We start from the raw sequence: 57,671 nt of genomic DNA on the forward strand, positions 1-57,671 counted from the left end.
CGAATACAGGCGATGCCGGACCAACAGGAACTGGAATCATCGATCCATATACGGCGGGTAGCGATATCCCAGGAGTGGATGCGCGAGTTAACCGTTACGTTGGTATCTATGAAGTAGACAGCGAAGGCAAAGTCGTGAAGTTTAGCCTGATCGTGTTGGAGTCCAAAGATATTAATAATGGAGCAACTGTGCCAGAATTAGATCCCAAGCCAGCGCCACGTCCTGGTACTGAAACAGGGACCACGGGCATTCCGAATGTAACGCCAGGAACCGGGAATCATCTAGTGGTAAAAGTGTCCTCGACTATGATTGAAACGCCGAATACAGGCGATGCCGGACCAACAGGAACTGGAATCATCGATCCATATACGGCGGGTAGCGATATCCCAGGAGTGGATGCGCGAGTTAACCGTTATGTTGGTATCTATGAAGTAGACGAAGCGGGCAAAGTGGTGAAGTTCAGCCTAGTTGTGATTACAGACAAAGATGTGAAGTCAGGGTCGGGAGATCTGAACAACGATAAGGATCACTTGAGCATCGTGTATCAAGATGGCGATCATGCAGAGCATGTGACCAAAACGCTGTACCTGCCTGCCAAAGGCGAGTCCGGTCATACAACGGTTACATGGACATCCAGTCATCCGGATTTGATCAGCCCGAACGGACGTGTTAACCGCTCTGGAGCTTACGATTCGGACGTATACGTTACCCTGACGGCAACGATTACGGATGACCTCACTGGAGCGCAAACCACGAAGACCTTTGTCGTTAAAGTCATTCAGATGTCGGATGAAGATGCAGTTCGTGCGGCAGCCAAAGATTTGAGTGCAGAGAAAGCATTTGCGTTCACAGAAGGAGATACATGGGAATCCGTTACCAGTCAGTTTACCCTGCTGGGCCAAGGACTTTACGGCACCAATATTACCTGGGCATCGTTAGACTCTGGTACGATCGACATCTCTCTTCAGAACGGTAAAGCTTATGGGGCGGTCAATCGTCCGCAGAGCAGCGATAAGAATGTGCTTTTAACGGCCGTAATTAGAAAAGGGAATGCTTCCATTACTAAGACGTTCCTTATGGTTGTGAAAAATAAAACGGTCGGTAAAGAAGCGGATCAGACGAGACAGCCGACTGGAAGACAGGCCGAAGCGAGCGTCAACCCAAGCGATACTTCCAGCCGTGACGAATTCATGATTCTAAGGACTACCCTGAATAATGGCTCCAAAATCGACACGGTTATTATCGACCCGTCGAAAGTAGAGACCCTAGCGGATGCTATCAATCCAAATGAAAAAGACGAGAGCAAACGTACAGTTGCTGTGCAATTGAAGCATGCTCCGGTAGATAAGGCCGATGAATTCGCCATCGAAATCCCTTCAGGCGCTGTAGCTGCTATGGCAGACAGAAATGCATTGCTGGAGATTAAGACGGATGAAGGCAGTATCAAGTTGAGCGCTGCGGCATTGAAGGATTCGGCAGATAAAGGAACAGACTTATACTTCAGACTCGTTCCGGTTAAAGATGCCCAGGAACAAAATGAAGCCAAGAATGTGGCAGCAAGCAACATTTTGGTGAAACAAAGCGCCGAAGGAAAGACGATTCAAGTTCTGAGTATTCCACGGAAGATCGAAACGAATTTCTCAGGCTTTGCCACCAAGGTTGTCATTCCGTTTTATGGAATCACTATACCAGAGCAGAATAAACAGGCATTCCTAGATTCTTTGAGAGTATTTGTCGAGCATACGGATGGAACTACAGAGCTTCTATCAGGTGTGGTCCAGTATGAGAATAATCAACCGGTTGGGCTAGAAATTCAAATTAATCGATTCAGTCGTTTCCAGTTCGTCAATTTCACTTCAAATGAGCCTTCGAACAGCAGTCCGAATGGTGGCTCAGGTGGTGGCGATACTATAAAATCAACTGACTTTGTACCTTCTCCGTCCCTTAAACCGGGCAACACAACGGGTACTACTAGTGTAGTCGCTGATAATATTGGCAAAGGAAATCATTTGGTTGTTAAAGTGTCCTCCAGCACGATTTCTGCCCCTAGAATCGGAGATGCGGCTCCTACAGGAGCAGGCGTGCTAGACCCTTACGTTGCAGGAAGTGATATTAAGGGAGCTGACGCAGATGTAAATAAATACATCGGTGTTTATGAGGTGGACAGCAATAACAGAATCGTGAAATTCATGCTGTTGATTGTTAAGAAGGGTGATATTAAAGCTGTAAATGGCCTGATCGATCTGTACATCAATAATGTCATCCAAAAGGATACAGCCAAACTTGAGGTCCGCGGGGCTGCCAATAAGGATGCTATTACAATCGTTGTAGATAATGAGGCTATCATTCAAAAGCTTCAAACGGAGAAAACAGAGAGTATTTTGACTGTGCCTCCAGTTACTGCAGTAAATAACGTTGAAGTTGAGATCAATGGCCAACTTCTAAAATTGATGGCTGAGAAGTCTAACGTACTCCGTTTTGAAACGGAAAATGCAACGTATATTTTTCCAGTGACTGCAATCGATCTCAAGGGGCTGCTGGATTCACTCAGCAATCCGTCAGATCTGAACAATGTGAAGTTCAAAATTTCCATTTCTACTACAGAAGCTGCGACTGCTGCAAAAATTAAAGAACAAGTTAAGAACGGCCAAGCTGATATGCTCATAACTCCTGTGGATTTTGAAGTTACTGGAAGCTACAACGGAAAAGTAGTGAACGTTGACGGATTTAACCGTTATGTAGCAAGACTTATCAAGCTTTCCAGCAGTATCAATCCAGAGAACGTAACTACAGGTGTATATATTCGTAAAGACGGACAAATAGCGCATATCCCAACCATCGTCGAGACGATTAACGGGGTACCTTATGCCAAAGTCCAAAGCCTGTACAATGGTATCTTTACACTTGTGAACCACCCGCTGAAATTCAAGGATGTGGAGAGTCATTGGTCCAAAGCAGAGGTGAATGATCTGGCTTCGAGGCTTGTGGTATTTGGTACGGACAAAGAACATTTCACACCGACTAGAGACATCACTCGTGCAGAATTTGCAGCTATTGTAGTAAGGGCCTTAGGCTTGAAGCATGGGGATTCCAAAGGTAATCCGTTCAGCGATGTGAAAGATACGGCTTGGTATGCTGAGTCGATCCAGACTGCGCTTGAATTTGGCATTATTGATGGATACAATGGCGGTAAATTTGGGCCGATGGATCCAATCACTCGTGAACAGGCTATGACTATGATTGCTAGAGCTATGAAAATTACCGGCTTGAAAGTGGAATTTAAAGAAGGTGAAGCAGATACGCTGCTTGCCGCATTTAAAGATTCATCCCAATCCTCCGCATGGGCGAAGGAGAGTATCGCCGCTTGTGTGAAAGCAGGCATCGTTACAGGTAAGAGCGATACTACCATTGCACCGAAGGATGCAATTACAAGAGCGGAAGTTGCCAAGATTATAGCGAAGCTACTGCAAAAATCTAACTTAATCTAGCATCCGGCAAAAAAATGAAGCTGCCCCCAAGGTCTCGTAACTAGACGACCGAGGGGGCAGTTTTCATAAAATCAGGGCAGCCATGCTGCCCTGATTTTATGTTAGTGCTAAGAAGATGAGGTAGCACGTTGATTCAGGCTTTTTAGTGGTTAGTAGCAACGTGTAAGTTACTGCAGTTCTGGTGAATGAAGATTCGGAACCGTTGGTAAGTCCATCCCTTCAGTAAATACACAGTTATTTTGGGTGTGTATCGCTGCTGTTCCAGATTCAATCGCTGTTTGGTAAAACCAAATTTTAAAATCGATTTTCTCCAGATAATTTTGCATTTCAGCTATTTTCTCAATAACCACCTTTTTGTGGTTTTCGAATACTTCCAGCCGCTCATTTAAGGTAGCGTCTCCTTCCATGGACCATTCAATATACTGCCTGATCTTTTTCACGGGCATCCCGCTTTTTTTCAGGCAGGTGATGACTCCTAGCCATTCAAAATCACTATCTTTAAAATCTCGATTCCCTACCTTATTCCGATCTACAAAAGGCAATAATCCCTGCTTGTCATAATAGCGTAATGTATGTGCAGATATTCCGCTCATCTCGGCAACTTCACTAACTGTATATCCCAATGAATAAACCACCTTTTTAAAAACGTAGTAAATGATTATACGGCTTAGACTATACTCTAAGTCAAAAAGCTATGCATAGCTTGAGGTTGAGATGTAAGCACTCCTGATTTTTTATGATGCATGAAGCTTGACTTAGACTTTACTCTCAAGTTTACAGTTTGATTGTAATCAAATTTTAGACTTAAGGGGAGAATAAAATGAGTAAAAATAGCGTCTGGATCATCACTGGATGTTCCACTGGATTCGGCAGAGAACTTGCCAAAGCAACGATTGAGGCCGGTTATAAGGTTGTTGTTACTGCGAGAAATCTCCATTCCATTGCTGATCTTGTCAGCGGGAATACAGATAACATTCTGGCCGTAGAACTTGATGTTACTAAGCCTGAACAAGTTGAAAATGCTGTAAGAGCTACGATGGAGAAATTTGGCCGGATTGATGTGCTGGTCAATAATGCTGGCGTCGGTTATTTTAGCTCTATTGAGGAAGCTGTCCAAGAAGAGACCCGGAAGATGTTCGAAATCAATTTCTGGGGTCTCATGAACATGACAAGTGCTGTATTGCCTTATATGAGAGACCAGCGTTCCGGACATATTATCAATATATCGTCCATTGGAGGTCTAGTATCATACCCTGGTGTGGGATACTACAACGCTACGAAGTACGCTGTTGAAGGCATATCAGAGAGCCTGTCCAAAGAAGTTGCTCCATTTAATATTCATGTAACGCTGATCGAACCAAGCAATTTCCGCACGGATTGGTCCGGGCGTTCAGCCGCGAGAACAGAATCATCGATTAAGGAGTATGAGGAGCTCATCTCTCCATTTGTAAATGGAGAATCCCAAGGCAAAGAACCTGGAGATCCAAAGAAAGCTGCAGAAGCCATTATCAGCATTGCGGAGTCTCAAGAGCCACCGCTTCGGTTGCTGCTTGGAGCAGATGCTTACCATTTCGCGGTGAACAAATATACAGAGACACTAAAAAATTTCGAAAAACAAAAGGAAGTCGCCTTGAATGCTGATTTCCAAGACGGAATGTAACTAGATATCGAACACCTCCGCCACCGCGCTGAAAGCGGGTGGCGGAGGTGTTTTTTTGATAGATATCCATTTGACTTAGAATAATAGGAGACCAACGTGGCCTCCTATCATCAAGTTTTCTGTATATTTTCATTTTATCCAGAAGTCGTTTAGGCCCTAGAGAAACTTCGCTTGTGCGTGAACCGTCGTATGATTTCCGGCAGGGCGATAGATATTAGTACGATCAGAACACCTACCCAGCGCAGCGGGCTAATCGGCTCATGCAGGATGAAAAAAGATGAAAGCACAGCGACTGGAAGTTCGGTAGCGCCCAGTATACTGGCCATCCCTTCTCCTACGTGGGGAACACCATAAGCGAACAAAAGTGGCGGAATAAATGAACCCAAAAATCCTAGGGCGACCCCATAGATCAATAGCTCTCCGAAAATCTTCCCGTTGAACAAAAATGCAGGAGGGTACAAGATGAAGATTAGCATCATGCCTCCAGCCAGCATCCATACTGCTCGAGTTGCTGCGGGTGCCTTAGGTACGGCAGATCCGCTTAGCAGGATAAACAACGAATACAGCAATGCAGCACTAAGACCATACAGGATGCCAAGCGGGCTCCAGCTTCTAAATCCATCATCCAAAAGACCGGCGGCGAGCATAGTTCCTATCAGCAAAATTACGATGACGATAACGGTCATCCGGTCCGGAAGACGTCTGTCTTTAATGGACTGGATAAGGGCGCCAATCCAAATAAATTGAAATAATAAAATAATGGCAACAGAAGCAGGTACATAGGTTAGAGATTTAAAGTAAACCAATCCAGCTCCAGCGAGTGGAAGACCAGCGCTGACAAGCGTCAGCTTTTGCTTCCAGCTTAATTTCGAGACGTCCGTTTGGCTAAATGCTGCTTTCTGCTTGTGGCGGCTCGTTCTTAAATTTTTCACCAAGTAAAAGACAAGGGATAGGATAAATCCCCAAAAAAACTGTGAGCCCACGACTTCTCCAAGATGGAAGCCTCTGCCGTAAGCCAATACTGCGATTGTAGAAAGTAATCCAAAACATGCTGAGCCCGTCATTACGGCTGCCATGTATTTCATATCGTATTCACCTTTTCTAAAGTAGATTTGCAGCGGGTGCAAGAAGAACTTTAAGCTTGAGAGTATAGTCTAAGTCAAGCATTGTATATCAAGGTTTTTTCTTTTGCTAAAAAAGATGAGGATAAAAAACGGTTATATTGTTTGTTACCTTGGGAGGTGTTCATGTATCATGGTTAGCGGGCTGGAAATATTCGAAAAGATTCCAATACATAGGAGCTAATCATGGACCAAGAGACTGCTTATTCAACAAGAAGAACATTTGCAAGATTGCTAAGATTCTCAAAATCAGAAACGCTGCGATACATTCTATTATTTATCATTATTCTTTGCGGAACCTTAGTAAATCTGGGCTATCTGGAGGCGATACGAAATATTGTGGCGGGAGCGACGTCGAAATCTCTCCATCTTGTGTATTATGGAACTGCACTTGCTGGAATAACGATCATTCTGCAGACCGTCATCAATATCACGCAGACTCAAGTCACAGTGAAAATCAAAAACGCTTCAATAACTAATATGCAAAAACATGTACTGGGCCAACTTCATCGGAAAAAGGTAGAGGATGTAGAAAACTATCATAGCAGCGACATTGCGGGGCGGTTGTTGAACGGTGTAACGGATGCGCAAACTGGGGTCAATGACAAACTGTTGGCGTTTATCACAAACTTGCTGCAGATTATGATGGCCATGGCGTATTTTAGCTGGCTCAGCTTGCCTTTGACGCTCGGACTGGTTGGTTTTACACTGGCCTATCCCGCAATTACTTATCCGATCTCTCGAGTTCTACGTGTACAGTATGACAAGCGTGGGAAAGAGGTGGCGGATCGAGATTCGATCCTTCAAGAAGCGATTCAAGGCGCTGAAGAGGTACGAACCTATAAGCTGCAGCAACACTTTCAAGGTGTTTTAAAAGGAAGACTTCTTCAAGTGCTGGCAAGATCGCTACGCATTTCTATTCTGGAAAGAAGCTTTGACGCTTTGAATAGGATGGCCACGTTTGGCGGAATGATTTTTACACTTGGATTCGGGGGCTATCAGGTCTTAAAGGGCGAATTGATGGTTGGCGCACTGGCTACCTTTATTGTAACAAGCGGACAATTAACGAACCCGCTTCTATCGATATCAAGATTATGGACAGACATGATTCAAGCGATATCCCAGGCGCAGAGAGTATTCAGTCTGTTAGATTTGCGAAATGAAGAGGATGATCTAAATAAGAATTCGAATCTAGTATTCCATCCCGGCCGGCATGATATTACACTTAAACAAGTGAATTATGCGTATAACAACGGTAGAAAATCTATCTATGATATAAGTTTTTCGATAAAAAGCGGACAGATGGCAGCGATTGTAGGACCCAGCGGTTCGGGTAAATCTACGATCCTGAAATTATTGCTAAGACTCTATACTCCTGAAAAAGGAGAAATTCTGTACAACGATGTCTCTATACATGAGATCCCGCTGGCGGAGTGGAGATCCCGTATTGGATATGTTTCACAACAGGCCATTGTATTCTCTGGTTCTATTAAGGAGAATATTTGCTTCGGATTAGAAAATGTGCCTATGGACGAAGTAGTGAAGGCTGCCAAATTAGCGCATATCCATCATTATATCAGTGCGCTTCCGCAGGGGTATGACACGGCCATTGGGGAACGTGGTGTTCAGTTGTCAGGCGGGGAAGTACAGCGTCTTTCTCTAGCCAGAGTTTATTTACGCAATCCCCAGATTCTTTTGCTTGATGAGCCTACTTCAGCGTTGGATGTTGAAAATGAAAGAAAGTTTCGACAATCATTGCAAGCTCTTGCTAAAGATCGGACGACGATCGTTATTGCCCACAAGCTGGACACGATTCAGCATGCCGATACGATTATTGTTGTGGAGGGTGGAAGAGTGACAGAGGTAGGGACACACGCAGATTTAGTAAGGAAGCAAGGGGAGTATTTCAGTTTTCTGCAAGAAGAGAATATGAAGAGGGAGAGTAACATCAGTTGAAGATGCAGATCAATACCAGGGCGGTCTTGTCCCTTCTTTTTCACTATGTAAAGCGCTACTGGATAATTCTTATCTTCCTCCCATTGTTGATCGGGGTAGATATTGCCTTTGAATTAGGAGTAGCTAAAATCCAGGGTCTGTTCATTGATACCGCAGACCAGGGTACGATAGAGAGATTGTTCTATGTTATTAAACTTGTGATTTGTTTGCTGTTTGCAGGGATTATCTTATTAGCGCTCCATCGGCATTTCATCGTTAAGCTACTCGGTTATGTACATAGAGATATAACGCTTAGATTGTTTGAAGTTATAAACCATATGCCTTATCAGAAATTGAAAAAATATCATTCCGGAGATCTGGTCACCCGGGTGAAGGACGATGTGGAGCATAGTTCACAAATTATTGATGCCTTCATTGAATTTGTAACCGTACTTATTCTAATTATTTTATCGTTTGTTTACCTCATCCGAATTGATGTTGTATTAGCCTTGATTGGAGCAATAAGTGCACCTCTTTTGTTCTGGATCGGCCGCATGTTTGACAAGAGAATTCGTACCGAGGCAGGCGATGTGCAAGAGAAGGAACGGGCGCTCAGAGAGACAACACAAGAATATATCCAGGGATATACCGTTGCTAAAGTTTTTAATGCGAGCGGAGTATACCTTAATCCATTTATGCAGCGAAGGAAAGATCTCAACGAGGCACAAACCAAACTTGCAATGACGAACACGATGAGTAGTACCTTTACGGAGAGTGGATTCCAACTCATTTACATTGTGGCATTAGTGTTTATCGCGATTGCCTCTTCGAGAAATGCCCTAACTCCTGGGACGATTATTACGTTTAGTGTGCTATTTGAGCTTGTAGTCTGGCCGGTCATTGGTATGTCAGATCAGTATAGCCGCGTGCAAGAGGGGATCGGAGCGTTTCAGCGAATATATGAATTTGTAGGAAAGACTAATAATACAGCAGCAATAAGACCTAAACGCAATGAGAAGAAAGAGTCGGAGGATTCTTGTACCAATGTAGTGTTGTCCCTTAGAGATGTATCTTTGCAGCCTGAATCTAGTGACAGGGCTATTCTGAATCAGATTAACTTTGATTTGAAAAAGGGAGAGACTGTAGTCGTCATTGGACCGAGTGGCTCGGGCAAATCTACCTTTGCAAAATTATGCTGTGGTCTATATGAACCCACGCTAGGAACGGTGTCGCTCCATGGTCAATCGGTTTATGTGAATCAATCGCCATATCTATTCTCTGGGACGGTAAAAGAAAATATCAAGTTAGCTAATGATCAAGCAGCTGATCATGATATACACTACGCAGCCCGACAAGCTGGGCTTGAAGAATTCATAGAACAATTACCTGATAAATATAATACGGTGATCAGTGAGCAAGGAAGTGATTTTTCGGGTGGACAAAGGCAGCGAGTTGCTTTAGCCAGAGCTTTTTTACATAAAGAGTGTGAATTGTTCATCATGGATGAGCCGACGTCTGCCTTGGATAACGCTACAGAGCAGCAAGTAGTGGCCTCTCTGAAATCTTACTTGAAAGATAGATCAGCTATTATCATCACTCATCGTCTAAGTCTAGTTTCGCTAGCTGATCGAATTATTGTCATGAATGAAGGCAGGATTGAAGAAGAAGGAACCCATGCCGAATTAATGCGTAATCAGGGACTATATAAGAAGTTTCAGAAACGAGAGGTTCTTAATGAATACAATCCTCATTATTGAAGACCAGGAAGATGTCAATCACATGCTGGCGGAGTCGCTTAGTGCTGCAGGATACCGCGTTCAGTCTGCTTATACAGGGGCGGATGGATTGCGGGAAATTCACAATGGTTCATATGATCTGGTGCTGCTCGATATTATGCTTCCCTACAAAAGCGGGGATGAAATTCTGAAAGAGATGCGCCAGTTCTCCGATGTCCCTGTCATTATCATTTCCGCGAAGGATCTCGTCGGTACAAAAATCGATCTCCTGAAGCTGGGTGCGGACGATTATATTACGAAACCATTTGACTTAGGGGAAGTGGTGGCACGGGTGGAGTCCAATTTGCGCCGTTCAAGGCGGGATCAACCGGGAAGCAGGATGCTGCGCCACAAGGATTTGCTATTGGATGAGAGTGCTAAACGCGTGACGGCGGGTGGTACAGAGATTGAGCTAACCGCCAAAGAGTATATGATTCTTGAGATGCTGCTCAAGCATGGGGGTAAAGTGTTCACCAAAGCGAATTTGTACGAATCGGTCTGGCAGGACGAATACCTCGGGGATGACAATGCGGTGAAGACGCATATCAGCAATCTGAGAAGTAAGCTGAAAAAAGTGAACCCGGAAGAGGAGTACATAGAAACGGTTTGGGGACTGGGCTATAGGCTGCATCACGGATAACTTATCGGTTTCTTTACTTCTTCAATGTCAGCCTTAACCTTTTCTAAACTTGTCATCGTTATACTGGGGGGCAGAAAGGGCAGGTGAGTAAAATGAACTCATACGTTGTACAGACCCATCATCTGAGTAAAAACTACGGTGATTATACGGCGCTACGCCAAGTTTCCATCCGCTTAAAAGGGGGACATATCTATGGCTTGATCGGCCAAAACGGCGCTGGCAAAACGACCCTGATGCGTCTGCTGGCCGGATTATCTTTTCCGACAGAAGGCAGTATTGAGCTATTTGGTCATAGCGGAGAGAACGCGCTTCAAGAGGAGCGGAAACGGCTGGGCTGCATGATTGAGCACCCGGGATTTGTACCGTATATGACTGCAAAACAGAACCTGAAGCTGCATCGGATGATGCGAGGTGTCCCTAACATGGAGATTGAGGATGAGCTGCTGGCGTTGGTTGGCCTGGCAGACACGGGGAGGAAGAAAGCAAGAGATTTCTCGCTTGGCATGAAGCAGCGGCTTGGCATTGCTATCGCTCTCTTGGGTAGCCCGGAATTACTCATTCTGGACGAACCGATCAACGGGCTGGACCCGCTCGGCGTTATCGAAATTCGTAATTTGCTAAGGCAGCTCTGTGAAGAGCGGCAGATGGCTATTCTTATCTCCAGTCATAACTTGCCTGAGCTGTATCAGACCGCGACCAACTATATCATTATTCACAAGGGAGAGATTAAGCAGACGCTCACTCAGGAGCAGCTTGATGAACGGTGCAGCCATCATATTCTAATTCGCTGTGATCAGCCAGAGAAGCTGGCAAGTGTATTAGAGACGGAGCTTGGCACCTTGAACTATAAGGTTATGCCGGATCGCACGGTCAAACTTTATGATTATTTAGATCAGTTGGAGTTGGTCGCCAAGGCCATTCATGACAATGGGATTATTGTCACCAAGTTTAATGTTGAAGGCGAAACGCTTGAGAACTACTTCATCTCTTGTTTAGGGGGTGAACGGGATGCTTAATCTGATCCGGGCTGATCTTTTCAAGTTGATGAAATCACAGGCGGTCAAAGTATTAATGGGTCTGACAACGGCAAGTGCGCTCATTTCAACGGTGATGGCCTATCTGATTCCGCTTGGTAAGATTGACACCCGTATGACAGGCATTGAATTCATGTTCTCCGACATGAACGTGATCTGTATTCTTGGAGCGGTGATCGCGGGTATGATCATATGCGGCGATTTTGAGAACAAAACGATTCATAACGCAATTTCTAGCGGCTCCCGCAGATACACTATCATCGTCAGCAAAGCTGCTGCGCTCGCTGTTGCTTTAATGATGCTCTTGTTGCCGTATGCAATTGTTACGGCGGTTGGGCTTGGTACAGGGTATACATTCGATGTCGGTTCAGTGGGAATAGGCTTCCTGCACTTACTGACGGCGGAAAGCGGCACCGTGTTCGGGATTCCAGAAATCGGGAAGATGGCGGGGATTATGCTGACTTTGATTATTGTCTATATAGCTCAGCTAAGCCTATGTGTACCGCTTGCTTTTTTTCTGAAAAAGCCTGTGTTCGTGGTTGCTATCTACTATGGTTTCTCGGTTCTGTGTGCACAACTAGTCGGTGGAAGTGAGAGCTCGTCGGTGCTGAGCCGTATCTTCTCGCTTACCCCTTACGGAAGCAAACATGCTCTTATGACGCTGGAGACAACCGCAAGCGATATGGCGCAAACGATCGGTATCAGCATAATTTTTATTGCAATCATGCTGACCGTCACCTTTACGGCATTTAGAAAATCTGAAATCAAGTAAGGAAAGGCTGTGAAGATGTTGGCGATTGCATTGGGGGTATTAATTGTACTGGTTCTGCTGCTGGGTGCGTATATTGTTTTTATTCACTGGCAGCTGCGCAGCATCAATCGCCAACTGGGTAAACGGCTGGCCGAGCATACACGGCAACCGGTAAGTCTGGACCTCTTGAGTAAGGAGCTTAATTCTCTGGCCATTCATATTAATCAATGCTTAAAGGCGGAGGAGAACCTCCGTCTTCAAGCCATTCGTGAGGAAAAGAACTTCAAGGAGCTTATAGCGAACATTTCCCATGATTTGCGAACACCACTAACCGCGGTTAAAGGCTATCAACAGCTGATGGCGAATGGTGATTTACCTTCTGACCAGCAGGAGAAGCTTCGTATTGCCCGGAAGCATACTGAGGTATTGGGTCGGCTGATCGAGCTTTTTTTCGAATATACATATTTGTTGAACGCAGAACCGGAATGTCGAAGGGAAAAGGTGAACGTGGGGAACCTGATCGCAGAGGGTGTAGCGGCAGCGGTGCCCTTGCTGGAGGAGAGGGGGCTGTCCGTTCAAATTGAGGAGACTCCGCCAAGATTTGCCTTTGCTGACAGGGAGATGCTCGCCAGAATCGTGAATAATTTGATCCGCAACGGCTGTGAATATGCATCTGGCCAGATGCATATTCGCTTGAAACATCAGGAAGACAAGATCATTCTCTCATTCGGTAATCCCGTGGACAATGGCGCTGTTCTTGATGTTACGCGGTTGTTCGACCGGTTCTATACGGGTGATCACGCCAGAAGTAGGGGAACAGGGTTAGGTCTTGCTATCGTGAAACTTTTGGTGGAGCGGATGAACGGAAGCGTGTCGGCATCTCTTGAGAAAAGCTACCTTGAGATTGTTGTCGAACTTCCGGCTTATCATGGAAGTGGGAGTGTAGACTGATGAGGATTTGCAGCTAAAATAAATGCTTCAAAATTTCCTGCAAAAAAGTGTTGACAGGTGAGCTTATTTTTTATATGATATTAAAGTCGACTGAAGGAAATGATCTTCCTGAAAAAAGACAAGTCCTTCGGGGCTACGGATTGCTGGAGCACAGCAGGTAGTATTAATACAGCCGGCAAAAAGATATAACGTGGGGCCTTAGCTCAGCTGGGAGAGCGCATCGCTGGCAGCGATGAGGTCAGGGGTTCGATCCCCCTAGGCTCCACCAAGAACATCATATGGACTCTTAGCTCAGTTGGTAGAGCAGTTGACTCTTAATCAATTGGTCCAGGGTTCGAGTCCCTGAGAGTCCATCACAGAAGAAACGGCAGAGATGCCGTTTTTTTCGTACATTCATACAAGTACAATAGATCTTACTTTAAGAAGGTACCCTGCGGTACCTTTTTTATATTTAGTTTCAGAATGAATAGAGGATTCCGCGCTGGTGTACATAATATGATTTAATATGATCAAGCAAACTAAAAGATGAGGAGGGAGACGAGGTTGACACTGACCCAATTGAAGTATGTGATAGAAGTGGCGAACAAGGGTTCAATTACCGATGCAGCTAAAAGTTTGTTTATTTCGCAGCCTAGTCTTTCCGCAGCCATAAAGGAATTGGAGGAAGAACTAAGAATAAATATTTTTGTAAGAACGAATAGAGGGATCATTGTTACCAATGCGGGCGCAGAGTTTTTAGGACATGCACGGCAAATCATTCAACAAACAGAACTGGTAGAAGAAAAGTATCTGGTCTCTACTCCCTCTAAACAGCGGTTCTCAGTTTCTACGCAGCACTACACGTTTACAGTTAATGCATTCGTAGATCTGATTAAGGAATATGGTGCTGATGAATATGATTTTACTTTACGTGAAACGAAAACCTTTGAAATCATTGAAGATGTAAAAAATCTGAAAAGCGAATTGGGTGTTATCTATTTAAGCACATTTAATGAGTCCATTATTCGCAAGTTTTTAAAAAAAGTAATCTTGTTTTTTCGGAGCTTTTTTCCGTACGCCCTCATATCTTTATTAGCAAGCAAAATCCCTTGGCTCTCAAAAGCTCCGTATCTCTAAATGATTTGGAGGAATTCCCTTGCCTGAGCTTTGAACAAGGTGACCAAAACTCCTTCTATTTTTCTGAAGAAATATTGAGCACTCTTGAGCATAAAAAAAGTATAAAAGTAACTGATCGCGCTGCGGTGAACAATCTGCTCATTGGGGTTAATGCGTATATCATAGCTACAGGGGTATTCCCTTCTCTTCTACATGGAGATGATATTACAGCTGTACCGCTAGAAGTGGATGAAATCATTCAAGTAGGGACTATTACTCATAAAGATTATATCCCCTCCAGATTAGGAGAAATCTATTTATCTGCGTTACGCCGCATTGCCAACAATTTAAACCATTTTTGAAATGCCTTCATTAAATGTTGATATAGCCTAAAACTATGTCTAACCATAGTTATTTCGTGTTTTTATATAGCTGAATGTCAGGCTATGATGGAGATTATAAAGGGCGTCTCAAACAGGAAAGGGGAACCTCCTATGACCATAGTAGAATCAGTAAAATATGAAAATACCACTGGTGAGGGCAAAGAGGCTTATGAGAAACATGAGAAGAACAATAGCCTGACAAACATGAAGAAAATTTTGCTCCAAGACTACGCTACTTATGATGCGTATATGGGTTGGTATACGTCATGGACCAGACTTGGTGAAATTGTAGGAAAAAAAGCTGCAACAATCTACGCTCATTCCATCTCCACTACCAACAATTGCATGCTGTGTTCTTTATTTTTTGTCCGTGATCTGAGGACACTGGGCATCGATCCGGCTAACCTTGTGCTTGACGAGAAGGAGCAGCTTTTGTCTGAGCTAGGGCAACAGATTGTTAAAGATCCAACCAATGTATCCGAACAATTATTTGCCGAGTTAAAGGAGCATTATACAGATAACGAAATTGTAGCTATTGTCGGATTTGCCGGGCAAATGATTGCTACCAACAATTTTAATTCTATTTTGAAAATTGATATCGATCAAAGCCTGCTTCCCCTTCAAGGCGACTTTAAACCAGCAACATGGAGAACTCAAACTAGCGAATAAGACGGGTGATATTATGAAGAGTTTTACTTATTATAATCCCGCTAAAATTTTTTTCGGTCAAGGATCGGAACATCATCTTGAAGAGCTATTGCGGCAGCAAGGTACAACATCACTATTACTGGTCTACAGCGGGGATTTCGTTAAAACGCTTGGCATATTTGACACTGTAAAAAATATTTGTGCAAATTTAGGGATTACATTCTATGAAAATGGTCAAGTTGTACCCAATCCCAAAATTGAACTGGTTTATTCTCTCATTGAACAGGGTAAACAAAATAAAGTAGATTTTGTGCTAGCTGCAGGCGGAGGAAGTGCCATTGACACGGCAAAAGCTGTAGCGATAGGAGTCCCTTACGAAAATGATGTATGGGATTTTTTCTCCAAAGCAACTGAACTAACGGAAGCTCTGCCCATTGGCGTCATTACGACGCTACCAGCAAGTGGTTCTGAAACCTCAAATTGTACCATTATATCAAATGGATTATACAAATTAGGCTTCGAGCACGATTTAATTATTCCGCAATTTGCAATTATGAATCCGGAATTTACGCTAGCTCTACCTGCTTATCAAACTTCTTGCGGAATTGCAGATATATTATCGCATCTTTTGGAACGGTATTTTTCTGATGTCGAGCATACAGATGTTACTGATTTTATGCTTGAAGGGGCTATGAAAGCACTACTTATCAACGGCGAACGATTAATAGACAATCCCTCTGATTATAATGCCAGAGCAGAAATCCAGTGGCTAGCTTCCATTGCGCATAACAATTTACTGGATACCGGAAGAATATCGGATTGGGGTTCGCATAGAATCGAGCATGAGCTTAGCGCTCAGTATGATGTTACTCACGGGGAAGGCATGGCTGTTGTTTTGGTTGCATGGACAAAGTTCGCGGCTAACCAGAAGCCCAAAAAATTGGCACAGCTAGCCAATCGGTTATATGGTATGGACTATCATAGTTATTCTGAAAAGCAGATGGCGCTAAAGCTTTCTGAAGAATTTAGATGTTTTTTCAAAATGCTGAATTTGAAGACGACCCTTGCTGAGTTTGGGATTGGAACCGATCATTTTGAAGAGATGGCGAATCGTGCCACGAAAAATGACACACAGACAGTGGGCCATTACATTGAGCTTGATCGGGCAAAAATCTTAGAAATTCTCAGCATGGCTATGGCCTGAATCCGTGAAAGGTTAGTCGAAAAAGGAGGCTTACGTATTTCTGTAGCATTCTATGTTTGTATTCTGAAAAAGCGTACAGGGAGGGGTTCGAGTCCCTGAGAGTCCATCACAGAAGAAACGGCAGAGATGCCGTTTTTTTGCTGTTTTAAAGGGGAACTACTTGGCTGAGTTTACACAGAAGATATTCACTTCTACTTATGATGTTTCATAATCATGCTCATGTGAAGTATCCTGATGTGTCCTGGGAGAGAGGGTATGAATATACACTTATAGAGAGTTATTAACTCAACTTTCGCAGCTCAAATCTCTAAATAAACCCTTGATATAGCTGGGTAAACTTAGAGATCCATTCCTGTAGTTGACAAAAAATATCTGCTTTGTTCTTCTTCGTTTTAGTCTCTGACAAATGCCTCATACACGCAGGGATAAGCGCCATGAACCTACGGAAATATATATTCTACTCGGGCGTGGGAGCCGTATGCTTATTAAAGAACTGGGTTGACACAATTGGACTACAGCTGTAGTATTGAATTGCAACTACAGCTGTAGTCTAAAATAATTATAATATGTAAGGAGTATTCCAAATGAAAGTAGCATCAAAAGTAGCAATCGCAACCCTGAGTAGTATTGTATTATTGAGTTCTTCTATGAACCTCACGGTGGAGGGGGCCTCCTCCAAGTCGACCCAAAAAACAGCTGCCCAAAAAATAACAGAAAAAGCTCCAACAGCAGAGGAAAAAAAGTTCATTGAACAAGAAATCAAAAGAGTGAAAGAACTGGTGATGAAGACAGGTGATACATATGTCCTGTATCATAAGTACAAAGCGCTGAATAGCGGACTCGAAATTAGCTATTGGGGGCTGACGCAGGAATATACCACATATGAAGACTATGTGAAAAAAGCGAAGACCTTGAAGGGTTCTATCTTGCAGGAGCCTTCCAATTTACCCAAGGGCTATACGTTCTCCAAAGCGAGAGTTGGAGGGCCAATTGGAGGAAAGTTCGTTGATGATTTGAGAGCAGAAGGTAAGAAGAGCGGAAAGCCTATTTACATGAAAAAGATGAATTGGAATGAGGCGGAAGATATCCGTCTGGAGTACACGAACGGGGATGACACGTTGGCCTTTAATAAATATACCGTAGACGCAAGGGATAGTAAAAATAAAGGTTATTTTGATGATAAGTTACCGGCGAAAGTTTTTCCGAAATATGTTTATTGGCAAGATGGGGGTAAGTTCGGTTACTATATTTCAACGTCATCGGATATAAAAAGAGAACAGAAAATCGAAATTCTGAAAGCTGCGGTTAAAAAATAATATTTTTAACGAGCACAGTAGATTCGTTGCGGCTTATATTCATTAAGACTTAGCAATATGATTATGGGGGTTATATGCATGAACCAAATACCATCCATTACGGATGCAGAACTCGAAATTATGCGTGTCTTGTGGGCAAATCCGGATTGCCCTTCGAGCGAGATTGTACAACAAATGACGGATCGTATGGGATGGAGTCCGAATACATCCAGGACGCTCCTGAGTCGATTAGTGCATAAGGAAGCCGCGGGAGCGAAGCTGGCGAAGGATTCAAAGCGCACGCAATTATTCTATCCGCTCATCAGTGAACAAGAGTACCTACAGTTCGAGACAACATCCTTTATGAGAAAGCTGTATGGCGGGGCATTGAAGCCGATGCTGGCTAATTTTTTACAAGACAAAAAGCTAAATGCGCAGGAAATCGAAGATTTGAAGGCATTATTTGACATGAACTGCAGCAACGATGAAGAAAAGAGAGAGTCGTGATGGGCCTTTCATTGCAAACAAGTTTAAATTCGGTTTTTAGTTGGGTCATTCGTGGGTCGATTATGGCCGGCATCCTTATCGTATTGGTTCTGGTCCTGCAATTCTTATTGAGAAATAAGCTTGAAGTCAGGTGGAAGTATCTATTATGGATACCTGTCGCATTACGCGTGCTACTCCCTTGGGCTCCGGAATCTTCGCTTAGCCTGTACAATTTCATATCTCTGGAGTCCATTATGCCCGGTACTGAGCGGCAAATAGCAAATCCGTCAACTTGGCATGAATGGTGGAGAGGACTCGGGAGTTATCGTGATGGCCATTCAGAGCGAACGTTGACACTGGAGGAAAGCACGGTGAGAGTTAGAGTGGAAGGGGAGAGTGATCCGCTTGAACCGGGAGCTGTGCAGAGCAAATGGTGGAATGAGATGAAGTCCATAAGCCTTACTAATGGGCTAACTCTCGTATGGCTTGCAGGTGTGCTACTTCTTGCTGCGAAAACGGTGTACGACCAGCGTCGATTGAGACAAGCCCTTCGTCGCAGTCGATCTATTGAAACACCTTTATTATCGGCTGTGTTTCACGAGACGAAGCAGCTCATGGGTGTGAATCGTAACGTGCAGTTTGTAGCTTCGGAGCGCATTCCCGGACCTGCCGTGGTTGGATTTCGTAAGCCTGTGGTCGTCATTTCGCCAAGGTTGCTTATAACACTTAAAAAAGATCAGCTTCAGTATATTCTGGGACATGAGTTCGCCCATATCCGCCGTTGGGATGTCGCCGTGAATTGGATCATGCACATCATCTTGATCTTCCATTGGTTTAATCCGCTCGTATGGTTAGCTGTACATAGAGTAAGACAGGATCAAGAGATGGCTTGCGACGCCTATGCGCTGAATCGGATGAGACCACAGTATAACAGTGCTTATGGGCAGACGATTATCCATGTGTTGGAACATATCGCTGGTCAACATCAACAGCCGGGGATTGCTAGAATGTCCGGTACGCACAAACAAATTAAAAGGAGGCTTATCATGATCAAACAATTCAATAAAAAATCTTATCGTCTATCTATTTTAGGGATGACAATTATTCTCGCGCTTGGCTGCGTGACGCTGGTCAATGCGAAGGGGAATGATGCCGGGAGCACGCCGCAAGCACTTACCGCACAAACGGAAGACGTCGATATCAAGTATCCGGAAGAATCCATGGGTTCGAAGGTAGACCGTGAGCTGCATAAAAAAGAAATGGATAAAGCGATGAAAAAAGCAGCTGAAGCAGCCAAGGCTTTGACTACAGAGGAAAAAACGTATATCGAAAATGAGATTAGTCGCGTAAAAGAATTGGTTAAAGAGACTGGTGACACGTATGTCATCTATCATAAATATAAGGATCTTAACAGCGGATTGGATCTTAGCTTCTGGGGATCTTTCCATGAGTTTACTTCCTATGAGGATTACATGACAAAAGCTTCGGCCTTGGAGGGCTCCTACATGCAGCAGCCTGCTAACCTGCCAACGGGCTATACGTTTACCAAAGCGATCATTGGAGGTCCGACGGAAGGGAAGTTCATTGACGACTTAAGAGTCGAAGCCAAAAAAAGTGGAAAACCGGTATACGTGAAAAAGATGGATTGGAAAGAGGCTGCAACAATCCGACTGAAATATACGAACGGAGAAGACACGTTGACGTTATCGAAATATACGGTGGATGCTGATGGTAGCAAGAACAAAGGATTCTTTAACGATGACCTTCCTGCACACATTTTTCCTAAATACGTGTTCTGGCACGATGGTGGCAAATTCGGATACAGTATTTCGACTTCTTCGAATATATCCATGAAACAGAAGATCGAAATTCTGAAAGCAGCGGTAAAACCTGCGGAGCCCTTCATTAAGCTCTAGCCATCATGAAATTTACTTGACCTTCGTTCAACGATCATAAGCAGAGCTGCCCAGTCGGGCGGCTTTTTTCATATCAATGATTTTCAGGTACGATCCTTAATCAATTGGCCAGGGTTCGAATCCCTGAGAGTCCATCACAGAAGAAACGGCAGAGCGGCTAGGTCAATCCACGACAGCATTTGTACCGACGGTGTCTATTTATTGGATTGCCGCAGATTCTTCGAGTGTCCTGGCGCTAAAATCTTGATGAATGGGAGGCTCTGATCGACTGCGGATTAACCCGAGCTGAGGCTTGGCGGGCTGCTGCATCGGCTGCTGCTGATATTTTGGGATACGGAGACAGTCTGGGTCGTATTGCTGAAGGCTTCACTGCGGACGACTAAAAGGCCGAGCTAATTGACTATTAGAAGTCATTGGCTCGGCCTTTGTCACCTTTTTATATCTCTTTATGTCTACTTTTCTATTCTAAAAATAATTCTAAAACTGACCGAGATCGATAAAACTCAAATCCATGTTAGCTTCATCTTCAGCCTGATTTGCAGCCTCTGTTGATACTGCTTTTCCTTCGTATTCAAGGTTACCGTTTGTCAAATTGAATACATATAGACGATTACCTTTGAAATTCTTATAACCCACAATATAGAGATAGTCTTGCTTAAAACCATAGGTAATGTTTTCACTTAAATCTATATTTGTATTCTTCAGAACTGTCTCATATTCTTTACTCACGAGATCGTAAGAAATAACAGTGAATCCTATATTATCATTACTCGTTCCAGCTTTTTGCAGGAAATAAATTTTATGTCCATAGGCATTCATAATATTATTCAATAACATTTCATGCCCTTGGAATGCGAGAGGTGATATTTGTCCTGTTCTAACATCCACTTGATATGCCTTTATATGATTATCTTTACTAACACTTAAAATCCATTGATCCGTGTGATCCAGGTTTTGATTGACTAACCTTACGAATTGATGATCCCCATTTGCAGCTACAGATTTAGCTCCTGGTAATACGAGCGGCTCATTCGTAATCTCCTTTGTTGTTAGATTCACGCGGATAATCTGCGGTTCAGATACATAACCTTTGGCACTGTGATTCAAAAACACCATTGCAACAAGCTGTTGATCAACAAGCTGTACATTTTGTACAAAGATATTTGAAACATCATGATCTACATTAAGATCGGATCTGATTTCCTGCGTATCGTCCTTCTGCTTGTTAAGCACAGAGATACTGATCTCAGCCTTCCTCTTCGCTGATGGATCATTTGATTGCTGCTGATCCACGGTCCCATTCACATAAGCAAGTATATCCTGATTTTCATAGAATCCAGCTAAGTTCTTCTTCCCACGCATGAACTGACGATGCTGATCTATCCATTCATCCAATTGCGTTTTCACTGGTCTTTGGTTTAAGCTTTGGCTTATCGTTGACTTTTCATCTGGATAATCTGTACCATTTGTAGTGATATAAGCTCGTTTAATGCCAAATACACTATCCTTAGTCAAGTAATTTCCGTATAAAGCTATGCCTTCAACGAAGGAAGCATCCCCTTGAACCATCGTCAGCTTATAATTAGGTAGTGTCTCTTGTGAAGCCTGAACATAATACGTCCCGATTGTAATCACCGCGAACACTACAAGAACGGCGTTAACTATATATTTTTTCATCCCTTAACCTCCGTAACCCTTCAATTATACCGATATTTTCTTACGCAATAGATACAAGCTGTACCAAAGCGAACCTCCAGCAATGATTACTATTAATCCGAAACAAGCGCCTATGATTTCTCCTGGATAGAAGTAGCTATCGTATCTGCTATAACCCATATGATAGGGGATTGAGGCTAATCCAGCTAGAACCGCTAAGTATAGTACGATAAAGCCGATCCCTTTCAGTCTGTAGCTCCGCTCCATTAGAATTGCTGTGAACAAGACGATCAAGCCCGTAATGCCCAGTCCATAGTATAGTACAAACTCAGAAAAGTAGGGTGGAACCAGAACTTTAAGCACAGTAGGATACTTCAAATAATCAAATACCGAGATGTTCCGATATAATTCAGCTGGAAGAATCGACTGTGCTATCAAACGCTCCAGTGGAACAAGGACAATTTGCAGGGCGACAAGACCAAATACGAATAGCAAGATCGTAACCAGCTTGGCAAAATACAAATTCGCCCGATTGGATGGCAACGTGAGTAGGCGAGATACTATCGTATTTTTACCTTTCCAGTCACGGTACCAGATGAAGCAGCTGTATATTAGCAACACTGTTATGCTCAAAAATATAGGTCCGAAATATAGAAGTACATTATATTGACTGGACACTGTACTGTTTAGCTGAATATATCCAGTTACATTGTGATATTGCTCCAGAGTCCATTGATTCATTCTCATTGCCTCATTCGCAGAATCTAGCCAATGATTAGCACCGATGGTGACTGCTGCAAGTTGTAAGGCGACTGTCAGCACCATGAGTCCAAAATATATTTTGGAAAATCGGTTCATTTCAAAATTTAATAGCTTCACAAAAGCTCTCATTTCATGTACACCTCTCTCATTACGTCCGTAATGGACTTACCTTCCTGCTCGCGAACTTCTTCGCAGTAGAATTCGCGTTCTACCTTACCGTGCTGTAGCAAGACCGCTTTATCAATTAAATGCTCAATATCGTTAATTTCATGAGTTGTAATAATCACACCACGATCCTCGATCAATTCACTTGTGAACACATCGATAATTTGCTCGCGGCTGAACATATCAATCCCGGAGAATGGTTCATCCATCAGGATGTAATCACAATCCAAGGCAAGTCCGAGCAACAAATTTAACTTCGCAGCCGTCCCCTTCGACAATGAGGATACCCCATCCGAAGAGCTCAATTGGAAGAGCTTAAGTAATTCCTTGGCACGTTCAGCGTTCCAATTCCGATAAAAGTCAGCCATAAAGCTCAAGCAATCAGCAATTCTCATATTGGAGGGCATCGTTAACGAATCTGGAATGAAAGTGATTGTCTCATACATCACAGGTGTTAGTGATACATTATCGATTAAGACTTCACCCTTGTATGGTGTCAGTCCCATGATGGATTTCAGCACCGTTGACTTCCCGGCACCATTGATTCCGATTAGGCAGGTAATTTCACCCTTGGCAGCAGTGAAGCTAACGCCATTTAGTACCTTCTTGAATCCATAATTCTTCACCATCTGATTCACTTGGATCATCTTGTGTCACCATCCTCTGGAGATAACTTTCGCTCGGATGTATATTTTGTCTTGATGATATCTACTAGTTCTTCAACTGGAATTTGAATATTCTGAATGGAACTGATGAAAATATCCACTGCACTTTCGATTAATTCAGCACGGATCGAGCTTAGTACCTGCTGATCCTGTGTAATTCGACTCGGGGAATTTCCTTCTGTTACGATCAAACCCTGTTCCTCCATTTCCTTATATGCCTTCTGCGCCGTGTTCGCATTAATCTTCATTAATGATGCCAGTTCACGCCGTGAAGGAATCTTGTCTCCTGCTCCGATTTGCCCTGTAGCAATCTGTTCCTTGAAGTAACGGACAACTTGAATATATACGGGTTCTCGAATATTAAAACTGACACCTGATTTTTGTTCTTCTGTCATATAACCAACTCCATACGGTAAGTGTGTGTACTAAATGGTTCATACACTTTATGCATGTACTATACGTGTAATACACTTTTGTGTCAATAGTTTGATTTTGAACACAGGCTTCTGATGTAGTCAAAGCCGCAATGGATAGTATGATTAATGCAAAATAGATCACCGAATCCTTTTTCAAACTACATTGCAAGGAGTTGTCGAGATGAATTATCGCATTGAGAAACGGCCACATCCCTGCGATTGATTTGGCATTGTCAGCGGATTGATATGAGAAGTTCCTTGGATATACTGTCACCCATACAGGTGATATCTGGACGCTTGAACGCCCAGCTTATTTGAAAATTATATTATGTGAAATCGGATGTACTACGCACCCAATTCAGTTCAATCCAAGTAACAACACGACGGCAGTAATGATGATTAGCTCACCTGATATCAATGAATACCATGAATTCCTCAAGCAAAAAGGTATAGAGGTGACAGACCTTTTAGATCGTGGAGGTTGTGGGGAAAGCTTTCAAATGAAAGTTCCTGCAGGTAATCGAATCATGGTTGTGAAATAGCTATCGTTGGTAGAGCTGTTGACTCTTAAACAATTGGTTCAGGGCTCGATTTCCTGAGAGTCCATCACATTTATAAAAGAAGCTCAAGCATAGTTCATGCTTGAGCTTCTTTTGCATCAAAGGGAAGGGATTATAAAGGGCAGTAATTAGGGACGATTATTGATACCGTTCTTTTGTTGCCGGATGACTCCAGATATGAGAAAGCTAGTTTTTGCGTCGCCGGATGACAAGGCTGATCAAGATAATGGCTGCTATGAAGACGGCAACGCTAGTCAGAATGACAGCTGTGAGAGGTGCTCCTGAAGTTCCGGCTGATGCTGTGTTTCCATTGGCTACTTCACTAGTGTCAGGCGAGACTTCGCCGGTCCCGAAGGATTTAGCCGAATCAGAGGATGCGGTTGTGATTGTACTTCCTGTGGTGTGCAGGAGCGACGGTGTCAGTTCAGGCGTTTTACGATGTGGAGCCGCCTGTTCCAGATTATAGGCATATCCCAGCAGTTTGGCATCGCCAAACCTGGAGCCGAGCATGCTGAGTCCGACAGGGAAATTGTCTGCGAATCCCGAGGGTACAGTTACTACCGGGCGTCCAGTAAAATTGGCCCATCCGCAATGGGTACCGTATTGCTCGGAATCGAGCAGGTCAGCAGGATTCTTATGGACTTGGGCGGGTGGAGCTGCAACGGTCGGGTATGTCAGTGCATCAAGTTTATAGGAGGTGAACAGCTCATCCACGCCTTGGGCGAAGGTGTGACGTGCATTGACGGCTGCTTTGAATCCAGCCTCGTCCCGCTGCTTATTATCGTCACCCATTACCCACTCTTTTGCTGTCTGCTCCATGTTTGGACTGCCTGCAACAATGTCGCCAAAATTAATCTTATCTTTTGGTTCGGTTCGTTCAGCCAGACCTTTCGGCCATGTGGCTTCTGTCCGTGCGAAATAGTCTTCATGCCCTGTTGTTGCCCAGAAGGCAGCATTCTGTGGAGCGTACTTATTCCACCAGCCCCGGTTAAGCGGGATTTTGACAACTGTGGCGCCTTGAGCTTCCAGGACTGATATTTCTTTCTCTGTCGTCGCGAGGATATTATCAGATTCAGGGCTTGGTGAAAAATCATAGCCTCCAAATGGTGCGATTACGTAACCGATACGAGCACCCTTTAGGGTGGAATCTTTCAGTGAGGTCAGATATGAAGCGGGTTTGTGGCTGTCTGCTTCTGAGGTCCAAGGATCTTGAGGGTCTGTGCCTGCAAGCACGTCAAGCATCATTGCTGCATCTTCAACGGACAGTGCCAGTGGACCGATAGCATCGCCCAACGGATTGTAATCAACTCCGGCCATGGAGCCAAGCCCTACTGTGGGCCGAAATCCAACGAGATTGGTGAAGGAGGCCACATCTGTAATTGAGCCGCAGGACTCGGTGCCAAGGCCAATTGCAGCAAGGCTTGCGGCGACAGCTGCGCCTGTTCCGCCGCTGGAACCGTTGATATTTTTCGTAGGATCATAAGGATTATATGTTCTGCCTTTGACGGAGCTTACCGTATCCCAAAACATAGCGAATTCCGCCATATTTGTTTTACCTAACACGATGGCCCCGGCATCTTTCAGTCTTTGGACAGCAGTAGCGTCATGCTTAGGTTGGTAGGTGGCAAGCGCCTGATTACCGTGACTGGTCGGCATATCGGCCGTATTGATATTGTCTTTGACCAATACCGGGATGCCGTGCAGTGGGCCGCGGATGTGGCCGTTTGCCCGTTCCTTGTCAAGCTCGGCGGCTTCTTCTAACGCATGCTGGTTAAGGGTAACAATTGCACCTAGACCAGGTTTATCCCCGATCTTTTTGTCGTAGGCCTTAATCCGATCCAGGTATTCCTGGACAGCCTCTACACTTGTGATTTTTCCAGTCTTCAGGGCCTCGGCCAGTTTTACTACACCTAGTTCGGTTACATCCGTCTCGGATTGAGCATAAGCTAGCAGCGGGTAGAGATTCAAACATAATATGATGCCGAGCATTACGCCTGACAGAAGGTGCATAAGAGTCTTCATGTAGCGCGGTGTGCGTCTGTGCCGGGTAATTCTGGATGTCTTCATAGTATGGCCCCCTCATGATGTCTTGTATTTTATGTTACATATTAATACATGGAATTTGAAATGGTCAATAAAAACTTACGTAGAGTAGTGATTTTTCAGGAAATTGTGTATGAATACATAACATATATGCGAATTATTCAATGATTTAGAAGTTTTATATGATGATAAATCTAATTTAATGTAATAATATATAACATTATAAGTTAGGTGGTAAATTGCAATTTTGATTCTGCTGTCTAAATCTGGGTTTCCAATATCATCTGAGGTCAAGATATAAGTAATCAGAGAGGGGTGGACATATAACTACTGATTTTCCTTGAGAAATTAAGGAGTGTCCGGATCAAGGGGATGTGCTGGATAGAGGGCAGATAAACTACGTAGAATCAGTGCTTTTGGAAGAATAGAGACCCTAAACTATTTCGTTTGAAAGAAGAAAGAGTCTATCCATAATGTGACCTATACTAAACGCTTTAAACTATTTTTATAAAAAGTATTGACAGTGAAGATGGATTTTTGTATGATATAAAAGTCGACTGAAGGAAATGATATTCCTGAAAAGACAAGCCCTTCGGGGCCTTAGCTCAGCTGGGAGAGCGCATCGCTGGCAGCGATGAGGTCAGGGGTTCGATCCCCCTAGGCTCCACCAAAAGAATATGGACTCTTAGCTCAGTTGGTAGAGCAGTTGACTCTTAATCAATTGGTCCAGGGTTCGAGTCCCTGAGAGTCCATCACAGCAAAAAAACGGCAGAGATGCCGTTTTTTTGCTGTTTAATTGTAGAGAAGTGGGTAAACGCAATTCTCGGTACAATTGTCGCTTTCTTGCATAAGCTCGATTTTGGGTTGTCTCTCTATGCCTACATCACAATCTCTTTTCCTCTACTCTCAAATCCCTCTCTGAATTTTCTATATTGTTCAATATACGTCATCTTGTACTGACTTCTACCTTCCAACACATACATAGGTATACTGAAAATGCTATAATCAATTGGAATTTATTTGCTGATTTGTTCCGGAGGCTAATTATGAAAAAGTATTGGCTGTTGCCAGTTCTTCTGCTTATGCTGCTGTTGATCGGAGCTTTGGTGTTCTTGCGTGAGGGGGCTCAAATACAAGTACCTCAACTATCAACCGCCCAGAAGGAAGAGGATTTTGAGTATTTGACCAAGCTTGTGAAAGAGGTTTATCCCTTGGACAAAGCGCTTCAGCAGGAAAAAGGCCTTTCGAGCATCAACGAGCTTAGTAAGCATTTTATCGCGCGGGCAGGGAGAACGGCCGATAATGCTGAATTTCTCCGGCTCTACTATGAATATATGACGTACCTTGGACAAGCCGGGCACGCTCAGGTGGTTTTCAATGAGCCATATAGCCCTTCTTTGGCCTTCTTTTATAACATCGACAAAAGGGCCTACCGATCCAGAGAGTACTGGCTGAACTTGGCTTCGGGAATCGATATGTATGTGCAATCTTTGGCCAAGATTCACTATGTGGACGGAAAGTATGTGCTGCAGAATGATTATCATCCTAATGCGATTCTTTTTCCAGCAGGTTCTGTGATTGAAAAAGTAAACGGAATGGCGGTAGATGATTATGCCAAGTCCCTGCAGACACGTCTTCATCTTGCTTGGGATGTCGTGCTTCATAAAGTATACATTCAACAGCTGCTTAGCGCCGATCCAGGCTCAGAGGGTTGGATCATTGAGGCAGTCCGTCCTGATGGGACAATAGCTAAGGGGAAATTCCCCGTTTATAAGGGATATAAACAGCCGTACCCTCATGAGGAGCGCAGCAGCAATGTTATTACTCGTGAGCTTAATAGCAGCACAGGATACATAAGGATTTTTAGTTTTGAAGGACAGTTTAAGGAAAAAGATCATCTGATTATTCAGGACTTTATGGAGCGCTCGGAAGGGAAATACCACAAGCTGATTGTTGATCTAAGACGAAACGGTGGAGGGGAAGATGATTATTGGGCGGACAATTTGTTGAAGCCATTACTCAAAGGAGCAGTGGATTACGAACAGTCAGCAAGTGTGAAAAGATCATTCCTGGAACGCTTTGATTTGCGTTTTCGTCTGTACAAATCAATGGTCAGTTCTACTCTGACTAATACGGGCAGATATGGAGTTGCGAAAGTAGAGAAGGAGCAAGCCGATGGCAACGATATAGAACAGTGGGAGACCTTTAAGGTTACTAAGCGTTGGCGGCCTGAGAATACCTTCCCTTTTGACGGCAAGCTGTATGTAGTGGTTGATAGTGATACCTTCTCGGCGGCTGACAACTTTACAGTGGCTGTTCAAAAGCTTGGGCTTGGTACAGTTATCGGTACGAATACGGCTGGAGGTGCATGTGTTTATATGGAGCCTTACAGGTATGCCCTCCCAAACAGCGGACTCCTGTTTAAACTTGAGACGGACTTAAACCTAAACAAAGAAGGGCAGATTAATGAAATCTACGGTACGTTGCCTGATTTGCTGCTATCCTCTTCGCGCTATCCCACCCCTTATCCGATAAGTTATGAGCTTGACGATTTGAAGCAGGATGAATGGATGCGAAGAATTATGCTGGAGCCATAAAGGGAAATACATAGCCAAGCTAGATTGCTGATGTCTTCATGACGAGGAGGCATCGCTGTATGGTTTCCGAGTATAGTCATCGCTGCATAGCTTTCGCTTCCTGATCTGCTGCTTGTGACCGCCACGGAATTTGCTTTGCTCAATACGGCCCATTGCCCAGTCTAATGCCCCGTAGTACACTTATTAGCTCAATCCGGCACAACATCTGGCTAACGGACCGTAAGGCGCTTATTTTCCCTATTTGGCACATTAATCCGTCTAACGGACTGTATGGCGCTTATTGCCTCTTTGCTGGGCATATCATGGGCAAATAGCAGTAAATAACTGCACCTGAGTCCGTAAGCTTAGAAAAAGAGTGCTTTTTTGAAAATAAGAGCTTCTCGGTCCGTTAGCACTTGCCGGATTTCTCTGCAACTAGCTAAACTCCCCTATAGCTCGATTACAGCTACGGAATTCAGGTGCTTTTAACAGATTGGCATTATATTTCACGCTTCTAAACATACGTTACACTCTAAGCTGATATGTGCGATAGCGCTGTTGTCCGCCTGCGACATCTATTAATTGCAGTTCAACTAACTTATGTAGAATTCGTCTGGATTGCCTATCGGATACTTTGAGATGATGCGCAAGCTCCAAAGGTGTGAACGTTCGGAGTAGACGTCTAGCGAAGCGCAAAGCCTCTGCCTCCAGCCAAGTCAAAGTAGAGGGGACATCTGTTGTTATGAATTTACCGATAAACGAAAGCACTAACTGCTGGCATTGCTTGGGCTCTTCGACAATTGAGGGATAAGCAATAGGAAGAAAGGTCCAACCATCAAGAGCTAGCAAGCAATGGCGGCGACATAAATCTTTGAACCGCCTGACATCCAGATCTCTGGCATGTGGCCCAAATCCTTGAATTTCAATTCCGCCTTTTACACCTCCTGGCATGTAAGCCAAATCAAGATAGCGATAGCCGTTATTGAAATCGCGTACTTCCCATTCAGGAAATAGATGATCCAAATTCCCGACTACAGGGAACCATACTGCGCGGAGGAATTCCATCGTACCATGGCCTAGCCCTTTACCAAGGAGCTCTTTTCGTCTCGGGTTATTCTCATTCTCCAGATTTCTTGTTAACCATTCCTCATATTGCTGATCAAATCGCCGCATTATTGTTCTCCTCCTTAACTCACGAACCAACTTAACTCATGAATCAAACATAATTTATTTCACAAAAAAACCGCTCCAAAACAATTTCCATCTGAAATCAATTCAGTGGGAAATTGCATTTGAGCGGCGTGTACTTCACAACCTATGACTGTATTATATCGCGTACTTTAATCAGAGTTCAATTCATTTTACTGAAGTGCTATAGAGTAAAGATGAGAGTCAAAGAGCGCTTGGAGGACGTATTTTTTTAAAAAATATCATTTTCAAACGATTAGATTGTAATAGGTGATCAGACCTTATCTGGGAACTTTTTACATCTAATATAACCAAAAATATGATATATTAAAGAAAATAAATCCTAAATATAGGAAAAATAGAAGAATAATAAAATGAAATGTCGAATATTCCGAATAGAGAGTTCTTTAATTTTCTTACAGGGCTTATTACAACATAAGGTGGATCAAATATGGCTAAAACGTATTATGCAGAAGGCAGACAGGTAGCGTATGTAGTGAGAGGGTTGTTTATTCTTGGAGGCTTAGGGATTTACTTTAGTATCCCAGGCTTGCACTGGGGATTTTTCTTTGGTATTTTGATTGGCTCTGTTATTCTGGGAGAGATTTTCGGTGGCATGTGGACCAACAAGCGTCGGAGGGACAAAAAGGCAAGAAAGTCGGGTAAGGGTGCCAATGTAAGAAAAAGTGGTGTAAGGCAAAGTAGTGCAACCGGTGTAACCAGTGCAACCAGAGCTAAGACTAAAAGTTCTTCGGCAAAAGCTCCTATAAAAAAGTTGACTGATGCACAAATTCTAAAAGCAGATGTAAGGACATTATCCGGTATGGATTTTGAGAGGTTAATGGAGTTGCACTACATAGATCAAGGTTATACCGTACAACGAGTTGGCGGTTCTGGCGACCATGAAGTGGATTTGATCCTTAAGGGCAAAGAGGGGTATAAAATCGCTGTACAGTGCAAGCGCTGGAAGCAGGATGTCGGAAATGATATCGTGTTGCGCCTTAAAGCGGGTAAGCAGGTTCACGGCTGCTACGATGCTTGGATTGTGACGACAAGCAATTTCACAAAGGCGGCCAAGGAGGCTGCAGATAGGCTTAATATTAAGCTGATCAATGGTTTGTCTCTAGATGATAGGTTAAAGAGATGGAAGACTAAACGTGGAATATAGTTTTGCGTAAAAGATAAGGTAGGCATCCATATGTGGATAATATCCGATCTTCATAATGCTTCCGAACGAATAGATGTCTCGAAAACAGCTAATGGTAGAAAGGAACATTGCCATGAACATTAACGAACAAGAATTCCAAGTGAACGGGCTCCATTACACGATCCGCTCTGCAGTCAAGGAAGATGCAAAGCGTCTGTCCGAGCTAAGGCTGCAGGTTGATGGGGAGACCGAACATATGGATCGAGTGCCGGGAGAAGCTTTTATTGATGAAGCTGGATTTGAGAAAATCATTAAGACGGACACGAATCATCCGCGAAATATATGTTTGGTTGCGGAAGCGGCTGGTCAGATTGTCGGTTATTCCAGATGTGCAGGGAATGATTTGCAACGCTTTATGCACAAGGTGGAGTTTGGAGTAGGTGTCTTGAAACAACATTGGGGATTTGGGATTGGGAAGAACCTGTTGAAAACGTCTATTTCCTGGGCTGATGCCAACGGTATAACCAAAATCATTCTAAGCGGTGTGCTGGAAACCAATGAGAGTGCTATCCGGCTATACAAAAGCCTTGGTTTTGAAGTGGAAGGCTTATTGAAGAAGGACCGCATCCTGTCAGACGGAAAATATTACAGTACATATATGATGGCGAGATATGCAGATTACGCCCCGGATTAAAAACTTAATTGGTTTAAACAAGCCAGTCGTCGGAAATCTATCGGTGACTGGTTTATTTGTATAACTCACTCCCTTTATGCTGAGTATCGTGCTCCAGAGGTCGCAAACATTTATAAAAAAACTCGATATATTTTTAGTGCCTATATTATTGATGAATTTGGATTAATATGGTTTACGAGAGGGGGTGAAGATGAAAATCCGTTACAGAGCATACACCTCGGACGACATGATGAAGGTACGCCAATTTCTTTCGCACAGTTATTCCAAGCTAAAACGTCCAAATAGCTGGCTGATTGCCCGCTGGGAATTTGAGATTTTTTTCTTTCAAAAGAGGGCTGGCTCGTTTCTGAATGGGAGCAAAACATAGGGTTATGGGAATATGATAATGGCGATCTGGCTGGGGTGGTATGAAGGGATGGTGATTTTTATTTTCAACTGGATACAGAAAAACCGGGTCCCTTTTATGAACGTATTGGGTTCGAGATAGAGGTAGAGCTTGGTGTCTGGGAGAAAAAAATATAGGAGTATCCTGCTAGCTGGATAAAGGCCATCACAGGAGACTCGGCAGAAATGTAGTTTTTTAAGGTCGGCTCATAGCTTTGATATAAGCTGATTAATAGGTTATCGTTGATGATAGACTGAAAAGATAGAACAATGAGTGGCTATATCGCTCATTAACTTGACCAACAACTTGCATGGAGGGAAAAAGGATGAGCACGTATTTTTCTTCACTCATAAACACCAGAAAAAAGAAGGTTGGTATTCTGCTCATAAGCATTGTACTTATTGCAATCATTGCTGTGGGAGTGGGGTCTAATCTGGGTAATAAATCTGCTGAGGTCCCACCTTTGGAGCAATTGCAGGAGAGCCAGATGGAAGTACAGCCCGCTGAAGTATCATCTTTGGTGTTGGGCGGGATTGAGACATCGGACGGAAAGAAATTAACAATAGATTTGGCGGCTGGACGAGATAACAATTTTGCGAAAATGACTTGGAAAAAGGATGAGCCCATCATTTTCTCTGTTCAATGTGAGCAGGAACGAGAGCTTGAAGTTGGCATCATGTCTGTCTCAACGGATAAAGTCTATAGTGGAACTGTAGCAACAGGGACAGGTGAAGTGACCATTACCGTTCCAGAGGATGGAGATTATCGTGTGTATATCAAAAATCATACGGATAAAGTTGCCCATTTTATTTTAGAATTAAATAAGAAATTAGAAGGACCGCTTGCATGAATACCGCATCCAACTTTGGGGCGAGTTTTAATATACTCATATTTTATTGCTTCCCTCACTCGTGAGCGTGCTTTAAGGCATTAAAACCAAATGGCAAGTTTATTTTGGATGTATTCACCTCGGCCCAACATGAAGGCAAGAAAGAAGAGAAGGATTGGGAGTATAGGGATGGTGGCGGTTTTTGGAGTGATCAACCTCATCTTTGTTTGACCTCATTTTATCGTTATGACGAAGAGCATACAGTTCTGAACCAAACGGTCGTCATTCATGAGAGCTCGGTACATTGCTACAATGTATGGGATCATTATTTCACTGAAAATACGTTAATGAATGAGATACGGCATATTGGATTTAGCAAATATGAGTTGTACGGTGACGTAGCCGGGAAACAGTGTTCGCCAGAAGGAAATATGATTTGTGTTGTATTAACGAAATAGGGATTCGGTGGACCTTAGGATAAAGGATGAACGCCATGAATGCATTGGAAATGAAGCAGGTCTGTAAGAAATACAAGATCAATGCGGACCGAAGTGTAATGGCTTTAGACAACATAAACATCACCCTGGTAGAGAATGAGTTTGTAGGCATTATGGGAACCTCAGGAAGCGGGAAGACGACGATATTAAATGTGGCATCTGGTATCGACAAGTGTGATGCAGGAGAAATTTGCATATCCGGGCACAATATTTGTGAGATGACCCGCAATGAATTGTCGTTATTCCGAAGAAATCACATTGGCATGATATTTCAAGATTTTAATCTGCTGAGCAGCTTAACGGTGAAGGAAAATATCATGGTCCCTTTAATTCTCGATAAAAATGTCGATAAGATCGAGAATAATGAGGTTAATCGACTGGCGCAAATGCTGAATATCGATTCCATTTTGGACAGATATCCGTATGGAATATCCGGTGGACAGCAGCAGAGAGTAGCCATATGCCGCGCGATCATCAATGATCCCAAGGTAGTATTTGCTGATGAGCCTACGGGAAATTTGGATTCTCGTGCCTCCGAGAAGGTCCTTTCTTATTTTGATATGATCCAGAAGAAGTACAAGGTGAGTATACTGATGGTCACGCATGATCCTTTTTCTGCTCAGCATTGTCATAGGGTGATCTTTCTTCAAGATGGCTCTGTGATGGGGGAGATCCGAAGAGAGGGTGACAAAGGGGGATTCATGAATAAAATCCTGGAAGTCCTGCAGAAAGGAAGTGTGTGAGGTCACCATGACCTTTAGGACGATCGCCTTTAAGATGTTCAAAGCAAATATTCAGCATTATCGGTTATTCATTTTGTGCAATTTGATGTCCGTCGCGATTCTATACTGTTTTATTTCAGTCTCTGTCAACCCAACGTTTAATGATCCCACTATTGTAAATCCCATGATCTCCAGCAATATTTATGCTCCAACTCTACTTGTCCTACTGTTCAGCTGCATGTTTATTCCTTATACCCACAACGTTTTTATGAAAGTCAGATCGAAGGACTACGGCATATTGCTGACCCTGGGGATGACTGAAAATGAGCTTCGAAATCACGTGTTACTAGAGAATGTGGTGTTATGTATTCTGTTCTTAGTATGCGGATTGGGAGTGGGGACCCTATTATCCTACTTTTTCTGGGGAGTTATTCGTTATGGAATCGGGATTCAAGGCATTGCTATAACTGTTTCTATCCTCTCTTATAAAGTAACAGCACTGTATGTTGCAGGGGTATTTGTAATTTCCTTATTGGTCAATCTGCTTGGAATGGTGAAGAACACAATTCTCGACAAGATTAAGTTTACCGAGAAAGCGGAAAGTGGAAGATACTCTAGCGTTTCGTTGTGCGTGGCCGGCTCAGGCCTTACGATTATTTCATTTGTGATCATGATTCTCTTTTATCACAACTACAGTAATATCTGGTTTTTGAGTTTACTGCTTTGTGCATTGGGCTCGTTTCTGATCTTTTTTAAGGTCCTATATGAAACATCTGTTTTTGATTTCGGATATGAAATATTATGTTCGGAAAAACAGGATGATCTTCTTTGTGACGACTTGGATTTTTTTTGCGATCTTTTTCTTTATGATGTTTAGTTTGGTTACCTATCCCAACTTTAAGAATAATGCCGTTACGTACCATCCATATCATATGGCCTACACGGAAGTTGAAGGCAGCTACCGATCGTTAGAAGATGATGAGGTTAAGCAAATTGCAGAGCAGCATAGTAATTCAATCATACATAGTGATCGTGTGAAATTTGTAAGGAACAATATTTACACGTTATTTGATGTTGAAGATATAAATCAAGTTTTGGCGAAAAAATACAAAATCCAATCAGGCTCTTTTATATATGTGTATCCCTATGATATCAACGACGGCTACGATCATGTTCAGGACGGGGACCCTACTAGGATTCAGATTGATTCTAGCAAAGGCATGATTTCTTTCCCTATACAAGAGACCTTGATGGACCCCTTATTTGGACAAATCAACTCCATATCAGACAGGATTATATTGGTGAACTCGCTGGATTATGAATGGATTGCGACACATAGCGATGAGTATAAAATAAATGGAATCTTACACTTATATGATTTTGCTGATTGGAAGCATTCTGGTGGAATTATTGATGAGGTATCGAAAAAGCTGAAGGAGTTAAACGGTGCCGATAAAGGAGATCGCTTCTATCAAGTTAGCACCAGAATAGAGGCCTACCGTACCGCGCTGCAAAGCTCCAATTTTTTAACATTTACGATTGTCTACGTTTGTCTGCTGCTGTATTTTTCCGTTCTCACGATGTTTCACTTCAAATTGAAGATGGAATCCCGAGATGATATCAAGAAATACCACGGGCTCTATAGAATCGGGCTACTTGAGAATGAAATAAAAACGATGGTCAACCAAAAGATACGTGTCATATTCTTGATTCCGTTTGGCTACGCGGCGGTAATTACATTAGCGTATAGTTATTATGTCAATAGCACTTACGGATATGGTATGATAGGCGTTTTCTCTGCGCTGCTTACCACATTTATGTTTCTGTGTCTTCATTTCGTTGTATACCGCCGTTATGTCCTTGTTGACTACAAACAAATAATTTCACAGATATCCGATCTAAGGTGATCACTATCTCTTTATTCCGATGAACTTACTATAATTAAATGTTGACAAGGTGAATACTGTGATTTAATATTGCCTTACGATATTCGCTTATCGAATATTAATAATCATATTGATAACTGACCGGACAAACGGAGGTTTCATTTTCCTTAGCTTAAGGGGAATGGAGCCTCTTTTTTTATGGGTTAGTGGGGGGAGCAGCTAAGATGAAGTTATTCAGAAGAATTGGTGAAGGAAGAAAGTCGCGGTCTCTTGTCATGCTTGGATTATCGCTCATATTGGCATTGGCGGTAACGGGCTGTGGTAAATCGGAAGGTAGTGGCAGTGATACGATAACCATCGCCTCCAAGGGTTTTGGAGAGTCGGACATTCTGGCTAATGCGATCGCTCTGCTCATTGAGAAGGATACTAAACTTAACACCAAAATCGTTTCGTTGGGTCCAGTGTGGGAAGCGCTTGAGAAAGGTGAGATTGATACTTACGTAGAGTATTCAGGGACGGCTCTGATCAAGATTTTAAAGGAGAAGCCCGAAAATGACCCGCAAAAGGTGTACGATATTGTAAAAGAGAAATTCAAGGAGAAGCACCAAGTCGAGGTGTTGGACCAACTTGGATTTAATGACACTTACGGGTTTGTAATGCGCAAAGAGGCTGCTGAGAAACTGAATATTAAGAGTATTTCGGATTTAGCTGCTCACTCCAAGGATTTATTATTTGGAACTAGCCAGGACTTTCTGCTGAGCGAGGATACATGGCCGGTAATTCAGAAGGTGTATAATCCTCAATTTAAAGAGATCAAGAACATACCGAACAGAGTGTTGGCCTATAAAGCCATCGAGCAAAATCTGATTGATGTGACCAACGCGTATACAACCGACAGTCAGATTCCGCTCAGCAACTTTGTTGTTCTGAAAGATGATAAGCAGGTATTCGTACCTTACTATGCCATTCCACTCATTCGCGGCGAAGTAGCGGAGAAACATCCTGAGTTGCGTGAAGTTATCAACAAGCTTGCAGGAAGACTTGATGATGACAAAATGCAGCGCTTGAACGGCGAGGTTGACGTGAAGCAGAGAACGCCGAAGGATGTAGCCAAGGAGTGGCTGCAAAGCGAAGGATTGCTTTAATAACTTCCATTATATAAAAGAAGGGAATGAATGATTATGGCTCAATTTGATCAAAAAACAGCTAACACGATTGAACGTGTACCATTTGTTATTACTGACGAGGAGCGTCAGCTCCTTCCTCGCTTTGCCAATCGCCCACCAAGTGCTGTACTTCCTCAGGAGAGCTCGGGGCTGACTCGGCGGTATTCCCCGTACCCTGATCGTTACACGTTCGAACCGAGCGAGCGTTGGGTGCGGGCTGTAGTAGGAGATGTGGCGGTTGTAGACAGCCGTTCGCAGATTCTAGTGTGGGAGCCACGGCATAAGGTGCCTGAGTACGGTTTTCCAGTTGAACATGTTCGAACCGATCTCTTGACACCTTCTGCGGGAGTGCCGGAGCCTGGAGTATTTTATCGACCGCGTACAACGGATGTGAAGTGGTTCGATCTGCATTTAGGAGAGCGACATATTCCGTTTGCAGCGTGGGCATGGAATGTGCCGGGACTGGAAGGCTATCTCGGTGTGAACTGGTTTCTCGGTGTGCTGGACGGTTGGTTCGAGGAAGATCAGCCGGTGATGACACATCCTCGTGATCCGCATAATCGGGTGGATGCGTTGCCGAGCAGCCGTCATGTTACCGTAACGCTGAATGGCCGGGTAATTGCCGAAACGCATGATCCGGTGGTTGTGTATGAGACAGGTCTGCCGACCAGATACTATTTTCCGGTTGAAGCTGTTGATTTTAGTAGGCTGACGGAAACGGATGATTGGAGCGAGTGCCCGTATAAGGGCTACTCTGATCGTTACTGGCGGCCAAGCGAAGGCGGGGATTTGATCGCCTGGTCTTACTCCGATCCTCGTCCCGAGCTGTCAGTGATCGCGGGGCGTATCGCTTTCTATAATGAACGCGTCGAGCTTCGGGTGGATGGTGAAACAGCGACTTAATTATATCCTATCTATAGGATGAGCTTAGAATGTCTCAAGTTGGTTGTTACTGTCTTTGGGGGAAACGCTAAAACAGGAAGCCGATGATAAGGGAAGGAATCTGTCTCCGCAGCGGAGCCAGGTTCCTTCTTTCTCGCTGTAAATAGCAAATCATAGGATGGAGAATTGCTAGTTGAATTAGCTCGATTAACCAGTGTCCATATATAATAAAAGTTATTATGGCACCGCAATAAAGTTGTTATTTCCTAGCGCGTTACTTAAACTGACGCAATTCTTGCAAATTGTATTGACTATAAGGTGTGTGTTTGTTAATTTATTGATTAATAGAAAGTAATTATTGAATGATGATAAAAAGGAGGAATAGGCATGGATAGAATTACAGCTGCTAGAGGTGGAGAGCTACGGTGTAAGGGCTGGAGGCAGGAAGCGCTGCTGAGAATGCTTGAGAATGTACTCGAAAATGGTGAGAATCAGAAGGAGCTTACGGTATATGCTGCACTTGCAAAGGCAGCACGGAATTGGGATTCCTATCATGCCATTGTTAATACGCTTAAATCCTTGGAAGAGGACGAGACGCTTGTTATCCAATCCGGTAAACCGATCGGTATTATGCGTACACATAAGTATGCTCCCATTGTGGTTATGGCGAACTGTAACATCGTTGGCAGATGGGCTACAAGTGATAATTTCTATAAATATCAAGAACAGGGCTTGATCGTGTGGGGCGGGCTAACCGCCGCAGCTTGGCAATATATCGGTTCGCAAGGTGTTATCCAAGGAACATATGAGATTTTCCAATCGATCGCTAGAATGCATTTCGGCGGTAGCCTGGCGGGTAAGTTCATCCTAACAGCTGGACTCGGCGGAATGGGCGGCGCACAACCGCTGGCGGGTACGATGGCGGGTGCCGTCATTTTATGCATTGAGGTCTCTGAAGCCAGAATTGATAAACGTATTGAAGTCGGGTATTTGCAGAAGAAGACAGACAATCTGGATGAAGCGCTGCAGTGGGTTCGAGAAGCTGCGGAGAAGAAGGAGAGTCTGTCCGTAGGATTGCTTGGTAATGCTGCCGAAATCTATCCGGAACTGATTCGCAGAGGGATACAGCCTGATGTGGTTACGGATCAGACCTCGGCGCATGATCTGTTGTATGGATACATTCCTTCCGGCTATAGTTTGGAAAAAGCTGCTGAGATGCGCAAATCCGCGCCTGATCAGCTCCAGGCTGATGCAAGGGCTTCGATTGCTGTTGAAGTTACAGCGATGCTGGAGTTCCAGCGCAGAGGGGCGATTGTTTTTGATAACGGGAATAATATTCGCTCGCAAGCGGTGCAGAACGGCGTGGAAAATGCTTTTGATATCCCGGTATTTACGGAAGCCTTCCTTAGACCACTGTTCTCGCGGGCCATTGGTCCTTTCCGCTGGGTAGCGCTGAGCGGGGATGCCGGCGATATTCAGAAGATCGATCAATATATATTGAAGAATTTCAGTGATAACGATGTTGTTGTGAACTGGATTTCGCTGGCGAACAAGTATGTGCCGGTGGAAGGTCTGCCAGCGCGTATTGGCTGGTTCGGACACGGTGACCGGACGAAGCTGGCCTTGGCGGTGAACGAAATGGTTAAGGCGGGCGAGCTTAGCGGTCCGATTGCTTTTTCACGTGACCACCTGGATGCCGGATCGATGGCGCACCCGAACATCATGACCGAGAATATGAAGGACGGCAGTGATGCTATCTCGGATTGGCCGCTCCTGAATGCCATGATTAACTGTTCTTCAATGGCGGATCTCGTAGCAATCCATTCCGGCGGAGGCGGTTACAGCGGCTATATGACAAGTGCTGGCGTAACGCTCGTAGCGGATGGAACGGATGATGCGGATCTTCGCTTGAAAACAACGCTGGACAACGATACAGGCCTCGGCGTGATGCGCTATGCAGACGCAGGCTATGAGGAAGCATTGGACGAAGTAAGCAAAAAAGGGATTCGCAGAATTGACACGACTCGAAAGGAGAATGAATAATGCGGGAATTAACGATAGCGGATGTACGTGCGGCAGTTAGAGGAGGAGCAGTATTTGCAGCTGGAGGTGGCGGCTGGGTTGACCACGGGTTGGAGATTGGCGGTGCCGCGGTAGGTATTGCGAAGCCCAAGCTGGTATCGGTCGATGAGCTTCCGGATGATGCGATAATTATTACCTGTACAGCGATTGGTGCACCTGCCGGGAATGAATGGGAGATGTGGGGCGTTGACTATATCAAAGCTGTTCAGCTCCTGATGGAGAACTTTGACGGTAAAGTAGTCGGTGTGATGACGCCACAGAACGGCATGTCCAGTACGATCAACGGCTGGTTACCTGCTGCAGCACTCGGCCTGGTGGTTGTGGATGCAACCGGCGATATTCGCGCGCATCCTACAGGTAAAATGGGCTCCATGGGTCTGGCTTCGCGCCTTGACTATCAGACCATTCAGGTGGTTGTCGGCGGCCGCAGAGACACTGGTTCTTACCTGGAGCTGGTTGTAAAAGGAACGCCTGCGAAGACATCCAACATCCTGCGTACGGCTTCCGATATGTCTGGAGGCTTCATTGCTTCTGCACGTCATCCGATTCCGGCTTCCTATATTAAGGAGCATGCGGCGATTGGCGGGATTTCGATTGCGCTTGACCTTGGCTACGCGATGATTGAGGCCGAGGCGATCGGGCCGGAGGCAATTATGGAGACAGTAGTTCAGAAAACGAACGGTAAAATGCTCGGCAGAGGTGTCGTACTGAAGAAAGATGTTCATTACTCGGGCGCCTTTGATATCGGGACGATCACAATGGAAGATGGTGCCGGCGGAGTACTGACGCTGCATGTCATGAATGAATATATGGCGGTAGACGATGCGAACGGAAACCGCTTAACAACATACCCGGATGTTATCACAACTTTCGAGGTAGCCACAGGTCTGCCAATCAGTGTAGGCGGTGTGAAGGAAGGAATGGAGATTTCATTGCTGGCCATCGACAAGCAGCATGTTCCGCTTAGCTCCAGCGTGAAGGATCCTACGGTTTATCCAGAAGTAGAGAAGGCGCTTGGCATTCCGCTTGCGGAATACGGTTTGAAGGGCATCTAATAATTGATTCTTTACTACAACTGAGAAGGTGCTTGGCTATGGACGCGAAAATAAAAATGAACGATACGGACAAAGGGAAGCAACGGTCCGATCACATAATTACGCTGGATGGGCACAATCTCTCCATTGAGGAGCTTGAGCAGATTGCGACTAGCGGATGCCGGGTAGAATTGTCACCCGAAGCTATGGAGCGGGTTCAAGAAGCGCATCTTCTGATTCATGAGCTAGCTGCGGAAGGTGTTCCGATTTATGGACTGAATCGTGGTGTCGGAAAGAATAAGGACCGTCAGATCACCGCTGATATGTATGAGGCATTCAACCGGAATCTGATCTACTCGCATTCATCCGGGGTGGGTCCTGTTGCTTCGGAGCAGCAGGTAAGAGCGGTGCTTGTCGCCCGCCTGAATACATTGCTGTTAGGTTGTACTGGGGTGCAGCCGGGGATCGTCCTGATGTACCAGGATATGCTTAATGCAGGTATCCATCCGATTCTTCCGGTGCGCGGCTCTGTGGGTGCTGGAGATATAACGATTTTGTCCCATATTGGTTTAGCCATGATTGGGGAAGGTGAAGTAAGTTATCAAGGGAATACCATCTCTGCCCTAGCGGCTTTGGAAGCCAATGGAATTTTACCTTTAAAGCTTGGACCTAAAGATGCGCTGGCAATTGTTAGCTCTAACGCTTTGTCGTCAGGCAACGCGGCTTTAACGGCAGCGGCGGCGCTACGATTGCTGGACACGGCGGACGCCGTGTTCGCCTTGTCACTTGAGGCGCTGCAAGGTTGCGTCAGCCCGTTTGAAGAGGCGTTGTTCGAGGTCCGACCACTTGAAGGAGCGGCAGAAAGTGCAGCGAATGTCCGGAATCAATTGCACGGAGGCCAGTTGTTGCAAATGGATCAGCGGGAGAAAATTCAGGATCCATTAAGCTTTCGTAGTAGCTGTCATGTCCATGGGGCGGCTCGGGATGCGCTGTCGTATGCGTCCAAGCTTCTGCGCGTTCAATTGAATAGCTCAGATGACAATCCTTGTGTTCTTTTAAAGGAAAGAAGAGTGGTTCCTTCATCTAATTTCGACGTGACCACCTGGACCGTTGCTTTTGAGATGCTGGCCATTGCACTCAGTCATGTATCCAAAATATCCTGCTACCGCTCGCTCAAGCTGGGTACGTCGCATTTCTCAGGCCTGAGTCGTTTTCTGGCTCCTAATGAAGAAACGATTGCTTTCGGCACGATGCAGAAGACCTTTACTTCACTGGATGCGGAAATTCGGCTATTGTCTAATCCGGTCTCTGCGGACTATTTCTCTATTGCCGGGGACATGGAGGATCATAGTAACAACACCCCGCTGGTGATTCGTAAGACAACTGATATCATTGATCATTTATATTATATTCTTGGTATGGAAGCCATTCACGCCGCTCAGGCAATTGATTTACGTGGTTCACAAGCTGCATTAGGTCAAGGATCAGCCGCGGTCTATGCACAGATTCGAAATGTGGTATCCCCTTTGACAGAGGATCGGCCGCTAACGCCTGATATTAGTGCTGCCTATGAATTAATGCGCAAGGGAATTCGATTGGAAGGGAGAAGGGATTCATGAGTTCACAATATGATCTTCTAGTTTACGGAAACCTCGTACTTCCTGATGGAGTGCTATATGATTCAGCGGTTGGAATAAAGGGCGGCAAGATTGTCAGTATTGGCCTACAGGACCATGAGGACATCACGGCAGATAAAGTTATTCACGCAGAGGGGAGTTTTGTGCTCCCCGGAGCTGTAGATGCGCATGTTCATTGTTACAGTTCGCTAGATGAGGGCTTCACCACGGCTAGTACATCGGCAGCAGCAGGTGGGGTAACGACGATTATTGAGATGCCTTACGATGCGACGGGTATGATTTGCACGCTTGAGATGTTCGAGGAAAAAAGACAACGGCTTGAGCAGGAATCCCTTGTAGATATGGCTATGCTGGTGACCATCCATAAGGAGGATGGCTACGAGCATATTCGCCAGCTGGCAGCTGCAGGAGCCTGTGGCTTCAAGGTATCGATGTTTAATACGGACTCCTTCCGGTTTCCGCGGATCGATGACGGGCAGCTGCTGGATTCGTTTGCGGTCATTGCCGAGACAGGTTGTCCGGTTGGCGTCCATGCCGAGAACGATGAGATCGTAAGACGCTACCTTGGTAAGTATCGTGAAGCGGGCAGTGATCCTCGTTCGCATGGCTGGAGCAGACCGAAGGTCAGTGAATCCGTCGCTGCATTGACGGTAATGGAGCTAGCCTACGAGACCGGAGTCAAGCTGCATTTATATCATTGTACGTATCCGCGTATTTTCCAGCTGGCAGAGTATTTCCGTTCGCTTGGGGCCAAGATTACGGCAGAGACCTGTACGCATTATTTGACGCTTAGTGAAGAGGATATGCCGCGCCTCGGGGCGAAGGGGAAAATCAACCCTCCTCTGCGTTCCAAATCAGATGTAGAAGGTCTGTGGGACTTGGCTGCCAAAGGCGCCATTGATATGATCACCTCCGATCATGCACCATGGCTGCTTGAGCGTAAATCGGATGCTGACATTTTCAACAATTCTTCCGGGGCTCCGGGCGTCGAGCATTTGCTACCTATCATTTATAGTGAAGGTGTGGCGAAAGGGCGGATTTCACTTACAGAGATGGTGAGATTGCTTAGTCAAAGACCTGCAGATGTATTTGGACTGGGGCATCGTAAAGGAAGGCTGGCAGTTGGCTATGATGCCGATCTGGCGATTATTGATCCTTCTGTTGCCTGGACACTGGATGAACGGGAGCTACATTCCAGTGCGGGCTGGAGTGCTTATGAAGGAATGCAAATGCAAGGGAAGCTAACCCATACTTTGGTCAGAGGTGCTGTGGTGTATGAAGCTGGAGCCGTGGTAGGCCAGCCTGGGTATGGTCAATTCGTAAGTGCAGAGCACCTGGCATAAATTCATTCTAGGGAGAAGGAATGGAACATGGAGAATCATGCAGGGATGGTACCTAACACATCCAGGTTGCAAAATAATATTGAGCAGCTATCCACGCTGATCAACCCGTCCAAGCCCGGCTGGACCCGCCGTCCGTTCACGGAAGAGTATGACAGCGGAAGACGCTGGCTGACCGGACAAATGCAGGATGCGGGACTGACCGTGGAGATTGATGCCGCCTCTAATTTGATCGGAATTCTGCCCGGCAGTGATCCCAGCTTAGCGCCGATTATGATCGGTTCCCATACGGATACCGTGACCGGCGGCGGGCGTTTTGATGGCATTATCGGCGTGCTTGCCGGTATCGAAATTGCCCGTGTGTTGCGGGAATCAGGACTGAAGCTGCGGCATACGCTGCAAATCGTTGATTTTACGGCAGAAGAACCGAGTGAGTTCGGTCTTTCAACCATTGGAAGTCGCGGCATGGTGGGGAATCTGACAGAGGCGATGCTGGAGCTGCGGGATGATACAGGTCTGCAACTGGCCGATGCAATCAACCGGCAGGGCGGTGATGTCAGCCGGTTGCGTGCTGAAGCGAGAAAGCCGGGAGAGGTAGCGCTGTACCTGGAGCTACACATTGAGCAAGGCCCGGTGCTGGAGAAATCGGGGCATCGGCTCGGCGCGGTGCTGGGCATCGTAGGGATTCATCGCTATCGGGTCCAGATTACTGGAGCGCCCAATCATGCGGGAACGACACCGATGACGCTGCGTAACGATGCGTTGGCAGGCTTTTGCGAGATCGGGTTGGCCTTTGAACGTCATTGTCAGCACCATGCGAAGGATGCGGTAGGCACGATTGGCAAAATGAACAATGAGCCCAATGCATCCAATGTTGTGCCGGGTTTGGTTAGATTTGATTTGGAGATCCGCTCCCTGGATCACAAGATTTCTGAGGCAGTATACTCAGCGTTTGCTGCTGAAGCCGCTGAGATTGCAGCAAGACGCGGATTGCAGCTGTCCCTTGAGTCTTTATCGAAGTCGGATGCTGTTATCGTCAAGGAAAAGGTGCTGGAGAAAGTGCTCTCCGCCTGTAATTCTGTGGCTCCTGCCATCTGTCTGCCTAGTGGAGCGGGGCATGATGCCAACCAACTGGCAAGCATTGCGCCGATTGGGATGATTTTTGTTCCGAGCAAGGATGGCAGAAGTCATTGTCCGGAGGAATGGACGGAATTTCAGGACGTCGCTGCTGGAACACAGGCGCTAGGGCAAGCGTTGCTTCTATTTGATGAAGAAGATTTCAGTCGGTGGGAGGATGCTTAACCCCCTATCTGTTCAAATTAATAGTGAACGTCTATGGACATCGATTCAGGCCTTAGGTCAGATTGGCGCGGATGAAGAGGGTGGGGTCACCCGTCTTTCTCTCAGCAATGAAGAATTGATCGGAAGACAATTTGTGATGTCTCTGATGGCGGATGCCGGGCTTGAGGTCCGGCAGGATGAAGCAGGTAATCTGATCGGGGTGCTGGCAGGTGAAGATTCGGATGCAGCGGCCATAGCTACAGGCTCGCATATTGATACCGTTATCCAAGGCGGGAGATTTGACGGGGCGCTTGGTGTACTTGCTGGAATAGAAGTGCTGCGAACTATTAAAGAGCAGGGCATTAGGCACGCTCGCCCTCTGGAGGTTATATGCTTCACGGATGAGGAAGGCGTGCGCTTTGGCGCAGGTTATCTGGGAAGCCGGGCGATGAGCGGGGGATGGAATGACCAGTGGTTGGATCTGACGGATGTCAAGGGTAACTCATTAAAGAAAGTCATGGCGGATGCGGGGGTTAATCCCGACACTGCAGCACTTGCTAGACGTAGTCGTCAATTAATCCAGGCTTATGTCGAACTGCACATTGAGCAAGGCCGTGTACTTGAGGCGCTGGGGACATCCGTTGGAATAGCTACCGCAATTTATGGACATAGCTGGCTTGAAGTGACAGTGCGTGGGCGTGCAGATCATGCGGGAACGACTCCCATGCAGTTGCGGCAAGATCCGCTGACGGCTGCTGCCGCGCAGCTGCTCGCGATCGAACAGCTAGCTGTAGAACACGGTGGAGTGGCAACTGTAGGTACATTAAAGCTTGCGCCAGGTGTAATTAACGTGATCCCTGGAGAGGTTGTATATAGTGTGGATCTGCGGCATGAACAAGCTGAGAAGCTGCTTCAGATGGAGCGAGCCGTTAGAGAAGCATTAACTATCATAGCTGATGAAAAAGGTTTGAGCCTTTCGATTGTATCCACAGACAGCGCTTCACCGGTTCGTTCCTCCCAGACTATTATTGATACTTTGGCAGATAGCTGCAGAATTAATGGACTGCCCGAGCATTATATGGTCTGCGGTGCAGGCCATGATGCAGTTGCAATGAATGAGCTTACGGAAATCGGTCTGATCCTGGTTCGTTCACGGGATGGAATCAGTCATCATCCACTGGAATGGAGCAGTCCTGAGGATTGTGCGGACGGAGCCAACGTGCTGCTGCATGCTCTGATACAACTTTCTATATAAGCCGAACAAAAGAAAGTAACAAAAAGCGAGGAGGAACGAAGGGGGAAGTTTGGAACTGTAGGAGCGACAGCGACCGCCTAAAAGCTTTCTGAAGGAAAGCTCGCATCGGAAGCATAAGCTCTCCGGATTTCAACCGCAAACAGCGGTACAATGAAAAAGAAATCTGGAGACAATAGCGGCCGGAAGTCCAAACATTCCACCGTAGTGACGACCGAGCTTTACGTTCAGAACTTAAGTTCGTCTTATATAAAGAAACAAAAAAATAATTCCGATTGACATAATGGTATATATAGTTTAATAATAGTGGTAATTAATTATTGCTATATGATAAATTAGGCGGAAGGAGATGGAATTACGGGTGAATGTTTTCCGTGAAGCTTACGAGTATGTGATGACCAATAGTGACCGGTTTCTGGAAGCGGCCAAGGTGCACTTGAGCATAAGCTTTTATGCGCTTCTTATAGCGATCGTAATCTGCGTACCTCTCGGTATTCTGTGTGCCAAGAAGCAATGGTTGACCGATCCAATCATGGGTCTCTTCAATTCCCTGCGAGTCATTCCAAGCTTGGCGGTATTAGTTATTATTCTACCGATCATGGGAACAGGCTTTGCACCCGCACTCGTCGCCTTGACGATACTTGCTTGCCCTCCAATTCTTATTAATACATATATGGGTTTTCGGGGGATCGAGCCGGCAATCATTGAAGCTGCTTCGGGCCTGGGGATGGGCGAGAGAATGATTATGCGCAAGATTGAGCTGCCGCTTGCGGCTCCATTGCTGCTGTCCGGAATTAAGACTTCGGCGGTAGAGGTCATTGCCAGTGCCACTTTGGCTGCATTCATCGGCGGGGGTGGACTTGGAACGTTCATCATCAATGGTCTGGGAATGTACAAATTTTCCTTGCTGCTTGTCGGTGCGCTTCCTGTAGCCCTGTTAGCCATTCTATCGGAAATCGGTTTTTCGGGAATCGAAAGAATAGTAACCAAATATCAGCGTTAAAGTGAGAGAAGTATTTAAGAATTGAAACAGCGGGGTTTCTCCAGCATGGGGAAGCCCCCTTCCTACAGGAGTTGATTAGCGATGAAAGAGGCAATCGTTTTCGAGCAGGTATCCAAAACATTTCCGAAGGCCCCGAAGCCTTCCGTGAACGAAACCAGTCTAAGTATTCCCCAAGGTTCTTTTGTTACGATTCTGGGTGCATCGGGCAGCGGGAAGACAACCTTACTGAAGATGGTGAACCGTATTATTGAGCCGACCGCAGGTACCATTTCCGTGTTTGGCCAAGATGTTCGAAGCTTGCCTGTAACAGAGCTGCGTCGGAGCATCGGTTATGTGATCCAGCAGGTGGGACTGTTTCCGCATCTGACCATCGAGCAGAATATTGCCACTGTGCCGGATATTCTGGGCTGGGAGCGGAAGAAAACCGCAGAGCGAATTGATTATTTAATGAATCTCGTGCATCTTCCGGAAAATTATAAAAAACTCTATCCCCGTCAGCTGTCAGGTGGACAGCAGCAGCGGGTGGGTATTGCCAGAGCGATGGCTGGAGATCCCGCCATTTTGCTGATGGATGAGCCGTTTGGCGCGATTGATGCCATTACACGTAAGAAGCTGCAGGATGATTTTAAGCAAATTCAACAGGAGCTTGGCAAGACCGTGCTATTTGTTACGCATGATGTGGAAGAGGCGATGAAGCTGGGAGATCAGATGATCGTCATGAATGAAGGCTCCATTCAGCAGTATGATACCCCACTGGCGATTATGTCGAACCCTAGCAATTCCTTTGTGTCGAGCTTGATTCAAGCAGATGACTTATTCCAGCAGCTTCACCTGATCCGGGCTGAGGATCGAATGATCCCTTTGACGAACGATACTGTAACGGGTAGCGTTCCGAGCATTCAGGCTAGTGAAAGTCTAAAGACGGCGCTTCAGTCTCTTTTGCAGCACAATGTTCCTTATGTCGTTGTTGAGAATGATAAGGGTGAGCGGCTAGGTCAGATTACGCTAGAGCAGTTGAATCTGCAGAATGGCAGGTGATTGGAATGCTGGACTATTTTTCCCGCCATTATGATGATTTGTTGATTTCTTTATGGGAGCATATCGTGCTTACGTTTGTTTCCTTACTAATTGCGATGCTTATCGCCCTGCCGCTTGGCTACTGGTTAGCCAGAAAACGGAAAGTAGCGGTACCTGTCCTGTCTGTGCTTAGTATTATTTATGCGATCCCCAGCTTGGGCATGTTCGCCTTGCTGATCCCTTTCGTCGGGCTTGGTATCAAGCCTGCTATTATTGCATTGGTTGTGTACAGCCAGTTAATACTGGTGCGCAATGTCATCTCAGGATTTCAAGGCATCGAGCCTTCTATTATTGAGGTAGCCAAAGGTATGGGGTACAGCGCATGGAGACAATTTGTCCGGATTGAGCTGCCGCTTGCGTTGCCTGTTATTCTTGGTGGGGTGAGAATTGCGTCAGTGTCGGTAATAGGTATTGCAACCATCGCGGCCTGGATCAATGCCGGAGGATTAGGCGGGGTTCTGTTCGAAGGGTTGTACCAAAATTCCATTCCCAAGATGGTGTGGGGTACTCTGCTGGTCTCCTTACTGGCGTTATCGACGAACATGGTCCTGTTGCGGCTTGAGAAAATCACTTTGCGCAGAGCACGCGGGGAACAGCGAGTATGATATACTGTTTCAGAGTTGTATAACTTAGATCGTTTTTATTTTGAGGTGTAATAATGAATGGTACTCAGACGTTGGAACGTGCTATCGATATCCTGTTTGTCCTTGCTGATTCCGGCGCTACGCTTACGGTAAGTGAGATTGCGGAGAAGGTGGGCATTCCGGAGAGCACGGCATATCGTTTTATTCAATCGTTAATTAAAAGTGGCTTTGTAGAGCGCAAGGGGAGGAGCAAAATTGGCCTGGGGCTGCGAATCTTTGATTTAGCCAGGGGTTTGACTCAGCAGATCGAGAAGGAGCTTCTGGTCATCGCCAGACCGATCATGGAGCAGCTTACCGCGCTAACCAATGAAACATCGGTCTTGTTCGTCCGCTCTGGCTCCAAAGCCATTTGTCTTGAGCATGTAACCAGTCCAAGATTAATCAGAATGTCTATTGAAAATGGCCGGGTATTGCCGCTGAATTCCGGCGCTTCGGGAAAAACGCTGCTTGCGTATGAGAATGATAAGATTATCGAAGACATGTGCAAGCTTTTTGAGGCAGATTCCACGAAATCTACGCTGTTGCAAGAGCTGCATAACATAAGGGACGCAGGCTATTGTTTTACCTTGGGTGAGGTAGATACGGATGCGTTCGCTATCGCGGCGCCCGTGCTTGACCCGCAGCAGCGAATTGTGGCCAGTCTGTCGGCTGCAGGACCCATTCATCGGCTTGGCAAAGACGAAATTCCAGTGTTCATTGAGCATGTGAAGGAAGCGGCGTCGCGTATTTCGTGCAAGCTTGGTGGATTGGGGTAACTATTTTCATTGAAATGCATAAAAAGTAAGAGTAGCGGAGGGTAAGGTGAGCCGCTTTTTTGCGTTGCCCTGGGACTGAATACTTGAAGGATATGTGTCGTATTCTGACGAATATAGTCATAAACATAATGGATTGGGTGCGAATATGAAGATGGAACTGGAACAGGGACCAGGTACAATGAGAAAACAATTGACGGTGCTCATCGCCATGATGCTTGTCTTTACAGTCGTTATATCGACATTCGTCTATGAATGGCTACATCCTACATTTCGGTACCCGGAAGCGCGAGGAGGAGTGCTGGACGCCAGACAATGGAATTTTGCGAAGCAAGGGATTGTACCGTTGCGAGGAGAGTGGGAGTTTTATGAGAACAAGCTGTTAACTCCGCAAGATTTCCAAACTGGGGGCAAAGAACTGGAAGCGGAGCGCCGATTTCTTCGTGTAGCTGGAGGCTGGAAAGGTGTTGTTTCATCTGACAGGGGGCATGGTGCGGGTACGTACCGTCTGCGCATAGAGGTTGAAGATCCTGACTTTTATAGCCTTAGAGGCAAAAAGCTTCGGTTGTCCAGCCATATCTTCATGAACGGATCGGACCTCGGAGGTACCGGAAAACCGGATTTGTCGCCGGATCAATTTGTACCTAGCAACCTTCCATTTTACGGGATGATCAAATCGGACACGGGCACCATTGACATCATTATTCAGATCGCCAGCTACCGCTATCTGGAAGGCGGCTTGGTGCAAGCGCCGGAATTCGGTTTAACAGCGGATGTATGGGCCAGGCGCGACAATGCCCGTTTGGCGGATATGATTGTGATCACCACCCTGCTGGTATTCGGGATTTATTTCGCAGGAACGTTCAAGCAATGGCGGAAGGAGCCTTTTCTCGCCTATTTCAGTTTGTTCTGTTTGTCATTAGGGTTATTTTTCAGCATCGACAACGAAATCGTCATGGCGACGTTGTTCCCCGCGATTCCCTTTCTTTTATTGCAGAAAATGCTCTTTATCCTACCCTACATTTCGGTTATGTCTTTTACTCTCTATGTTTATTTGTACTTGGGTCTGGAGCAAAAGGGAAGCTCGGAATATAAGTGGCTGAGAAGGATTTACTATGGATGTCCAATCTTGTTGGCTGGAATACCGAACGAATATTTAGTAGATATTCTTTGGCTCGGGATCGTTCTGCAAATTACGGCTTTCGCTTACATGATTCGCTGGATTTTCCGTTATCGGAATGGCGGGGTTCAAGTTTACTATATTTTGCTCGGTTTATTTTTCCTTATTATTAGTTGGGTGTATGCCCAGACACGTTACCAGCTCGCGCTAGACAACCCGTATTATATGATCGTAACGCCTCTGCTTCTCGTTCTCTCGCAATCCTTCCTCATGTCGGACCGGGTTCGCGAGGCGTTCTTACGGAACGAGCGGCTCACGGAGCAGCTCATTGCGTACGACCGCCAAAAAGACGAATTTCTCATCCACACGTCTCACGAGTTCAAGACACCGCTGCACGGCATTATTAATCTGGCGCAGGTGGTTATCGACCAGAACGGCGAAGGGATGACGCAGCGGCATCGGGAGAATCTGGACTTCATTATTGCCCAGGCGACCCGTTTGTCTACACTGGTGAATGATATTATCGATTTTCAGAGCTTGCAGCGCGGAAGCCTGACATTCCATCACCGGTTGTTCGATGTCAGCGGCACGGTGCAGGCTACGCTCGAAGCACTGAAGTTTATCCGTAGAAATGATCAGGTGAGGCTGGTCAATCAGGTGCCTTCGGGAACCTTCTACCTGCATACCGACGAAAACCGCTTAAAGCAGATTCTCGTGAATCTGGTCGGGAATTCGTTGAAATTTACGGAACGGGGAAGTGTGACGGTGGGCGCAGAGTTGCGGGAAGGCCGGCTGCTCTTGACGTTTGCAGACACTGGCGTCGGGATGAGTGAAGAACGGCGCCAAGGACTTTTCCAATTTGACCGGCATGATGACGGGGAGCCAGCGGTTTCAGCGTATCATTCTTCCGGTCTGGGCCTGAAAATATCCAAGGCGCTTGCAAAGCAAATGGGGGGCCATCTGGAACTGAAGTGGTCGGAGCGGGGAAAAGGCTCCTTGTTCGAACTGCAGCTGCCGGAGGCGACGGCAATGCAGCGGGAACTTGGGGTCAGCCGGTCAGAAGCCGCTGTCGGTCTGGAGCGACAACCGTTACTCAGAGTAAGCTCGCCGACGAAGGAAGAAACCCCGCCACATGCACTGGAGCAATCCGGCAAGGTGAAGATTTTGCTGGTGGATGATGATTCCTCCAACATTAAAGTTCTTCAGGAATTATTTCCCTCCAGTCGCTATCATGTGCTCACGGCGTACAATGGGGCAGACGCGCTCAAGCTGATTCAGCAACATCGCGATGATCTGTCGCTTGTTCTACTTGATGTCATGATGCCCGAGCTCTCAGGCTATGAAGTGTGTAGGCGTATTCGGGAGGAGAACCCGCTCTACAAGCTGCCCGTTCTACTGCTGACTGTACGGAATTCGCCGGCAGATATTGCGATGGGATTCGAAGTGGGAGCAAATGATTTTCTAGTGAAACCGTTCAGCGGCAAGGAGCTGCTGGCCCGGGTACAGACACTGCTACAATTGAAGGAAGCAGTTGAGCAGGCCATTCGTATGGAGACCTTGTTTCTGCAATCGCAGATCAAGCCGCATTTTATATATAACGCCTTGAGCGGTATTATCTCGTTATGTTATAGCGACGGTGCGCGGGCAGGTAAGCTGCTGAGCGAATTCAGCAACTATTTGCGGCTCAGCTTTGATCTTGACCCCCGTCATGCCAAGGTCAGTCTGAAGCGTGAGCTGTCTCTTACCAAATCCTATGTTGAGCTGGAGAAAGCCCGTTTCGGCACACGCCTGAACGTGGAATGGGATGTGGATGTCCGGACGGGGACGCTGATTCCGGCACTGATTTTGCAGCCTCTGGTCGAAAATTCAATTCGCCACGGCACGATGAAGCGGTTGGCGGGAGGCACGGTCGTTATTCGCGCGAAGCTTGCGCCGCAGGGTTTGCAGATCACTGTACAGGATGACGGGGTTGGCATGACCGCAGAGAAACTGGATCGAATTTTTAAGCGGGAGCGGCTTGACGGAAGCATCGGCCTGATCAACGTACATAAGCGGCTTATCAATGAATTCGGGCAAGGCTTGCGGATCGAGAGTGTTCAGGACAAGGGCACTATTGTCACCTTCCTGATCCCTGCTCATGCTGCAGCAGCCGGACCTGACGGAGAGGAGGATGAGGCAGATTGATGAAAGCTATCGTTGTAGATGACGAGTTATTGATTACAGAGCAAATTGACAGAATGCTTACAAGTGCAGGGGTGAAGGTGCTGGGCTGCTGTGTGAATCCTCATGAGGCGCTGGGAATGGCGAAAGAGCTGCAGCCCGATGTATTGTTTCTGGATATCGAAATGCCGGAGCTCAGTGGGCTTGAGATTGCGGAGCAGGTATATGCGGACAAGCTCGACATGGAGGTCGTCTTCATTACTGCCTATAATCAATATGCGATCGATGCGTTCCGGGTGAATGCACTCGACTATTTGCTGAAGCCGCTTATGGAAGAGGATTTGCAGCGTTCGCTGGAACGCGTCGGAAAAAGAAGGCAGCGCCACAAGGATGATGTTGGTAACGGTGGACAACGAAGTGCTGTCGCCTACCTGTTCGGCAAGTTTGCCCTACATATGGATGTTGACTTTGAGCCGGTTCGCTGGGTAACCTCCAAGTGCGCGGAGCTGCTCGCTTATATGCTGTTACAGCCCCGGGAGAAAGAGGTTAGCAAGTGGGAACTGTTCGAGGCGCTCTGGCCGGTCCTGGATGTGGAGAAGGCGGGCATCAACCTGCGAAGTACGGTTAGCAGAATCAACAAGACGTTACGGGATTGTCAATCGGGGATGTCGCTAGCCTCTGTCCGGAATGGATACAAATTGATCTTATTCGATGAGGCGCTGGCCTTGGATGCGGACGAATTGGAGCTTTTTGTATTGGACGCCGTCAGACTAGATCCGGACAATCTGGTGTATGTCGAGCAATTAGTTCACCGTTGTAGCCGGCCGTTTCTTCAAGGGTTCGACAGCGTCTGGTGCGAGCCTTACCGCAAAGAATACCGCCAGTATTTTCTCAGTCTGGGGAAAAAGCTGCTCTTGTATTATGAGGAAACTGTGGCGGAGCCGCTCAAGGCACTGCGACTGGCCGAGCTGCTGATCGAGCATGATCCTTATGACGAATCACTGCGGGAAGAGGCGCTGAAGCTACACTATCGCATCGGCGGTTCTGGGCGCGCTACCGCCTACTACGAAGAATACACCGAGTTGATCCATGCAGAGCTGGGAGCTGTCTCGGGAGATACGCTTACAACTTTGCTTCGAGACTTAACGGATTGATACATGTCGAAGAAAGGAATCTGCCATCAGAAGCGGGTTCCTTTTTATTTGCAACAATTTTGTAACATCTCTCCAGATATAATGTCACCGTAGAGTAAATCAGCATGAAGGTGAGTGGGAGGAACACAATGATCAAGCGTTGGATGTCGATCTTCATCGTATTTTTATTAATTGCGGGCAATATTCCTCAGTATGCTTTTGCAGATTCTCTTGACGAGTGGAATATCCGCAATCCGTTGCCTACGGGCGAGCGTTTAAATGCAATTACTTACGGAAACAACATGTTTGTGGCAGTGGGGGAAGGCGGAGCGATAGTGACCTCCAGTGACGGAGTGAACTGGACGAAACGAAGTAGTGTCATTACAAATTATTTAACTAGCATTGCCTTCGGAAATGGCACGTTTGTGGCAGTGGGAGCCACTGGAATCATTGTGACCTCCACCGACGGAGTGAACTGGACGGACCGAACGAACAGAACGACTATTACTGGGAGTGCTCTAAGTGGCGTCACCTTCGGAAAAGGAACATTTGTGGTGGTGGGTGCAGGTGGAACGATAGTGACTTCCAGCAACAACGGTGTCAGCTGGACGAAACGGTCGATTACTACGACGAACCATTTTAATGAAGTTATTTTCGGAAACGGAACGTTTGTGTTGGTTGGAACTAAGGGAACGATTATGAGCTCCACCGATGGAGCGAGCTGGGCGAGTAAAACAAGTGGCTCTACGGATGCTCTAAATGATGTTACATATGGAAACAACATGTATGTGGCAGTAGGTGCAGGTGGGACTATTCTAACCTCCACTAACTTAACGACCTGGAATAGCCGAGTGAGTGGAACTAAGGAAATTCTATATAGCGTTGCTTTCGGAAACGGTACATTTATGGCTTTTGATACCTTTACTGGCAATGTGGTGACCTCCACCAACGGAACGAGTTGGACAAGCCGGACGAGTGGTGTTACGAATGGGCTAAATAGCGCCGCCTACGGGAATGGAACGTTTGTTGTGATAGGTGCAGGCGGAGTGATTCTGACCACCGGCAACGGAACGGACTGGACGACCCGAACGAACCCGCTTACGAATGATCTAAAGAGCGTCGCTTACGGAAACAACATGTATGTGGCGATAGGAGTCAGGGGATTCATTATGACCTCCAGTAACGGAACGAGCTGGACGAGCCAAACTAACAGCAGCAGAGTGGATCTAAACGATGTCGCCTATGGAAACGGTACATATGTGGCAGTGGGGGACAATGGAGTGATTGTGACTTCCAGTGACGCAGTGAACTGGACAAGTCAAACAGTCGGTGCTACGTATTATCTAAGGGGTGTCACTTACGGAAACGGAATGTTTGTGGCAGTGGGATATAATGGGGTGATTGTGACCTCCAGTGACGGAGTGAACTGGACAAGCCAAACAGTCGGCACTACATATTATCTAAACGGAGTCACGTATGGAAATGGCATGTATGTGTCGGTGGGAGATAATGGGGTGATTGTGACCTCCAGTGACGGAGCGACCTGGAGTAGCCAAACGAGCGGCATTACGGATGCTTTAAATAATGTTATCTACGGAAATGGCACCTATGTGGCAGTGGGTACAAATTGGTCACGTGGAACGATTCTGACCTCCGGTGATGGAACGAACTGGACGCAGCGAACGAGCGGAACCTCGAATGCTCTCTGGGACGTTATTTACGGAAATGGCATGTATGTCGCGGTGGGGAACCTCGGAACGATAGTATCCTCTAGTAATGGAGTGAACTGGACGATCCGAGCGAGTGGTATTCAGAAAAGCCTAATGGGCGTCACCTACGGAAAAGGCACATATGTCGCGGCGGGGGTAACTGGAACGATCCTGCAGTCTGGAACTCTGCTTCCGGCAGTCAACAGTGTGACGGTTAGCCCAGCTAGCGCAAGCGTAGTACAAGGAGGAAGTAAGCAGCTCACGGCGACGGTAGATGCGCTTGCAGGTATTGCGACAACCGTCACGTGGAAGAGCAGTGACTCCAGCAATAAAGTCGCTGTGAACAGTACTGGGAATGTGACTGTTGCAGCAGATGCCGCACCGGGCGAGTATACAATCACGGCAACGTCAACAGTGGACAGCGACAAAAAAGGGGCCGCGACGATTACGGTTGCTTTAGCGCCAGTAATTAACAGCGTGAGTGTCACTCCGAATAGTGCAAGTGTGGTGCAAGGAGGAAGCAAGCAACTCACGGTCACAGTCGATGCGATTGGTGACGCAGTGACGACAGTCACGTGGAGTAGCAGTGATGCCAGCAACAAAGTGGCGGTGGACAATACGGGTAAAGTAACTGTAGCAGCGAATGCGGCACCGGGAGATTATACGATCACGGCAACGTCGACTGCAGACGCAACGAAGAAAGCCTCTGCAACGATCACGGTGACGGTGGCGCCAGCCGTCAATAGCGTGAGTATCACTCCAGGTAGTGGAAGTGTGGTGCAAGGAGGAAGCCAGCAACTCACAGCGACAGTCGATGTAGTTGGCG

At 45.8% G+C, this 57,671-nt stretch carries 43 protein-coding genes, 4 tRNA genes and 1 pseudogene (1 of these 48 cut by a window edge); 40 read left to right on the forward strand and 8 right to left on the reverse strand.

Features of this window, described 5'->3' with window-relative positions; genetic code table 11:
• Nucleotides 1–3,488: immunoglobulin-like domain-containing protein (locus tag ACFORK_RS12875; protein WP_379199417.1), on the forward strand; the 3,488-nt coding region annotated here is incomplete at its 5' end.
• Nucleotides 3,489–3,655: 167 nt separating this feature from the next.
• Here the strand turns inward: ACFORK_RS12875 and ACFORK_RS12880 are convergent.
• A complete protein-coding gene (locus tag ACFORK_RS12880; RefSeq protein WP_379199419.1) occupies nucleotides 3,656–4,111 on the reverse strand; it encodes a MerR family transcriptional regulator in 456 nt (151 codons plus the stop codon).
• A 197-nt stretch (nucleotides 4,112–4,308) separates the two neighbouring features.
• Here ACFORK_RS12880 and ACFORK_RS12885 point away from each other — a divergent pair, with 197 nt between their 5' ends.
• Nucleotides 4,309–5,148, forward strand: a complete 840-nt coding sequence (locus ACFORK_RS12885) for an oxidoreductase (protein WP_379199421.1) — start codon at nucleotides 4,309–4,311, stop codon at nucleotides 5,146–5,148.
• A gap of 149 nt (nucleotides 5,149–5,297) precedes the next feature.
• Here ACFORK_RS12885 and ACFORK_RS12890 read toward each other — a convergent pair whose 3' ends face one another.
• Entirely contained in the window at nucleotides 5,298–6,233 is a 936-nt protein-coding gene (locus tag ACFORK_RS12890; RefSeq protein ID WP_379199423.1) for an EamA family transporter, read from the reverse strand.
• A gap of 222 nt (nucleotides 6,234–6,455) precedes the next feature.
• Between ACFORK_RS12890 and ACFORK_RS12895 the strand changes: the two genes are divergently transcribed.
• From ACFORK_RS12895 to ACFORK_RS12960, 14 genes and pseudogenes are all read left to right on the forward strand, one after another.
• A complete protein-coding gene (locus ACFORK_RS12895) occupies nucleotides 6,456–8,225 on the forward strand; it encodes an ABC transporter ATP-binding protein (RefSeq protein ID WP_379199425.1) in 1,770 nt (589 codons plus the stop codon).
• Nucleotides 8,226–8,227: 2 nt separating this feature from the next.
• A complete protein-coding gene (locus ACFORK_RS12900; protein ID WP_379199427.1) occupies nucleotides 8,228–9,961 on the forward strand; it encodes an ABC transporter ATP-binding protein in 1,734 nt (577 codons plus the stop codon).
• A complete protein-coding gene (locus ACFORK_RS12905) occupies nucleotides 9,939–10,619 on the forward strand; it encodes a response regulator transcription factor (protein WP_379199429.1) in 681 nt (226 codons plus the stop codon). The genes ACFORK_RS12900 and ACFORK_RS12905 overlap by 23 nt, the downstream gene beginning before the upstream one ends.
• 92 nt (nucleotides 10,620–10,711) lie before the next feature.
• Nucleotides 10,712–11,635, forward strand: coding sequence for an ABC transporter ATP-binding protein (locus tag ACFORK_RS12910; RefSeq protein WP_379199979.1), 924 nt, complete (start codon nucleotides 10,712–10,714; stop codon nucleotides 11,633–11,635).
• Nucleotides 11,628–12,425 (forward strand): ABC transporter permease, encoded by a 798-nt coding sequence (locus ACFORK_RS12915; protein WP_379199431.1) that lies wholly within the window; start codon nucleotides 11,628–11,630, stop codon nucleotides 12,423–12,425. Before ACFORK_RS12910 ends, ACFORK_RS12915 begins: the two co-directional genes overlap by 8 nt.
• 15 nt (nucleotides 12,426–12,440) lie before the next feature.
• Nucleotides 12,441–13,355 carry a sensor histidine kinase gene (locus tag ACFORK_RS12920; RefSeq protein ID WP_379199433.1) on the forward strand — a complete coding sequence of 305 codons (915 nt, stop codon included), beginning with the start codon at nucleotides 12,441–12,443 and terminating at the stop codon, nucleotides 13,353–13,355.
• A gap of 192 nt (nucleotides 13,356–13,547) precedes the next feature.
• Nucleotides 13,548–13,623: transfer RNA gene (locus ACFORK_RS12925), tRNA-Ala, on the forward strand.
• Nucleotides 13,624–13,635: 12 nt separating this feature from the next.
• Nucleotides 13,636–13,708: transfer RNA gene (locus ACFORK_RS12930), tRNA-Lys, on the forward strand.
• A gap of 190 nt (nucleotides 13,709–13,898) precedes the next feature.
• Nucleotides 13,899–14,812: pseudogene (locus ACFORK_RS12935) on the forward strand (LysR family transcriptional regulator).
• Nucleotides 14,813–14,944: 132 nt separating this feature from the next.
• The gene (locus ACFORK_RS12940) at nucleotides 14,945–15,502 is read left to right on the forward strand and encodes a carboxymuconolactone decarboxylase family protein (RefSeq protein WP_379199435.1); all 558 of its coding nucleotides are present in this window, start codon (nucleotides 14,945–14,947) and stop codon (nucleotides 15,500–15,502) included.
• A gap of 13 nt (nucleotides 15,503–15,515) precedes the next feature.
• Entirely contained in the window at nucleotides 15,516–16,685 is a 1,170-nt protein-coding gene (locus ACFORK_RS12945; protein WP_379199437.1) for an iron-containing alcohol dehydrogenase, read from the forward strand.
• A 584-nt stretch (nucleotides 16,686–17,269) separates the two neighbouring features.
• Nucleotides 17,270–18,001: a hypothetical protein gene (locus ACFORK_RS12950; protein ID WP_379199439.1), complete on the forward strand. Its 732-nt coding sequence runs from the start codon at nucleotides 17,270–17,272 to the stop codon at nucleotides 17,999–18,001.
• A gap of 78 nt (nucleotides 18,002–18,079) precedes the next feature.
• Complete coding sequence (locus tag ACFORK_RS12955) at nucleotides 18,080–18,487, forward strand: BlaI/MecI/CopY family transcriptional regulator (protein WP_379199441.1); 408 nt, start codon at nucleotides 18,080–18,082, stop codon at nucleotides 18,485–18,487.
• Entirely contained in the window at nucleotides 18,487–20,382 is a 1,896-nt protein-coding gene (locus ACFORK_RS12960) for a M56 family metallopeptidase (protein WP_379199443.1), read from the forward strand. Before ACFORK_RS12955 ends, ACFORK_RS12960 begins: the two co-directional genes overlap by 1 nt.
• Before the next feature lie 477 nt (nucleotides 20,383–20,859).
• Here the strand turns inward: ACFORK_RS12960 and ACFORK_RS12965 are convergent, their stop codons facing one another.
• From ACFORK_RS12965 to ACFORK_RS12985, 5 genes are all read right to left on the reverse strand, one after another.
• Nucleotides 20,860–22,059, reverse strand: a complete 1,200-nt coding sequence (locus tag ACFORK_RS12965) for a hypothetical protein (protein ID WP_379199445.1) — start codon at nucleotides 22,057–22,059, stop codon at nucleotides 20,860–20,862.
• Nucleotides 22,060–22,083: 24 nt separating this feature from the next.
• Nucleotides 22,084–22,929 (reverse strand): hypothetical protein, encoded by an 846-nt coding sequence (locus tag ACFORK_RS12970; RefSeq protein WP_379199447.1) that lies wholly within the window; start codon nucleotides 22,927–22,929, stop codon nucleotides 22,084–22,086.
• Complete coding sequence (locus tag ACFORK_RS12975; protein WP_379199450.1) at nucleotides 22,926–23,612, reverse strand: ATP-binding cassette domain-containing protein; 687 nt, start codon at nucleotides 23,610–23,612, stop codon at nucleotides 22,926–22,928. Before ACFORK_RS12975 ends, ACFORK_RS12970 begins: the two co-directional genes overlap by 4 nt.
• Nucleotides 23,609–24,025 (reverse strand): GntR family transcriptional regulator, encoded by a 417-nt coding sequence (locus ACFORK_RS12980; RefSeq protein WP_379199452.1) that lies wholly within the window; start codon nucleotides 24,023–24,025, stop codon nucleotides 23,609–23,611. Before ACFORK_RS12980 ends, ACFORK_RS12975 begins: the two co-directional genes overlap by 4 nt.
• A 767-nt stretch (nucleotides 24,026–24,792) precedes the next feature.
• Nucleotides 24,793–26,673 (reverse strand): amidase, encoded by a 1,881-nt coding sequence (locus tag ACFORK_RS12985; protein ID WP_379199454.1) that lies wholly within the window; start codon nucleotides 26,671–26,673, stop codon nucleotides 24,793–24,795.
• A 570-nt stretch (nucleotides 26,674–27,243) separates the two neighbouring features.
• Between ACFORK_RS12985 and ACFORK_RS12990 the strand changes: the two genes are divergently transcribed.
• The 3 genes from ACFORK_RS12990 (at nucleotide 27,244) to ACFORK_RS13000 (ending at nucleotide 29,246) form a co-directional block, all read left to right on the forward strand.
• Nucleotides 27,244–27,319: transfer RNA gene (locus ACFORK_RS12990), tRNA-Ala, on the forward strand.
• A 9-nt stretch (nucleotides 27,320–27,328) separates the two neighbouring features.
• Nucleotides 27,329–27,401, forward strand: a tRNA-Lys gene (locus tag ACFORK_RS12995).
• A gap of 294 nt (nucleotides 27,402–27,695) precedes the next feature.
• Nucleotides 27,696–29,246: a S41 family peptidase gene (locus ACFORK_RS13000; protein WP_379199456.1), complete on the forward strand. Its 1,551-nt coding sequence runs from the start codon at nucleotides 27,696–27,698 to the stop codon at nucleotides 29,244–29,246.
• Nucleotides 29,247–29,750: 504 nt separating this feature from the next.
• Here the strand turns inward: ACFORK_RS13000 and ACFORK_RS13005 are convergent.
• Nucleotides 29,751–30,398 (reverse strand): transcriptional regulator, encoded by a 648-nt coding sequence (locus ACFORK_RS13005; RefSeq protein WP_379199458.1) that lies wholly within the window; start codon nucleotides 30,396–30,398, stop codon nucleotides 29,751–29,753.
• Nucleotides 30,399–30,864: 466 nt separating this feature from the next.
• Here ACFORK_RS13005 and ACFORK_RS13010 point away from each other — a divergent pair, with 466 nt between their 5' ends.
• From ACFORK_RS13010 to ACFORK_RS13110, 21 genes are all read left to right on the forward strand, one after another.
• Nucleotides 30,865–31,581 (forward strand): restriction endonuclease, encoded by a 717-nt coding sequence (locus tag ACFORK_RS13010; protein WP_379199460.1) that lies wholly within the window; start codon nucleotides 30,865–30,867, stop codon nucleotides 31,579–31,581.
• 112 nt (nucleotides 31,582–31,693) lie between these two features.
• Nucleotides 31,694–32,254 carry a GNAT family N-acetyltransferase gene (locus ACFORK_RS13015; RefSeq protein ID WP_379199462.1) on the forward strand — a complete coding sequence of 187 codons (561 nt, stop codon included), beginning with the start codon at nucleotides 31,694–31,696 and terminating at the stop codon, nucleotides 32,252–32,254.
• Nucleotides 32,255–32,964: 710 nt separating this feature from the next.
• Nucleotides 32,965–33,489 (forward strand): hypothetical protein, encoded by a 525-nt coding sequence (locus tag ACFORK_RS13020; protein ID WP_379199464.1) that lies wholly within the window; start codon nucleotides 32,965–32,967, stop codon nucleotides 33,487–33,489.
• Nucleotides 33,490–33,952: 463 nt separating this feature from the next.
• A complete protein-coding gene (locus tag ACFORK_RS13025; protein ID WP_379199466.1) occupies nucleotides 33,953–34,708 on the forward strand; it encodes an ABC transporter ATP-binding protein in 756 nt (251 codons plus the stop codon).
• Nucleotides 34,709–34,871: 163 nt separating this feature from the next.
• Nucleotides 34,872–35,564: an FtsX-like permease family protein gene (locus tag ACFORK_RS13030; protein ID WP_379199468.1), complete on the forward strand. Its 693-nt coding sequence runs from the start codon at nucleotides 34,872–34,874 to the stop codon at nucleotides 35,562–35,564.
• The gene (locus tag ACFORK_RS13035) at nucleotides 35,518–36,594 is read left to right on the forward strand and encodes a hypothetical protein (RefSeq protein WP_379199470.1); all 1,077 of its coding nucleotides are present in this window, start codon (nucleotides 35,518–35,520) and stop codon (nucleotides 36,592–36,594) included. The genes ACFORK_RS13030 and ACFORK_RS13035 overlap by 47 nt, the downstream gene beginning before the upstream one ends.
• 203 nt (nucleotides 36,595–36,797) lie before the next feature.
• Entirely contained in the window at nucleotides 36,798–37,718 is a 921-nt protein-coding gene (locus ACFORK_RS13040) for an ABC transporter substrate-binding protein (protein WP_379199472.1), read from the forward strand.
• A gap of 30 nt (nucleotides 37,719–37,748) precedes the next feature.
• Entirely contained in the window at nucleotides 37,749–38,642 is an 894-nt protein-coding gene (locus ACFORK_RS13045; protein ID WP_379199474.1) for a DUF427 domain-containing protein, read from the forward strand.
• Between the two features lie 366 nt (nucleotides 38,643–39,008).
• The gene (locus ACFORK_RS13050; RefSeq protein ID WP_379199476.1) at nucleotides 39,009–40,664 is read left to right on the forward strand and encodes a thiourocanate hydratase; all 1,656 of its coding nucleotides are present in this window, start codon (nucleotides 39,009–39,011) and stop codon (nucleotides 40,662–40,664) included.
• On the forward strand, nucleotides 40,664–41,758 hold the full coding sequence (locus ACFORK_RS13055) for a thiohydantoin desulfurase (protein WP_379199478.1): 1,095 nt from the start codon (nucleotides 40,664–40,666) through the stop codon (nucleotides 41,756–41,758). Before ACFORK_RS13050 ends, ACFORK_RS13055 begins: the two co-directional genes overlap by 1 nt.
• Nucleotides 41,759–41,796: 38 nt before the next feature.
• On the forward strand, nucleotides 41,797–43,356 hold the full coding sequence (locus ACFORK_RS13060) for an HAL/PAL/TAL family ammonia-lyase (protein WP_379199480.1): 1,560 nt from the start codon (nucleotides 41,797–41,799) through the stop codon (nucleotides 43,354–43,356).
• Entirely contained in the window at nucleotides 43,353–44,717 is a 1,365-nt protein-coding gene (locus ACFORK_RS13065) for a dihydroorotase (RefSeq protein WP_379199483.1), read from the forward strand. Before ACFORK_RS13060 ends, ACFORK_RS13065 begins: the two co-directional genes overlap by 4 nt.
• A 27-nt stretch (nucleotides 44,718–44,744) precedes the next feature.
• Nucleotides 44,745–46,016: a Zn-dependent hydrolase gene (locus ACFORK_RS13070; RefSeq protein ID WP_379199485.1), complete on the forward strand. Its 1,272-nt coding sequence runs from the start codon at nucleotides 44,745–44,747 to the stop codon at nucleotides 46,014–46,016.
• Nucleotides 46,009–47,250, forward strand: a complete 1,242-nt coding sequence (locus ACFORK_RS13075; protein ID WP_379199487.1) for a Zn-dependent hydrolase — start codon at nucleotides 46,009–46,011, stop codon at nucleotides 47,248–47,250. Before ACFORK_RS13070 ends, ACFORK_RS13075 begins: the two co-directional genes overlap by 8 nt.
• A 346-nt stretch (nucleotides 47,251–47,596) precedes the next feature.
• Nucleotides 47,597–48,250 (forward strand): ABC transporter permease, encoded by a 654-nt coding sequence (locus tag ACFORK_RS13080; protein WP_379199489.1) that lies wholly within the window; start codon nucleotides 47,597–47,599, stop codon nucleotides 48,248–48,250.
• Between the two features lie 81 nt (nucleotides 48,251–48,331).
• On the forward strand, nucleotides 48,332–49,288 hold the full coding sequence (locus ACFORK_RS13085) for an ABC transporter ATP-binding protein (protein ID WP_379199491.1): 957 nt from the start codon (nucleotides 48,332–48,334) through the stop codon (nucleotides 49,286–49,288).
• A gap of 5 nt (nucleotides 49,289–49,293) precedes the next feature.
• Nucleotides 49,294–49,932: an ABC transporter permease gene (locus ACFORK_RS13090; RefSeq protein WP_379199493.1), complete on the forward strand. Its 639-nt coding sequence runs from the start codon at nucleotides 49,294–49,296 to the stop codon at nucleotides 49,930–49,932.
• 53 nt (nucleotides 49,933–49,985) lie between these two features.
• Nucleotides 49,986–50,726 (forward strand): IclR family transcriptional regulator, encoded by a 741-nt coding sequence (locus ACFORK_RS13095; protein ID WP_379199495.1) that lies wholly within the window; start codon nucleotides 49,986–49,988, stop codon nucleotides 50,724–50,726.
• Nucleotides 50,727–50,904: 178 nt separating this feature from the next.
• Nucleotides 50,905–54,027: a hybrid sensor histidine kinase/response regulator gene (locus ACFORK_RS13100; protein WP_379199497.1), complete on the forward strand. Its 3,123-nt coding sequence runs from the start codon at nucleotides 50,905–50,907 to the stop codon at nucleotides 54,025–54,027.
• On the forward strand, nucleotides 54,027–55,157 hold the full coding sequence (locus tag ACFORK_RS13105; protein ID WP_379199981.1) for a response regulator: 1,131 nt from the start codon (nucleotides 54,027–54,029) through the stop codon (nucleotides 55,155–55,157). The genes ACFORK_RS13100 and ACFORK_RS13105 overlap by 1 nt, the downstream gene beginning before the upstream one ends.
• A 128-nt stretch (nucleotides 55,158–55,285) precedes the next feature.
• Nucleotides 55,286–57,671, forward strand: partial view of an Ig-like domain-containing protein gene (locus ACFORK_RS13110; protein WP_379199499.1) — the 5' end (the start) only. The gene runs 3,722 nt beyond the window's last position; only the first 2,386 of its 6,108 coding nucleotides appear in the window; it begins with the start codon at nucleotides 55,286–55,288; the stop codon falls past the right edge of the window.

This window comes from Paenibacillus sp. GCM10012306 (genome assembly GCF_042649265.1).
Classification (GTDB): Bacteria; Bacillota; Bacilli; order Paenibacillales; family Paenibacillaceae; genus Paenibacillus_AQ.

Coding starts and splice junctions, on each gene's coding strand:
- ACFORK_RS13090 (WP_379199493.1), top strand. CDS start 49,294: ATGCTGGACTATTTTTCCCGCCATTATGATGATTTGTTGATTTCTTTA.
- ACFORK_RS12965 (WP_379199445.1), bottom strand. CDS start 22,059: ATGAAAAAATATATAGTTAACGCCGTTCTTGTAGTGTTCGCGGTGATT.
- ACFORK_RS13095 (WP_379199495.1), top strand. CDS start 49,986: ATGAATGGTACTCAGACGTTGGAACGTGCTATCGATATCCTGTTTGTC.
- ACFORK_RS12920 (WP_379199433.1), top strand. CDS start 12,441: ATGTTGGCGATTGCATTGGGGGTATTAATTGTACTGGTTCTGCTGCTG.
- ACFORK_RS13025 (WP_379199466.1), top strand. CDS start 33,953: ATGAACGCCATGAATGCATTGGAAATGAAGCAGGTCTGTAAGAAATAC.
- ACFORK_RS13015 (WP_379199462.1), top strand. CDS start 31,694: ATGAACATTAACGAACAAGAATTCCAAGTGAACGGGCTCCATTACACG.
- ACFORK_RS13055 (WP_379199478.1), top strand. CDS start 40,664: ATGCGGGAATTAACGATAGCGGATGTACGTGCGGCAGTTAGAGGAGGA.
- ACFORK_RS12895 (WP_379199425.1), top strand. CDS start 6,456: ATGGACCAAGAGACTGCTTATTCAACAAGAAGAACATTTGCAAGATTG.
- ACFORK_RS12890 (WP_379199423.1), bottom strand. CDS start 6,233: ATGAAATACATGGCAGCCGTAATGACGGGCTCAGCATGTTTTGGATTA.
- ACFORK_RS12985 (WP_379199454.1), bottom strand. CDS start 26,673: ATGAAGACATCCAGAATTACCCGGCACAGACGCACACCGCGCTACATG.
- ACFORK_RS13005 (WP_379199458.1), bottom strand. CDS start 30,398: ATGCGGCGATTTGATCAGCAATATGAGGAATGGTTAACAAGAAATCTG.
- ACFORK_RS12975 (WP_379199450.1), bottom strand. CDS start 23,612: ATGATCCAAGTGAATCAGATGGTGAAGAATTATGGATTCAAGAAGGTA.
- ACFORK_RS13100 (WP_379199497.1), top strand. CDS start 50,905: ATGAGAAAACAATTGACGGTGCTCATCGCCATGATGCTTGTCTTTACA.
- ACFORK_RS13075 (WP_379199487.1), top strand. CDS start 46,009: ATGCTTAACCCCCTATCTGTTCAAATTAATAGTGAACGTCTATGGACA.
- ACFORK_RS12885 (WP_379199421.1), top strand. CDS start 4,309: ATGAGTAAAAATAGCGTCTGGATCATCACTGGATGTTCCACTGGATTC.
- ACFORK_RS13060 (WP_379199480.1), top strand. CDS start 41,797: ATGGACGCGAAAATAAAAATGAACGATACGGACAAAGGGAAGCAACGG.
- ACFORK_RS13045 (WP_379199474.1), top strand. CDS start 37,749: ATGATTATGGCTCAATTTGATCAAAAAACAGCTAACACGATTGAACGT.
- ACFORK_RS13020 (WP_379199464.1), top strand. CDS start 32,965: ATGAGCACGTATTTTTCTTCACTCATAAACACCAGAAAAAAGAAGGTT.
- ACFORK_RS13000 (WP_379199456.1), top strand. CDS start 27,696: ATGAAAAAGTATTGGCTGTTGCCAGTTCTTCTGCTTATGCTGCTGTTG.
- ACFORK_RS12900 (WP_379199427.1), top strand. CDS start 8,228: ATGCAGATCAATACCAGGGCGGTCTTGTCCCTTCTTTTTCACTATGTA.
- ACFORK_RS12970 (WP_379199447.1), bottom strand. CDS start 22,929: ATGAGAGCTTTTGTGAAGCTATTAAATTTTGAAATGAACCGATTTTCC.
- ACFORK_RS13040 (WP_379199472.1), top strand. CDS start 36,798: ATGAAGTTATTCAGAAGAATTGGTGAAGGAAGAAAGTCGCGGTCTCTT.
- ACFORK_RS13050 (WP_379199476.1), top strand. CDS start 39,009: ATGGATAGAATTACAGCTGCTAGAGGTGGAGAGCTACGGTGTAAGGGC.
- ACFORK_RS13105 (WP_379199981.1), top strand. CDS start 54,027: ATGAAAGCTATCGTTGTAGATGACGAGTTATTGATTACAGAGCAAATT.
- ACFORK_RS12960 (WP_379199443.1), top strand. CDS start 18,487: ATGGGCCTTTCATTGCAAACAAGTTTAAATTCGGTTTTTAGTTGGGTC.
- ACFORK_RS12980 (WP_379199452.1), bottom strand. CDS start 24,025: ATGACAGAAGAACAAAAATCAGGTGTCAGTTTTAATATTCGAGAACCC.
- ACFORK_RS12950 (WP_379199439.1), top strand. CDS start 17,270: ATGAAAGTAGCATCAAAAGTAGCAATCGCAACCCTGAGTAGTATTGTA.
- ACFORK_RS13085 (WP_379199491.1), top strand. CDS start 48,332: ATGAAAGAGGCAATCGTTTTCGAGCAGGTATCCAAAACATTTCCGAAG.
- ACFORK_RS13070 (WP_379199485.1), top strand. CDS start 44,745: ATGGAGAATCATGCAGGGATGGTACCTAACACATCCAGGTTGCAAAAT.
- ACFORK_RS12940 (WP_379199435.1), top strand. CDS start 14,945: ATGACCATAGTAGAATCAGTAAAATATGAAAATACCACTGGTGAGGGC.
- ACFORK_RS12955 (WP_379199441.1), top strand. CDS start 18,080: ATGAACCAAATACCATCCATTACGGATGCAGAACTCGAAATTATGCGT.
- ACFORK_RS12905 (WP_379199429.1), top strand. CDS start 9,939: ATGAATACAATCCTCATTATTGAAGACCAGGAAGATGTCAATCACATG.
- ACFORK_RS12910 (WP_379199979.1), top strand. CDS start 10,712: ATGAACTCATACGTTGTACAGACCCATCATCTGAGTAAAAACTACGGT.
- ACFORK_RS13080 (WP_379199489.1), top strand. CDS start 47,597: ATGGAATTACGGGTGAATGTTTTCCGTGAAGCTTACGAGTATGTGATG.
- ACFORK_RS13010 (WP_379199460.1), top strand. CDS start 30,865: ATGGCTAAAACGTATTATGCAGAAGGCAGACAGGTAGCGTATGTAGTG.
- ACFORK_RS12945 (WP_379199437.1), top strand. CDS start 15,516: ATGAAGAGTTTTACTTATTATAATCCCGCTAAAATTTTTTTCGGTCAA.
- ACFORK_RS12915 (WP_379199431.1), top strand. CDS start 11,628: ATGCTTAATCTGATCCGGGCTGATCTTTTCAAGTTGATGAAATCACAG.
- ACFORK_RS13030 (WP_379199468.1), top strand. CDS start 34,872: ATGATCTCCAGCAATATTTATGCTCCAACTCTACTTGTCCTACTGTTC.
- ACFORK_RS13065 (WP_379199483.1), top strand. CDS start 43,353: ATGAGTTCACAATATGATCTTCTAGTTTACGGAAACCTCGTACTTCCT.